45 protein-coding genes (2 of these 45 cut by a window edge) are annotated in these 57,671 nt (G+C 66.0%); 24 read left to right on the top strand and 21 right to left on the bottom strand.

Annotated elements, in window-relative coordinates; genetic code table 11:
- Together LRC39_RS09995 and LRC39_RS09990 are read right to left on the bottom strand one after the other, a co-directional pair.
- Window positions 1-1,994: the 5' portion of an efflux RND transporter permease subunit gene (locus tag LRC39_RS09995; RefSeq protein WP_346297139.1), read on the bottom strand. 1,162 nt of this gene lie to the left of the window's left edge; 1,994 of the gene's 3,156 nt are visible here — the first part of the coding sequence; the start codon lies at window positions 1,992-1,994; its stop codon lies off the left edge, out of view.
- Window positions 1,994-3,112: an efflux RND transporter periplasmic adaptor subunit gene (locus LRC39_RS09990; protein WP_346297138.1), complete on the bottom strand. Its 1,119-nt coding sequence runs from the start codon at window positions 3,110-3,112 to the stop codon at window positions 1,994-1,996. Before LRC39_RS09990 ends, LRC39_RS09995 begins: the two co-directional genes overlap by 1 nt.
- Before the next feature lie 159 nt (window positions 3,113-3,271).
- Here LRC39_RS09990 and LRC39_RS09985 point away from each other — a divergent pair, with 159 nt between their 5' ends.
- Together LRC39_RS09985 and LRC39_RS09980 are read left to right on the top strand one after the other, a co-directional pair.
- The gene (locus LRC39_RS09985) at window positions 3,272-3,904 is read left to right on the top strand and encodes a TetR/AcrR family transcriptional regulator (protein WP_346297137.1); all 633 of its coding nucleotides are present in this window, start codon (window positions 3,272-3,274) and stop codon (window positions 3,902-3,904) included.
- A 280-nt stretch (window positions 3,905-4,184) separates the two neighbouring features.
- Window positions 4,185-6,173, top strand: a complete 1,989-nt coding sequence (locus LRC39_RS09980) for an adenylate/guanylate cyclase domain-containing protein (RefSeq protein ID WP_107355152.1) — start codon at window positions 4,185-4,187, stop codon at window positions 6,171-6,173.
- A 25-nt stretch (window positions 6,174-6,198) separates the two neighbouring features.
- On the opposite strand, the gene LRC39_RS09975 is transcribed toward LRC39_RS09980, so the two are convergent.
- From LRC39_RS09975 to LRC39_RS09950, 6 genes are read right to left on the bottom strand one after another with little or no spacing between them, the layout of a single operon-like run.
- A complete protein-coding gene (locus LRC39_RS09975) occupies window positions 6,199-6,756 on the bottom strand; it encodes a hypothetical protein (RefSeq protein ID WP_264055103.1) in 558 nt (185 codons plus the stop codon).
- A gap of 59 nt (window positions 6,757-6,815) precedes the next feature.
- A complete protein-coding gene (locus LRC39_RS09970; protein ID WP_107355150.1) occupies window positions 6,816-8,009 on the bottom strand; it encodes a patatin-like phospholipase family protein in 1,194 nt (397 codons plus the stop codon).
- 31 nt (window positions 8,010-8,040) lie between these two features.
- A complete protein-coding gene (locus LRC39_RS09965; protein WP_107355149.1) occupies window positions 8,041-8,322 on the bottom strand; it encodes a hypothetical protein in 282 nt (93 codons plus the stop codon).
- 1 nt (window position 8,323) lies between these two features.
- Window positions 8,324-11,374 (bottom strand): efflux RND transporter permease subunit, encoded by a 3,051-nt coding sequence (locus LRC39_RS09960; RefSeq protein ID WP_107355148.1) that lies wholly within the window; start codon window positions 11,372-11,374, stop codon window positions 8,324-8,326.
- A complete protein-coding gene (locus LRC39_RS09955) occupies window positions 11,371-12,444 on the bottom strand; it encodes an efflux RND transporter periplasmic adaptor subunit (RefSeq protein ID WP_346297136.1) in 1,074 nt (357 codons plus the stop codon). Before LRC39_RS09955 ends, LRC39_RS09960 begins: the two co-directional genes overlap by 4 nt.
- Window positions 12,441-13,529 (bottom strand): efflux RND transporter periplasmic adaptor subunit, encoded by a 1,089-nt coding sequence (locus tag LRC39_RS09950; protein ID WP_263991352.1) that lies wholly within the window; start codon window positions 13,527-13,529, stop codon window positions 12,441-12,443. The genes LRC39_RS09955 and LRC39_RS09950 overlap by 4 nt, the downstream gene beginning before the upstream one ends.
- Window positions 13,530-13,608: 79 nt before the next feature.
- Between LRC39_RS09950 and LRC39_RS09945 the strand changes: the two genes are divergently transcribed.
- From LRC39_RS09945 to LRC39_RS09930, 4 genes are all read left to right on the top strand, one after another.
- Complete coding sequence (locus LRC39_RS09945; protein WP_107355145.1) at window positions 13,609-14,232, top strand: TetR/AcrR family transcriptional regulator; 624 nt, start codon at window positions 13,609-13,611, stop codon at window positions 14,230-14,232.
- A gap of 112 nt (window positions 14,233-14,344) precedes the next feature.
- The gene (locus LRC39_RS09940) at window positions 14,345-15,361 is read left to right on the top strand and encodes an LLM class flavin-dependent oxidoreductase (RefSeq protein ID WP_346297135.1); all 1,017 of its coding nucleotides are present in this window, start codon (window positions 14,345-14,347) and stop codon (window positions 15,359-15,361) included.
- Window positions 15,362-15,486: 125 nt separating this feature from the next.
- The gene (locus LRC39_RS09935; protein ID WP_346297134.1) at window positions 15,487-17,010 is read left to right on the top strand and encodes an ATP-binding protein; all 1,524 of its coding nucleotides are present in this window, start codon (window positions 15,487-15,489) and stop codon (window positions 17,008-17,010) included.
- A gap of 98 nt (window positions 17,011-17,108) precedes the next feature.
- Window positions 17,109-18,218: an S-(hydroxymethyl)glutathione dehydrogenase/class III alcohol dehydrogenase gene (locus tag LRC39_RS09930; protein WP_346297133.1), complete on the top strand. Its 1,110-nt coding sequence runs from the start codon at window positions 17,109-17,111 to the stop codon at window positions 18,216-18,218.
- Window positions 18,219-18,478: 260 nt separating this feature from the next.
- Here the strand turns inward: LRC39_RS09930 and LRC39_RS09925 are convergent, their stop codons facing one another.
- The gene (locus LRC39_RS09925; protein WP_346297132.1) at window positions 18,479-19,159 is read right to left on the bottom strand and encodes a TetR/AcrR family transcriptional regulator; all 681 of its coding nucleotides are present in this window, start codon (window positions 19,157-19,159) and stop codon (window positions 18,479-18,481) included.
- 161 nt (window positions 19,160-19,320) lie between these two features.
- On the opposite strand from LRC39_RS09925, the gene LRC39_RS09920 reads away from it, so the two are divergent.
- From LRC39_RS09920 to LRC39_RS09910, 3 genes are read left to right on the top strand one after another with little or no spacing between them, the layout of a single operon-like run.
- Window positions 19,321-21,333: an FUSC family protein gene (locus tag LRC39_RS09920; protein WP_346297131.1), complete on the top strand. Its 2,013-nt coding sequence runs from the start codon at window positions 19,321-19,323 to the stop codon at window positions 21,331-21,333.
- On the top strand, window positions 21,333-21,542 hold the full coding sequence (locus LRC39_RS09915; protein WP_011157507.1) for a DUF1656 domain-containing protein: 210 nt from the start codon (window positions 21,333-21,335) through the stop codon (window positions 21,540-21,542). Before LRC39_RS09920 ends, LRC39_RS09915 begins: the two co-directional genes overlap by 1 nt.
- Before the next feature lie 11 nt (window positions 21,543-21,553).
- Window positions 21,554-22,429: an HlyD family secretion protein gene (locus tag LRC39_RS09910; RefSeq protein ID WP_346297130.1), complete on the top strand. Its 876-nt coding sequence runs from the start codon at window positions 21,554-21,556 to the stop codon at window positions 22,427-22,429.
- 250 nt (window positions 22,430-22,679) lie between these two features.
- Here the strand turns inward: LRC39_RS09910 and pqqE are convergent, their stop codons facing one another.
- The 5 genes from pqqE to pqqA all read right to left on the bottom strand — a co-directional run bounded on the left by pqqE (window position 22,680) and on the right by pqqA (window position 26,066).
- Window positions 22,680-23,858 (bottom strand): pyrroloquinoline quinone biosynthesis protein PqqE, encoded by a 1,179-nt coding sequence (pqqE, locus tag LRC39_RS09905; RefSeq protein ID WP_346297129.1) that lies wholly within the window; start codon window positions 23,856-23,858, stop codon window positions 22,680-22,682.
- The gene (gene pqqD / locus LRC39_RS09900; RefSeq protein ID WP_346297128.1) at window positions 23,855-24,163 is read right to left on the bottom strand and encodes a pyrroloquinoline quinone biosynthesis peptide chaperone PqqD; all 309 of its coding nucleotides are present in this window, start codon (window positions 24,161-24,163) and stop codon (window positions 23,855-23,857) included. The genes pqqE and pqqD overlap by 4 nt, the downstream gene beginning before the upstream one ends.
- 4 nt (window positions 24,164-24,167) lie before the next feature.
- Complete coding sequence (gene pqqC / locus LRC39_RS09895; RefSeq protein ID WP_346297127.1) at window positions 24,168-24,932, bottom strand: pyrroloquinoline-quinone synthase PqqC; 765 nt, start codon at window positions 24,930-24,932, stop codon at window positions 24,168-24,170.
- Window positions 24,929-25,855, bottom strand: coding sequence for a pyrroloquinoline quinone biosynthesis protein PqqB (gene pqqB / locus LRC39_RS09890; RefSeq protein WP_346297126.1), 927 nt, complete (start codon window positions 25,853-25,855; stop codon window positions 24,929-24,931). The genes pqqC and pqqB overlap by 4 nt, the downstream gene beginning before the upstream one ends.
- Window positions 25,856-25,985: 130 nt before the next feature.
- The gene (gene pqqA / locus LRC39_RS09885; protein ID WP_013503240.1) at window positions 25,986-26,066 is read right to left on the bottom strand and encodes a pyrroloquinoline quinone precursor peptide PqqA; all 81 of its coding nucleotides are present in this window, start codon (window positions 26,064-26,066) and stop codon (window positions 25,986-25,988) included.
- A 330-nt stretch (window positions 26,067-26,396) separates the two neighbouring features.
- Here pqqA and LRC39_RS09880 point away from each other — a divergent pair, with 330 nt between their 5' ends.
- From LRC39_RS09880 to LRC39_RS09835, 10 genes are all read left to right on the top strand, one after another.
- Entirely contained in the window at window positions 26,397-27,128 is a 732-nt protein-coding gene (locus tag LRC39_RS09880) for a GntR family transcriptional regulator (RefSeq protein ID WP_164634647.1), read from the top strand.
- Window positions 27,129-27,275: 147 nt separating this feature from the next.
- A complete protein-coding gene (frc, locus tag LRC39_RS09875; RefSeq protein ID WP_346297125.1) occupies window positions 27,276-28,553 on the top strand; it encodes a formyl-CoA transferase in 1,278 nt (425 codons plus the stop codon).
- 167 nt (window positions 28,554-28,720) lie between these two features.
- Window positions 28,721-30,013, top strand: coding sequence for an oxalate/formate MFS antiporter (gene oxlT, locus LRC39_RS09870; protein WP_107355133.1), 1,293 nt, complete (start codon window positions 28,721-28,723; stop codon window positions 30,011-30,013).
- Window positions 30,014-30,113: 100 nt separating this feature from the next.
- Window positions 30,114-31,094 carry a 2-dehydropantoate 2-reductase gene (locus LRC39_RS09865; protein ID WP_107343907.1) on the top strand — a complete coding sequence of 327 codons (981 nt, stop codon included), beginning with the start codon at window positions 30,114-30,116 and terminating at the stop codon, window positions 31,092-31,094.
- Between the two features lie 217 nt (window positions 31,095-31,311).
- Window positions 31,312-32,097, top strand: coding sequence for a fumarylacetoacetate hydrolase family protein (locus LRC39_RS09860; RefSeq protein ID WP_346297124.1), 786 nt, complete (start codon window positions 31,312-31,314; stop codon window positions 32,095-32,097).
- 238 nt (window positions 32,098-32,335) lie between these two features.
- Window positions 32,336-33,331, top strand: a complete 996-nt coding sequence (locus tag LRC39_RS09855) for an NAD(P)H-dependent flavin oxidoreductase (protein ID WP_346297123.1) — start codon at window positions 32,336-32,338, stop codon at window positions 33,329-33,331.
- Window positions 33,332-33,376: 45 nt separating this feature from the next.
- On the top strand, window positions 33,377-34,345 hold the full coding sequence (locus tag LRC39_RS09850) for a zinc-binding dehydrogenase (protein WP_346297122.1): 969 nt from the start codon (window positions 33,377-33,379) through the stop codon (window positions 34,343-34,345).
- Window positions 34,346-34,469: 124 nt separating this feature from the next.
- Window positions 34,470-35,849: a cation-efflux pump gene (locus tag LRC39_RS09845; protein ID WP_107343903.1), complete on the top strand. Its 1,380-nt coding sequence runs from the start codon at window positions 34,470-34,472 to the stop codon at window positions 35,847-35,849.
- Window positions 35,850-36,066: 217 nt separating this feature from the next.
- Window positions 36,067-38,376 carry a sensor histidine kinase gene (locus LRC39_RS09840; protein ID WP_264055088.1) on the top strand — a complete coding sequence of 770 codons (2,310 nt, stop codon included), beginning with the start codon at window positions 36,067-36,069 and terminating at the stop codon, window positions 38,374-38,376.
- A 290-nt stretch (window positions 38,377-38,666) separates the two neighbouring features.
- The gene (locus tag LRC39_RS09835; protein WP_346295137.1) at window positions 38,667-39,632 is read left to right on the top strand and encodes an IS110 family transposase; all 966 of its coding nucleotides are present in this window, start codon (window positions 38,667-38,669) and stop codon (window positions 39,630-39,632) included.
- A 284-nt stretch (window positions 39,633-39,916) separates the two neighbouring features.
- Here LRC39_RS09835 and LRC39_RS09830 read toward each other — a convergent pair whose 3' ends face one another.
- Window positions 39,917-43,387 carry an autotransporter domain-containing protein gene (locus LRC39_RS09830; RefSeq protein ID WP_346297121.1) on the bottom strand — a complete coding sequence of 1,157 codons (3,471 nt, stop codon included), beginning with the start codon at window positions 43,385-43,387 and terminating at the stop codon, window positions 39,917-39,919.
- 394 nt (window positions 43,388-43,781) lie between these two features.
- Here LRC39_RS09830 and LRC39_RS09825 point away from each other — a divergent pair, with 394 nt between their 5' ends.
- Both LRC39_RS09825 and LRC39_RS09820 read left to right on the top strand, forming a co-directional pair.
- Entirely contained in the window at window positions 43,782-44,804 is a 1,023-nt protein-coding gene (locus LRC39_RS09825) for a helix-turn-helix domain-containing protein (protein ID WP_346297120.1), read from the top strand.
- Between the two features lie 100 nt (window positions 44,805-44,904).
- Entirely contained in the window at window positions 44,905-45,156 is a 252-nt protein-coding gene (locus tag LRC39_RS09820) for a hypothetical protein (protein WP_346297119.1), read from the top strand.
- 58 nt (window positions 45,157-45,214) lie between these two features.
- On the opposite strand, the gene LRC39_RS09815 is transcribed toward LRC39_RS09820, so the two are convergent.
- The 5 genes from LRC39_RS09815 to LRC39_RS09790 all read right to left on the bottom strand — a co-directional run bounded on the left by LRC39_RS09815 (window position 45,215) and on the right by LRC39_RS09790 (window position 53,922).
- Entirely contained in the window at window positions 45,215-48,187 is a 2,973-nt protein-coding gene (locus LRC39_RS09815) for a bifunctional [glutamine synthetase] adenylyltransferase/[glutamine synthetase]-adenylyl-L-tyrosine phosphorylase (protein ID WP_346297118.1), read from the bottom strand.
- The gene (locus tag LRC39_RS09810; RefSeq protein ID WP_346297117.1) at window positions 48,184-49,632 is read right to left on the bottom strand and encodes a sensor histidine kinase; all 1,449 of its coding nucleotides are present in this window, start codon (window positions 49,630-49,632) and stop codon (window positions 48,184-48,186) included. The genes LRC39_RS09815 and LRC39_RS09810 overlap by 4 nt, the downstream gene beginning before the upstream one ends.
- Before the next feature lie 228 nt (window positions 49,633-49,860).
- Window positions 49,861-51,030, bottom strand: a complete 1,170-nt coding sequence (locus LRC39_RS09805; RefSeq protein ID WP_413776056.1) for a methyl-accepting chemotaxis protein — start codon at window positions 51,028-51,030, stop codon at window positions 49,861-49,863.
- 363 nt (window positions 51,031-51,393) lie between these two features.
- Complete coding sequence (locus LRC39_RS09795) at window positions 51,394-52,074, bottom strand: response regulator transcription factor (RefSeq protein ID WP_107346534.1); 681 nt, start codon at window positions 52,072-52,074, stop codon at window positions 51,394-51,396.
- A gap of 276 nt (window positions 52,075-52,350) precedes the next feature.
- On the bottom strand, window positions 52,351-53,922 hold the full coding sequence (locus LRC39_RS09790; RefSeq protein WP_164634671.1) for a Do family serine endopeptidase: 1,572 nt from the start codon (window positions 53,920-53,922) through the stop codon (window positions 52,351-52,353).
- Between the two features lie 367 nt (window positions 53,923-54,289).
- Here LRC39_RS09790 and LRC39_RS09785 point away from each other — a divergent pair, with 367 nt between their 5' ends.
- The 3 genes from LRC39_RS09785 to LRC39_RS09775 all read left to right on the top strand — a co-directional run bounded on the left by LRC39_RS09785 (window position 54,290) and on the right by LRC39_RS09775 (window position 57,167).
- A complete protein-coding gene (locus LRC39_RS09785) occupies window positions 54,290-55,198 on the top strand; it encodes a ferritin family protein (RefSeq protein ID WP_107355122.1) in 909 nt (302 codons plus the stop codon).
- A gap of 53 nt (window positions 55,199-55,251) precedes the next feature.
- On the top strand, window positions 55,252-55,740 hold the full coding sequence (locus LRC39_RS09780) for a ferritin-like domain-containing protein (protein ID WP_107355121.1): 489 nt from the start codon (window positions 55,252-55,254) through the stop codon (window positions 55,738-55,740).
- A gap of 404 nt (window positions 55,741-56,144) precedes the next feature.
- On the top strand, window positions 56,145-57,167 hold the full coding sequence (locus LRC39_RS09775) for a formamidase (protein WP_164634673.1): 1,023 nt from the start codon (window positions 56,145-56,147) through the stop codon (window positions 57,165-57,167).
- A 115-nt stretch (window positions 57,168-57,282) separates the two neighbouring features.
- Here LRC39_RS09775 and LRC39_RS09770 read toward each other — a convergent pair whose 3' ends face one another.
- A protein-coding gene (locus tag LRC39_RS09770; RefSeq protein WP_346297116.1) for a cytochrome c-type biogenesis protein crosses the window boundary here: on the bottom strand, window positions 57,283-57,671 show its 3' portion. 76 nt of this gene lie beyond the right edge of the window; 389 of the gene's 465 nt are visible here — the last part of the coding sequence; its start codon lies off the right edge, out of view; its stop codon occupies window positions 57,283-57,285.

The raw sequence follows: 57,671 nt of genomic DNA, 5'->3' as shown, positions 1-57,671 counted from the left end.
GGAAACTTGATCGGAGGACCATAGGCCAGCCGCTTCACCCGCACCCGCGCGCCGGCGATCGCGCCATCGGCGACGGCCTGCTCGATCTTGCACTTCACCCGCTCGCGCGCGGCGCTGTCCTTGGTGACGATGACGAGTTCGCCATACGACTCGTTCGGCAGTTCGGGATTGACGTTGAGCAGGAAGCGCGGCGGGCCCTTGCCCACATAGGTGCTCCAGGTGACGACGTCGTCATCACTTGCGACCAGCGCTTCGGCTTGCTGGGCATTGGCGAGCGTCGCCTCGATCCCGCTGCCGCCCGGCAGCCGCAATTCGACGAACAGCTCGGTGCGGTCGGAGGTCGGGAAGAATTGCCGCTGGATCTTGCCGAAGCCGACGATCGAGATCGCGAACGCCGCGATGGTGATGCCGATCACAATCAGGCGGTGATGGATGCACCAGGTGACGACGCGGCGAAAGCGGCGATACAGGCCGTTGTCATAGACCGCGTGCGCGGTCCCGGTGCTCAGCGAGTGCGGCAGCAGCACGAAACCGAGATACGGCGTCAGGATCACCGCCACAGCCCACGACGCCAGCAGCGCAATGCCGACCACCCAGAAGATGCTGCCGGCATATTCGCCGGTGCCGCTCGCCGCCATGCCGACCGGCAGAAAGCCTGCCGCGGTGACCAGCGTGCCGGTGAGCATCGGAAACGCCGTCGACTCCCAGGCGAACGAGGCTGCACGCGCGCGATCGAAGCCCTGCTCCATCTTCACCACCATCATCTCGACCGCGATGATGGCGTCGTCGACGAGCAGGCCGAGCGCGATAATCAGCGCGCCCAGGGAAATCCGGTGCAGATCGATGCCGATCGTCAGCATCAGCGTGAACACGATGCCGAGCACCAGCGGCACCGAGGTCGCGACCACGATGCCGACGCGCCAGCCGAGCGACACGAAACTGACGAACAGCACGATCGCCAGGGCCTCGACGAAGGAACGCATGAAGTCGCCGACCGCATCGCGGACGACCGCAGGCTGATTAGCGATCCGCTCGAACGTGACGCCGACCGGCGTGGCTCGTTCGACCTCGGCCATCGACGCTTCGACATCCGCGCCGAGCTCCAGGATGTTGGCGCCCTTGCGCATCACGATGCCGATCGCCAGCGCCGGAACGCCGCGCTGCCGGACCAGAAACTGCGGCGGATCGATGAAGCCGCGCGACACGGTGGCGATGTCGCCGAGCCTGATCACCGTGCCGTTGGAGGCGATCGGCGTTTCTTCCACCGCGCGAACGCCGTCGAACGCACCGGAGACGCGCAGCGGAATTCGGGTCGACTGGGTCTGGACCATGCCGACCGGCGCGAGGTCGTTCTGCTTGGCGAGGCTGTCGAAGATCGTGCGCGGCGCGATGCCGAGATTGGCGAGCTTGACGTGGTCGAAATCGACGAAGATGCGCTCGTCCTGGGTGCCGTAGATCGTCACCTTGGAGACGTTCGGCACTTTCAGCAGCCGCTGCCGCACCTGCTCCGCCATCCGCTTCAGCACCGCGTAGTCGGCGCTGTCGGAGCGCAGCGTGTAGACGATCGAATCGACGTCGCCGTATTCGTCGTTGACCTCCGGGCCGGCCACCCCGTCGGGCAGGTCCGGCTTCACGTCGGCCATCTTCTTGCGGATCAGATAGAACAGCCAAGGGATTTGCGCCGGCGGCGTAGTGTCGCGAAACTCCATCTGCGCCGCGGTGAAGCCGGGCTTGGAATAGGTCGTGATCTTGTCGAACCAGGGCAGCTCCTGCAGCTTCTTCTCGATCCGGTCCGCGACCTGAAGCTGCATCTCTTCGGCCGTCGCGCCGGGCCATGTCGCCGTCACCACCGCGACCTTGATGGTGTAGGACGGATCCTCGGCGCGGCCGAGACGCTGATACGACAGCAGACCGGCGACACTGATCATCAGGATCAGAAACAGCATCAAGGACGGATGTGCCACCGCCCATGCGGAGAGATTGGGCCGCTGCATCACTTGCCCGCCGAGCTGAGCGAGAGCGTGGAGATCGGCCGCACCGTCAAGGCCGGATCGAGCTTTTCGACACCGAGCGCGACGACGGTTTCGCCGTCGCTGACGCCGGAGGTCACCAGCACATCGCGATCCTCATAGCGCTCGATCGTCACCGGCCGCTCGCGCAATTCGCCGCCGTCGCCGACCACGAACACCGCGGCACCGCGGCCGTGATTGTAGATCGCCGTCAGCGGCAGCCGTGCGAAGCGCCGCTCGTCCTGCTCGCGCAGCGTCAGCGTGGCGCTCATGCCGATCCGCACCTTCTCGTCCGCGCCGGGGATCACGAAGCGCGCCGCAAAGGTCCGTGTCGCCGGATCGGCCGCAAAGGATAGTTCGCGCAGCCGCACCTCGTAGCTCTTGCCGGGCAGCGACCACAACGTCAGCGAAGCGGAGGCGCGACCGACCCGCTCGACGTAACTCTCCGGCAGCGCGACCACCGCCTCCAGCTCCGACAGCCGCGCCAGACGGACCGCGGCCTGTCCGGCGCTGATGACTTGTCCCGGCTCGATCGGCGTCGCGGTGATCACGCCGTCCGCATCGGCTTCGAGAGTGGCGTAGTCGAGCGCGTGCCCGGCGAGATCGAGCGCACGCTGCGCGCGGACGAGCCGGCTGCGCGCCTCCTCGGCGGTGGCGTGCGCCTTCTGCAGCGCGGCGTTCGCCATCCAACCCTTGCTCTGCAGATCGGTCGCACGGCCTTCGTCGGCCTCGGCCTGAATCAGGTTGGACTGCGCCGCCTTCACTTCGGCTTCGGCCTGCTCGCGCTGCAGGCGGAGATCATTGGTATCGAGCGTCAGCAGCGGCTGGCCGCTGCGCACGAAATCGCCGGTCCGCACCAGCCGCCGCGCCACCTTGCCGCTGATCCGAAAGCCGAGGTCGCTCTCGATGCTGGGGCGGATGGTGGCGGCGAAGGTCCGCGTCCGGGCGCCCTCCTCGAACCGCACCGGCACCACCATCACCGGCTGCGGCAGCCTGGTCGGCTCCGCGGCGGCATGATCGGGCTTGGGAGCTGCGGAGTCGCAAGCTCCGAGGATCAGCGCCATCGCGATGATGGCGGCACGAAACCCCACGATCTCTCTCATCGCCGTCTCGTCTTTCCAGGCCGGGCCGGAAGCACCGTCAGCCGGTTCATAATAATACCAAACGTACGGTTATTATTCCGACGCGAGACTGTCAATATGACCGTACGTTCAGTATGATTGCGGAGGACGCCGGGCGAATTGGCGAGGTGACGGAGAGCGATGGTCAGGGTTCGGACGGAAGCCAAGCGGGACGCGATCCTCGACACCGCGGTCGAGGTGTTCAAAGAACGCGGTCTCGACGGCGCCTCGATGTCGGAAATCGCCAGCAGGCTCGGGGGCTCGAAGGCGACGCTGTATGGCTACTTCCCGTCCAAGGAAGAGCTGTTCGTACACGTCGCGCTGCGCGTCGCCGGCAAGCAGATCCGCGGCATGTATGAAGATCTCGAGGCGCGCGCCACCGACGATCCGCAGCGCGTGCTCACCGAGTTCGGCAAGAAACTATTGCATCGCGTGCTGGCCGAGGACGCCACCACGGCCCACCGCCTTGCGGTGGCGCACGGCCGGATCGGTAATCTCGGGCGGATTTTCTACGACGCAGGTCCTGGCAAAGCGGTTGAGGCGTTCACCCGCTATATCGACGCTGCGACCAAAGCTGGCCGGCTGCATGCTGCCAATCCGGAGGTGGCAGCGCATCACCTGTTGGCGCTGCTGGAATCCGAAATCGCTTATCGCCGCTCGCTGCAATTTGGCGACGCCATCTCCGCCAGCGAGATCGATCAATGCGTCGACCGTGCCGTGCCGGTGTTCCTGGCTGCTTACGCGGCGCCGCGGACAAGCGACAAAGCGACCTGAGTTTCAGTCGAGACCCGCGATCGCTCGCCTTCGATTCAAAGGCCGCCGACGGATTGACGGGTCACAATGCCGGCCCGCGGCGAAGTTGCTACGAGGTCAGCACCATCATGCGTGCTGGGCGCGCGACGTGGTGGCGCATCTGAGGCGATTTGACAGTGCCATCGGTCCGCATGGATAGTCCGCCGGTCGCAGCGCGCGGGCTGCTTTGCGATGTTTGCAGCGCCTCGCGCGCCTCTCCGCTGGCGGGAACACATCGCCGGCGGCAAGCACAGGTTCTTTCATGAAATTCACCACACGGTTGGTCCTGCTGGTCACGGTGCTGACGGTCGGCGCCACGCTCGTAACCGCCGCTTTGCTGACCTGGACCACACGACGCGCGATCATCACCGAAGCCGAAGCATCGGGTGAGAAGGTCGCCCGGTTGCTGGCGCGCAGCGCCAGTCTCGCCGCATCGATCCCGACCGAAGTCGAGGGGATCATCGCCGAGGAGATGACCGCCGAAGGCACACTGCTCGGCCATTTCGTCGAGGCCGCCGAACGCGCCGGCATGACGCCGACCGAGATCAATCGCCGGCTGAAGTCGATCACCGACGACACCGTTCTCGACGAGATCTGGATCACCGACGAGAAAGGCCACGCCTATCTGCACAGCCTGCCGGACGTGAATTTCACCTTCAGCAATTCGCCGCAGATGCAGCCGCAGGCCTACGCCTTCCACGATCTGCTCACCGGCCAGAAGAAGGTGGTCAATCAGGACGCCCGCAAGCGCGACATCGACAATCAGCATTTCAAATATGTCGGCGTCGGCGGCATCGACAAACCGCGCATCATCCAGGTCGGGCGCAGCGCCAAATTCCTGCAGCAGCTGACGATGAAGATCGGCCTGCCGCGCACGGTCGAGAATCTGCTGGCCGACGGCGACATCGATGCGGTGTGGGTGTTCGATCGCAAGCTCGACGCGCTGGTCGGCCCCGGCGTGTACGGCGCCGATCGCCGCGACGGTCCCAACGAGAAAGAACTCGGCCCGGTACGTCTGGTGATCGCCGACGGCCAGACCCGGCACGTCGAGAGTCGCCAGAATCTCAGCGTGATCGCGCCGGTACGCAACGAGCAGAAAGAGATCGTCGGTGCCGCGCTGGTTCGCCTGCCGATGAACCGCGTCTGGGCGACGGTGCAGAGCCAGGCCGAGATCGCGGCCGTCACCGCGTCGGCGATCGCCGCGCTCGGCATCCTGCTGTCGATCGGCGTCGCCCGGTATCAGGCGGCCCCGCTGCGCCAGATCACCCGCGCCGCCGCCGCGCTGGAGTCGCAGAAGTTCGATCCGAATTCGCTGACGCCCGTCGCGACCCGCCATGACGAGCTCGGCCAACTGGCCCGGGTGTTCACCGGCATGGCCGGACAAGTCGCCGCGCGCGAGGAATATCTCGACTCGATGGTGAAGCAGCGCACCGAGGAGCTGGAGACCCGTAACCGCAGTCTTGAAGGGCTGTCGGCCGCGCTGTCGAAGTATCTGTCGCCGCAAGTCTACTCGTCGATTTTCAGCGGCCATCAGGACGCCGAGATCGCCTCCAAGCGCAAGAAGCTGACGATCTTCCTGTCCGACATCGCCAACTTCACGGCGACTACCGACAAGCTGGAGTCGGAAGACCTCACCGCGATGCTCAACCGCTATCTGGCCGAGATGGCGCAGATCGCGCTCAAGCATGGCGCGACGATCGACAAATATGTCGGCGATGCCGTGCTCGCATTCTTCGGCGATCCGGAGAGCCGCGGCGTCAAGGAGGACGCGGTCGCCTGCGTGATGATGGCGATCGAGATGCAGGAAAAGCTGAAGCAGCTGGAGATGGAGTGGATCGACGCCGGCGCCGAGCGCCCGTTCCGGGTCCGCATCGGCATCAACACCGGCTTCTGCACCGTCGGCAATTTCGGCAGCCCGGACCGGATGGACTACACCATCGTCGGCGGCGCCGTGAACCTCACCTCGCGCCTGGAGCAGAACTGCGAGCCCGGCTCGATCCTGATCTCGCACGTCACCTGGTCGCTGGTGAACGATGTGATCGACGCCGAGGAGCGTCCTGCCCTAACGGTGAAAGGCTTCAGCGAGCCGGTGCGCGCCTATGAGGTCCGCGGCTTGAAGACGTCGGGATCGACCGACGTGATCCGCAAGGAGCTGCCCGGGATGCGGCTATTCATCGACACCGTCACGGCGGATCGCACCGAGGTCAAGCAGACGCTGGTGCAGGTGGTCGAGGATCTCGACAAAAGCTGAAGCAGCCAAGCGCCGCGAGACGGCGCTACTTGTCCGGCTCCACGGTGACTTCTTTCAGCGCGCCGTCCGCCACCACCACGACCACGAACACCAGCTTGTCATCGCCGCGGTGCAGCCCGGCGCTGATCGCGCGCCCGCCACTGAGCTGCTCGGCGATCACCACCGCCTCGGACAGCTTCATCTTGATCCGCCGGAAATCGCCGAGGTCGCGCAGGGTCTCGGCGTCGAGATCGGAGGCAGGTTTCGCCTCAGATGAGCGAACGATCCGCCGAGTGGCGACATCGATCATGGTGCTCCACACCTGATCTCCCCGATACGACTTGACCTCGAACCACGGCGCCGAGCCTTCGTCGGTGAGGTTGAGATCGAACACCCGCACGCCGGGCAGCTTCTTCTCCACCATCCGGATCAGATCGGCGCCACTGCCGCGCGCGATCGTCACCGAACCGGTCGGCTCGTCGGTCGACGTCGCCGGCGGCGGCTGCACCGTTGGCTCGTGGCCACGATCGGACACCGCGGCCGAAGCCGGACAAAACAACAGCACCGCGGCCGTCAGGGCCGTCGTGAACCGGATTGCAGACATCTTCGCCTCACTCGTCCACCGCACGCGAAAGCGGTGGACGCCGCGCTCACAGCGCGTCGTTATTGGACACCGGCGACGTGGCGCGCCGGGGTGGTGGCCGCGACGGGCGCCGGTGCGGCTTCATCCGCCGGCGGTGCGCTCGACCAGACATGGCCGCTGCGCGCGCGGTCGTAGCCGTATTGATACAGCGAGCGCATGTAGGCGGTGTCGAAGCCGGGGGGCGACGGCGGCCGGTCGCTCTCGATATAGGACAGATGGAAACCGTATTTGTTGCGGCGGGCGAACGCGTAAGTGCTGTAGAGGATCGACCGGGTCTGCGCCTTGATCATCGACGACGAGGCCCGCGCGGCGATGTCCAGCGCACGATCGCGCACCAGCTGGAACTCCGGTTCAATGGTATTATTCATCAGGATGTAGAGCTGCAGGTTGAGCGACTTGTCCCACGAGGCACTACGCATCAGATACGCCTCCGGCAAGGTCAGCACCGGCGACATCACGCCGCCATCCACATGCATCTCCTGGAACCGGACGCCATCGGCTTCGGCATTAACCAGCATCGGCGGGAACACCGCCGGAATGCTCGCCGAGGCCGCAACGACATCCCTGAACAGATTGAGACTCTCCGGCGTCCGCAGCGCCGCGATCCGGCCCATGTCCCAGATCACCGAGCGCTGCGAATCCAGATTGGTGGTGACGACGAACAGCCTCCGCCCCTTGGCGTACTGCTCGGCCACCTCGTCCATGAAACTGGCATCGATGTACCGGGCGACCAGTTCGCGCAGGCGCTTGTTGCCGAACAGGCCGGAGCCGAAGATCGCGTTGAACGGGTTCGGATCCTCCAGCAGGCTTTCGGCCACGCCGCTGGTGTAGAGCTCCCGCAGCGTGTCGTCGTAGCGCGGGCCGATATAGGCGAATGGCGCAATCAGCGCCCCGGTGCTGACGCCGGACACGATCGAGAACGACGGCCGGCTCCCTGCGGCCGTCCATCCCGCCAGCACGCCCGCACCATAGGCGCCGTCAGCGCCGCCGCCGGACAGCGCGAGGTAGGTCTGTGGTCCGGAAATCCGGCGACCATCCACAAAGGCGGACGGCGGATCGTCGGCGTAGCGCCGCAGATCGTCGCGATCGAGGATCCGCGCCTTGGCGGCTTCGGCGGCCGTGTAGGGCTGGCGCGGCAGGCTTGCACAGGCGGCGAGCAAGCAGCTCGACGCCAGCGCGACAACGACGACAAACGAGCGAGGCACGCGGGACATCAGGACACCAGCAGGAACGAGGGACGCGCGACTACGGGGTCGCCGGCGGATCGTCGCGCCAGCGGCTCCAGGGTTCGGACGTGTCGAAGCGTGGCGCCTGCCCCGGAACGCGTTCGAGATAGTCCTGATGGATCGCCTGGATGGTCTTGCGGTCGTCGAACTTCACCCGCCAACTGCTCGGCGAGCCCTGCCCGACGATGACGCCTTCACGGGTGCCGTAGCGCGGATGCCGCTCGCGGCCGAGCGGACTCATCCGAACGCGGTCGCCGCGGCACAGCGGAAGATCGGGCGGTGTTTGACTCGAACTAGCCATCCTAAGCCTCTTGTGTCGGCGCCTTGATGCGGAACCACGCAATGTACAGCGCAGGCAGGAACAACAGGGTGAGCACCGTGCCGACGATGATGCCGCCCATCATCGCGTAGGCCATCGGTCCCCAGAACACTTCACGCGCGATCGGGATCAGCGCCAGGCTCGCCGCCGCCGCGGTGAGCATGATCGGCCGCATCCGGTGCTCGGTCGCTTCCGTCACCGCATCCCAAGGTGGACGTCCCTCGCTGCGCAACTGCTCGATTTGCACGATCAGGATCACCGAGTTTCGGATCAGGATGCCGATCAGCGCCAGCACGCCGAGGATGGCGACGAAGCCGAGCGGCGCACGGCTCGGCAGCAGCGCCGCGACCACGCCGATCAGCGCCAGCGGCGCCACCGCGAACACCAGGAACAGCCGCTGGAAGCTCTGCAGCTGGATCATCAGCACGGTGGCCATCACGAACAGCATGATCGGCACCACCGCGACGATCGGCGCTTGCGACTTGCCACTCTCTTCCACCGCGCCGCCGACGGTCACCGAATAGCCGACCGGCAGCTTGGCGGTGAACTCGCCGACCGAGTGCTTCAGCTGCTCGACCACCGTCGCCGGCTGCACCTCGTCGATCACGCTGGCCTTGACCGTGACGGTCGGCAGCCGCGCGCGGCGCCAGATCGTCGGCTGCTCCAGCTCGTAGCGGAACGTCGCGACCGCGGCGAGCGGCACTGTCTGGCCGCTGCCGCCGGACAGTTGCAGGTTGCGCAGCGTCTCGATCGAGCCGCGCTCGGCGTCATTGGCGCGGCCGAGCACGTTGACGAGATAGATGTCGTCACGCACCTGGGTGATGGTCGCGCCGTCGAGGATGCCGTTGAGCGTCGAGGCAATGTCTTCCGACGTGACGCCGAGCTGACGCGCCTTGTCCTGCAGCACGTCCACCTTGATCACCCGTGCCGGCTCCATCCAGTCGAACACCACTTCGCCGAGATGCGGATTGGCGGCGACGATGCCGGCGAGCTGCTGCGCGAAGCCGCGCACCTTGGCGATGTCCGGGCCGCTGACGCGATACTGCACCGGCCGTCCCACCGGCGGACCGATGTCGAGCAGTTTCACCAGCGCGTCGGTGCCCGGGAAGGTCTTGCGCAAGTAAGCCTGCAGCTCCGGCCGCAGCCTGTCGCGGTCGGCGAGGCTCTTGGTCACGATCACCATCTGGCCGAAGGTGGCGTTCGACGGCTCGACATCGAACGACAGCACGAAGCGCGGAGCGCCCTGCCCCACATAGGTCGACCAGTGGTCGATGCCCGGCCGTCCGGTCAGCGCTTCGCGCTCGAACTTGGCCATCTGCGCGTTGGTCTCGGCGATCGAGCTGTTCTGGGGCAGGTTCCAGTCGACGATCAGTTCCTTGCGGTCCGAATTCGGGAAGAACTGCTGCTGCACGAAACCCATGCCGACCAGCGACAGCGCGAAAGCGGCCAGCGTCAGTCCGATCGTCAGCCAGCGGTGCCGCATGCAGAAGCCGAGCATCCGGCTGAACATCGTCGCGAACCGGCCCTTGGTCTCGTGGTGGTTCTTCATCTTGTCGGGCAGGATGGTAACGCCGAGCAGCGGCGTGAACAGCACCGCGACGATCCACGATGTCAGCAGCGACACCGCGATCACCACGAACAGCGTGAAAGTGAATTCGCCCGCCGCGCTGTTGTTCAGCCCGATCGGAATGAAGCCCGCCACCGTCACCAGCGTGCCGGTCAGCATCGGGAACGCAGTCGAGGTGTAAACATGGGTCGCGGCCTTGGCGAGCGAGTCGCCGACCTCGAGCCGCGCCACCATCATCTCGACCGCGATCATGGCGTCGTCGACCAACAGGCCGAGCGCGATGATCAGCGCGCCGAGAGAAATCCGCTGCAGCGAGATCCCCGAATAGGACATCACCATGAAGGTGATCGCCAGCACCAGCGGGATCGAGATCGCCACCACCAGGCCGGCGCGCATGCCGAGGCTGATGAAGCTGATCACCAGCACGATCGCCACCGCCTCGAACAGCGCCCGGGTGAAACCCGACACCGCCTCGTCGACGATCTGCGGCTGGTCCGACACCAGATGCACTTCGGCGCCGACCGGCAGATCGGCGGAGATCCGCTTCATCTCCTCTTTCAGAGCCTCACCGAACTGCAGCAGGTTGGCGCCGGCTTTCATGCCGATCGTCAGCGCTATCGCCGGCTCGCCGTTGAAGCGGAACAGCGAGGTCGGCGGATCGACGTAGCCGCGCCGGATTGTGGCGACATCGGTCAGCGGGAAGAAGCGGTCGTTGACCCGGAGATTGATCGCCTTGAGGCTTTCTTCCGAGGTGAACTGACCGCTGACGCGGACGCTGATCCGCTCCGGCCCGGCCTGCAGCACGCCCGACGGCGTGATCGCATTCTGCGCCTGCAGCGAGCTGACGATGGTACGCTGGTCGAGGCCGAGCGCCGCGACTTTGCGCGGCGAAAATTCGAGGAAGATCACTTCGTCCTGGGCGCCGACGATGTCGACACGGCCGACATTCGGCACCTGCAGCACCTTGGCGCGGACTTCTTCGACCTTGTCGCGGAGCTGGCGCTGGGTCAGGCCGTCGCTGGTGAACGCGTAGATGTTGCCGAACACGTCACCGAAGCGATCGTTGAAGGCGGGGCCGACCACGCCCTGCGGGAAGTCGCCCTTGATGTCGTTGATCATGTTGCGCACGCGCACCCAGGTGGGCTGCACATCGCGCGCCTTCGTGGTGTCTCGCAGATTGACGAACACCGTGGTCTCGCCGGGCGTGGTGATGCTCTTGGTGTAGTCGAGCGACTCCAACTCCTCGAGCTTCTTCTCGATCCGATCGGTGACCTGCCGGGTGGTCTCCTCGGCCGAGGCGCCGGGCCACTTCGCCTGGATCACCATGGTCTTGATGGTGAACGCCGGGTCTTCCTCGCGGCCGAGGTCGAGATACGAAAACAGACCGGCCGCCATGAAGGCGATCATGAAGTACCAGACGAGCGAACGGTGCTGCAGCGCCCAGTCGGAGAGATTGAACGACTTCACGGCGTGACTTCCCGTTCGAACCGGACCATTTGGCCTTCCTGCAGATGATGGACGCCGGCGGTGACGATCCGCATGCCGGCCTCGAGCCCATCGGTGACCTGAGCCGTGCCATTGTCGCTCGGCGCGACCTGCACGCTGCGCTTAGTGACCGATCCCTTGGCGGTGTCGATCACCCACACGCTGGCCTGATCGCCCTGGCGCAGGATCGCGGTCGCCGGCAGCCGGAAGCCGCGGCTCGGCTTGCCCGGGATCAGCGTGGTGATGGTGGTGCCGAGCCGGAACGTCTCGGGCGGATTTTCCAGCGTGATGCGGACCCGGCGCGCGCGGGTGACCTGATCGGCCTGCGGTGCGATCTCGCGCACCTTGCCTTCGACGCGGACGCGCGGATCGAGCTGCAGCGCCACGGTCAGCGGCGTGCCGATCTTCAGCACGCCGACCAGATCGTCGGCGACGTCGATCACCGCCTCACGAATATCGGGCCGCGCAACGGTCGCAACCATCTGGCCGGGATTGACCACCTGACCGACCTGCGCCCCAACCGCGGTGACGACGCCGGCATATTGCGCCTCGATCTTGGTATAGCTCAATTGCTCGCGCGCCTTGGTCAGCGCCGACTGGGCGCGGACCACCGCAGCCTGCGCGGCGGCGTCGCCTTGCTCGGCGCTGTCGAGCGTCGCCTTGGTGGTGGCGCCGGTCTCGATCAGCGCGCGTTGCCGGTTGGCGGTGCCGCTGGCATTGACGAGCTGCGCCTGCGCGGTCGCCAGATCGGCCTGCGCCGAGCGCACCGCAAGTTCAGCCGCGAACGGATCGACCGCCGCCAGCGTCTGGCCCTTCTCGACGACGTCGCCGATATTGACCGGGCGAGCGATCAGCCGGCCGAGCATGCGAAACCCGTAGTCGGTCTTGAATTGCGGCTCGACCGTGCCGACGACGGCAAGATTAGTCGCCTGCAGCGGCGCAATCACCGTCGACATCACCGGCCGCACCGGGGGCTTGGTTTCCGATTTGTCGTTGCAGCCGGTCAGCAGCAGCGCAGCCGCGATCACCGCAACGAAACGTGGCGCGCTCATGCGGCGCCTCCCGCATCGGCAACGACCTGCCCGGGACGCAGCATCTTTCCGCCGTCGACCACGACGCGATCGCCGATCGACAGGCCGCGACTGACCACGATCGCGTCGGTCTCGTAGCGCTCGATCGCAACGCTCTTGAGGGACACCGTATGGGTCTTCGGATCGACCACCCACACCGCGGCGCCGCTCTGATCGGCGGTGAGCGCGCTCCATGGCAGCACGATCTTGTCCAGCGTCTGGCTGAAGCCCTCGCCGACCACGACGCTGCCGAGCGTCATCTCGGGCGGCGGGTTTTCGATCGACAGTTTGACGCGGACCGAACCGGTCTTCGGATCGACCGTCGGCGAGATTTCGCGCGGCTTGGCCAAGGCGGTGATCGCCGGGTTCGACACCAGCGACAGCTTGATGGTGTCGCTGCCGACCGGGATCAGGAAGATCGCCTCATAGACATCGAACACCGCGTCGCGGGCGCCGTCTTCGGCCAGCGTGTAGGCCGACTGTGCCGACTGCGCGACCTGACCGACTTCGACGTTGCGTGCAGTGATGATGCCGGCCGCACTGGCGCGCAGCTCGGTGTAGCCGAGCGCATCCTTAGCGATGCCGAGTTGCGCCTTGGCGGTGTCGACCGAACCTTCGGCCGCGCGCAACCCCTCCTGCGCTTGGTCATAGGCGACACGCGTGGTGAAGCCGGACCCCATCAGCGTCTTCTGGCGCTCGTAAGTCGCGGTGGCGAGGCGGAGTTGGGCTTCGGCAGCGGTCAGCGCCGCCTGGGCGCCGACCAGATCGGCGCGCTGTTCGGTCGGATCGAGCCGCGCCAGCAGATCGCCGGCATTGACGTGGGCGCCGACGTCGACTAGGCGCTCGACCACCCGGCCGCTGACCCGGAACGACAATTCGGTGGAAACCCGGGCCTGAACGTCGCCGGTCACCCGAATGACCGTGCTGCGGGGCTGGGTGTGGACCACCTCGGTCTTCACCAGCGTCACCGGGCGTTCCCGCCGGGCCTCCTCGCCGCATCCCGCCAGAGAGGCGGCAACCATCAGCAGCACCACGGGTCTGAGCCAAAGCATCAGGAATTCGCCCATTCGATCAAGCGCATTGCAGTGCAATATTATTGACTGACTCGAAAGTCAATAGTAAAACTACGTGATCGGAGTTCGCCCCATGCCGCCTGCCGTCACCAAACGCGCCCGCCGCAAAGCCGAGCGCCCATCGGAAATCCTCGACGCCGCGTTCGAGGAATTCGTCGTGCATGGCTATGCAGCCACCCGTCTCGAGGACGTCGCCGCACGCGCAGGCGTGACCAAGGGCACGATCTATTTTTACTTCGACACCAAGGAGCGGGTGTTCGAAGAGATGGTCCGGCACAAATCGCAATCGTTTCTGCCGGGCCTGAAGGACTACGCGCTCACCCTCCCCGGCTCCGCCACCGAGCGGCTGCGCGGCTTGATCGCCTTCACCTATGGCCACATTGCGGAGAACCGCGAGTCACGCGAAATTCTGCGCTTCCTGATCGCCGAAGGCGGCCGCTTTCCCGATCTGGTCGACCGTCACTACGAGGAATTCGTCGCGCCGATCATCGATCAGTTCAGGGAAGTCATCGACCAGGGCGTCGCCGCCGGCGAATTCCGCAATGCACCCGCCACAGGCTTCACCGAGATCGTGATGAGTCCCGCGGTGCTGCTGAGCCTGTGGTCGCTATTATTCGGCACCCGCAAGGAAGTCGATTTCGTCGCCTTCACCGAAGCCAGCGTCGACCTACTGCTGCGCGGCCTGGCGAAAGATTGACGCATCACGCGCAACACGCGTGTGATGATCAATCCAAGCCATGCTTCATCGAAGGCTTTTCTGAGGCGGCAGGCGCACTATCTACAGCCTTCACATCGTCAGGGCTGTCTCCATGAAGAAGATCGGTTTTCTCTCGTTCGGCCATTGGTCGCCGCAGTCACGCACGCGTTCGGCTGCCGATGCACTGCTGGAGACCATCGATCTGGCGCAGGCCGCCGAGCAGCTCGGCGCCGATGGCGCCTACGTCCGCGTGCATCATTTCGCCCGGCAACTCGCCTCGCCCTTCCCGCTGCTCGCCGCGATCGGCGCCAGAACCAAGCGCATCGAGATCGGCACCGCCGTGATCGACATGCGCTACGAGAATCCGCTGTACATGGCCGAGGATGCCGGCGCCGCCGACCTAATCTCCGGCGGCCGGCTGCAGCTCGGCATCAGCCGCGGCTCGCCCGAGCAGGTGATCGATGGCTGGCGCTATTTCGGCTATCAGCCGGCCGAGGGCGAGAGCGATGCCGACATGGGCCGCCGCCACGCCGAAGTGCTGCTCGACCTCTTGCGCGGCCAGGGCTTCGCGCAGCCCAACCCGCGGCCGATGTTTCCCAATCCGCCCGGTCTATTGCGGCTCGAGCCGTATTCGGAAGGCCTGCGCGACCGGATCTGGTGGGGCGCCGGCTCCAATGCCACCGCAGTGTGGGCCGCCAAGCTCGGCATGAATCTGCAGAGCTCGACGCTGAAGAACGATGAGACCGGCGAGCCGTTTCACGTTCAGCAGGCGGCGCAGATCCGCGCCTATCGCGAAGCGTGGAAACAGGCCGGGCACAGCCGCACGCCGCGCGTCTCGATCAGCCGCAGCATCTTCCCGCTGGTCGACGATCGCGACCGCGCCTATTTCGGCCGCGAAGGCCAGCAGCAGGATCAGATCGGCTATCTCGACGAACAGACCCGCGCGATCTTCGGCCGCTCCTATGCGGCTGAGCCCGACGCGCTGATCGAACAGCTCAAGGCCGACGCGGCGATCTCCGAAGCCGACACGCTGTTGCTGACGATCCCCAATCAGCTCGGCGTCGATTACAACGCCCATGTGATCGAGGCCGTGCTCACCCACATTGCACCGGCGCTCGGCTGGCGCTGATTCGCGGCTTGTCACGCAACGCTGATGTGCGTGCATAACACCGGGCGGAACCGCCGCAGGTGCTCGACGCGGCGCGCCCAGGTTGTTAAGCCCCCTGCTCGCGAAAGGAGACCTCGGGCCGAGCCATGACCGTTGCGATCGAAATGGGGCAAACCAATTCAGGCGCAACCGCGGCTCTCGATCTCGAGGAACTGCTGGCGACGCGCCTGTTGGTGCAAGGCAATTCCGGCTCGGGCAAGTCGCATCTGCTGCGTCGCCTCCTTGAGCAGAGCGCACCCTGGGTGCAGCAGGCGATCATCGATCCCGAAGGCGACTTCGTCACGCTCGCGGAGCGATTCGGCCATCTCGTGATCGACGCCGAAGACCACACCGAGCGCGGCCTGCAGGTTGCCGGCGAGCGCGCCCGCATCCATCGCGTCTCGGCGGTGCTCAATCTTGAAGGGCTCGATGCCGAGAACCAGATGCGCCGCGCGGCGGCGTATCTCGACGGCATGTTCAACACCGCGCGCGACCATTGGTACCCAATGTTGGTGGTGGTCGACGAAGCGCAGCTGTTCGCGCCCGCCGTCGCCGGCGAAGTCTCCGACGAAGCGCGCAAACTGTCGCTCGGCGCGATGACCAATCTGATGTGCCGCGGCCGCAAGCGCGGCCTCGCCGGTGTGATCGCCACCCAGCGCCTCGCCAAGCTCGCCAAGAACGTCGCGGCCGAAGCCTCGAACTTCCTGATGGGCCGCACCTTCCTCGACATCGACATGGCGCGTGCCGCCGATCTGCTCGGCATGGAGCGGCGGCAGGCCGAAGCGTTTCGCGATCTCGAACGCGGCCAGTTCATGGCGCTCGGCCCGGCGCTGTCGCGCCGGCCGCTCGGCTTGCGGATCGGGCCGACCGAAACCCATCCGCGCAACTCGACGCCGCGCCTGATGCCGCTGCCGGAAGCCGGCCTGGAAGACGCGCGCGCCGTGATCCTCGCCGCACCGCCGCCGGAGGCCACGGCAACGCGGCCCCAGCGCCGCGCCCCCGCGCCGGATCTGCTCAGCCAGTTGATGGCGGCGAAGTCGGTCGCGATCGACACCACGCCCGAGCCGGAAGCGCCGCCGCTCAGCGACGAACAGATCGCCGAGCGCCGCGAACGGCTCGACCGTATCCTGCGCGCGATCCTGGCCGAGCCGGATGCCGGCTTCCGCGCGATCGGCGTGCTGTATCAGGAGTTCGTGGTGCGCTGCCGGATCGAAGGCCTCGCCACCGCGATCCCGGACATGACCGAGTTTCGCCGGATGCTGACGCACGCGCGCGCCGGCCTCACCACCGAGATGGCGGCCGATGATGCGTGGCAGGACGTGACGCTGCGCGCCTCCACGTTGCCCGATGATATGCAGGGCGTGTTCATGATCATCGCCCGCGCCGCCAAGGAAGGCTGGCCCTGCCCCGGCGACGCCGCGATCGCGCGGGCCTATGGCACCCACTCGCTGCGCCGCGCCCGGCGCCTGCTGACCTACATCGAAGAACAGGGCCTGATCGTCTGCCAGTTCGACGGCGCCGGCCGCCGCACCGTGACGCTGGTCGAACTCGCCTGGGCCACCGCCCCCGGCGATCCCAACGCGCCCGACGATCTGCCGCTCGAAGACGATTGCCGCGCCGCCTCGGCGTGAGCCCCGTCGCCTCACCAGGCTAGAAAACGGTTCAAGTCGGCGCGCCGATTTGCGATACGAGAGGCAATCGCAGTTTCGTCGATGCCAGGAGGATCGCCATGAAGACACGGGCCGCCGTCGCGTTCGAGGCCAAGAAGCCGCTCGAAATCGTCGAGCTGGATCTCGAAGGGCCGAAGGCCGGCGAGGTGCTGGTCGAGATCAAGGCCACCGGCATCTGCCACACCGACGCCTACACGCTCGACGGCTTCGATAGCGAAGGCATCTTTCCCTCGATCCTCGGCCATGAAGGCGCGGGCATCGTCCGCGAAGTCGGCGCCGGCGTCACCTCCGTGAAGCCAGGCGATCACGTCATTCCGCTGTACACGCCGGAATGCCGGCAGTGCAAAAGCTGCCTGAGCCAGAAGACCAACCTCTGCACCGCGATCCGCGCCACGCAGGGCAAGGGCCTGATGCCGGACGGCACCTCGCGGTTCAGCTACAAGGGCCAGACCATCTATCACTACATGGGCTGCTCGACGTTCTCGAACTTCACCGTGCTGCCGGAGATCGCAGTCGCGAAGATCCGTGAGGACGCACCGTTCGACAAGAGCTGCTACATCGGCTGCGGCGTCACCACCGGCGTCGGCGCAGTGGTCAACACCGCCAAGGTCACGCCCGGCTCCAACGTCGTGGTGTTCGGGCTCGGCGGCATCGGCCTCAACGTGATTCAGGGCGCCAAGATGGTCGGTGCCGATAAGATCGTCGGCGTCGACATCAACGACGACAAGGAAGAATGGGGCCGCCGCTTCGGCATGACCCATTTCGTCAACCCGAAGAAGGTCGACGGCGACATCGTCCAGCATCTCGTCGGGCTCACCGACGGCGGCGCCGACTACACGTTCGACTGCACCGGCAACACCAATGTGATGCGCCAGGCGCTCGAAGCCTGCCATCGCGGCTGGGGCTTGTCGGTGGTGATCGGCGTCGCTGAAGCCGGCAAGGAAATCTCGACCCGCCCGTTCCAGCTCGTCACCGGCCGCGTCTGGAAGGGCAGCGCGTTCGGCGGCGCCCGCGGCCGCACCGACGTGCCGAAGATCGTCGACTGGTACATGAACGGCAAGATCGAGATCGACCCGATGATCACCCATGTGCTGAAGCTCGAGGAGATCAACAAGGGTTTTGATCTGATGCACGAAGGTAAGTCGATCCGTTCGGTGGTGGTGTTCTAGAGCGGTTCATCACCTGATCGAAGCGACCCCGGATATCTAGCGAAAGGGCGAACAGCTTCCACGTCATTGCGAGCCAACGGGTCCGGCCTCTGGCCGGCCCGATGACAGGCTCCGCGAAGCAATCCAGTGGCTCGATGCACTGAGCTGGATTGCTTCGTCGCTTCGCTCCTCGCAATGACGGAGCCATTGTCCTGCCGCCAGCCCGAATTCACGACGTCTGGCTCTCTTGGGACGAAAGCGGCCAAAGTCCTGTTCGTCCCTCACCGCCCTGCCTCGCCGGAAAACATCAACTCCAGCTGCGCCTCGAACAGCCCCGCGATGTCGACCGGATGGTCACGATCGATCAGCTGGTTGTTGAGAATGCCCATCCACACCGGCGCGATCAGCAGATGCGGGTGGCGGATCAACCGATCGTCGGGCAGCTCCCCGCGCCGGCGCGCCACCGGCGCCAATCGTTTGATCTGGTCGAGCACCGGATCGAACATCTCGCGGCGATAGATCTCGACCAGCGCCGGAAACCGCACGCCCTCGACGATCACCAGCCGGGCCATCGCCGCCCGTCCCTTGCGCTCGATCTCGCCGAGCGCGATCAGCAGCGTCCGGCGCAGGAACGCCTGCACACTCTCGTCGCGCCCGCGCCTCTCCTCCAGGATATCGCCGAGCGCGCCGACCAGCTCCTGCTGCACCACGCCGGCGAACAGTGCTTCCTTGGTGGCGAAGTAACGATACGGCGTGCCTTTGGCCACGCCCGCACGCTGCGCCACGCCCGCGATGGTGGCGTCCGCAAATCCCTTGTCGAGAAACTCCGCGAGTGCGGCCCGCACGATGCTCGCTTTGGTTTGCGCGGTCTTGTCCGGGCTCGGCCCGCGCGCGACCCGTTTAGAACGAACCGCCGCATTGCTGGTCAGCGTTTTTGCAGGCGTTTGATTGGGCTTAGGCATGGTCGCGTCCTGAGCGATGAAGCACGGCACAATTCTGGCGGGTCGTCATCTTGACATAAAATGACCCCATGGTCATTTATGTAAAGGCCGCGCCAGATACCAGCCCTTTCAACCGAGAAGGCGCCGCGCGCCCCTCCTTTCGGAATCTAGGATTTCCGCCGATGTCGCTGCCCGACGAGCAGCAATGGCTGTTTGCGTTCAAGACGTTCGCCGCTGCGATGCTGGCGATGGCGATCGGGCTGTGGCTCGATCTGCCGCGGCCATATTGGGCGGTGGCGACGGTCTACATCACCTCGCATCCGCTCTCCGGCACGACGCGGTCGAAGGCGGTGTTTCGCGTCCTCGGCACCCTGATCGGCGCCTGCGTCGCCGTGGCGATCGTGCCCAATCTCGCCGGTGCGCCGCCGCTGCTCGTGCTCGCGATCGCGCTATGGTCGGCGCTGTGCATCTACGTGTCGGTGCTCGACCGCTCGCCGCGCAGCTACGTGGCGATGCTGGCGGGCTACACCACCGCGCTGATCGGCTTTCCCACCGTCGATACGCCGAACCAGATCTTCGACATCGCGCTGGCGCGGACCGAGGAAATCGTGCTCGGCATCACCTGCGCGGCCGTGGTCTCCAGCGTGGTGTTTCCGCGCTCGGTCGGCCCGCTCGCGGCGCAGCGCGTCAAAGCTTGGTTCAAGCACGCCCATGCCAGCGTTCGCGACGCCGTCAGCCTGAACAAAAGCCCGGCGGCCGAAACCCATCGACTGCAGGTCGCCGCCGACTCCGCCGACATCGAAAACCTCGTCACCTTCCTCAGCTACGACACTAATCTCGACCAGAGCGCGACGCGTTGGATTAAGCAATTGCAGCCGCGGATGCTGCTGCTGTTGCCGGTGATGTCATCGGTCGCCGATCGCCTCGACGAACTGCAGCCGCTGGGCGGCCCTTCGGCCCCGGTCGCGACGCTGGTGGAGCGCACCCGCATCTGGATGGAAGGCGACGAGCCCGGTGACCCCGCGGTCCGTGATGCCCTGTTGGCGGACGTTCAGGCCGAGATCGATCGGCACCCGCATCGCGGCACCTGGCGCGACCTCCTCGAGCTCGGACTGCTGATGCGGCTTCGGGATCTGCTCAACATCCAATCCGACTGTATTGCGCTGGCTGCGGCGACCACCGGCAACGCCACGACGCTCGATGCGCCCCTGCACTATCCGATCGAACAGCATGTCGCGGTGGTGAAGCACCAGGACCACGGCATGGCGCTGCTCGCCGCGTTCGTCACGCTGTTCACTGTGATCACCTGCTGCACCTTCTGGATCGTGTGCGCCTGGCCGGCCGGCGGCACCGCCGCGATGATGGCGACGGTCGGCACCAGCCTGTTCGCCGCGCGCGACGATCCGTATCCGTCGATTGTCGGTCTGACCAAATGGACCATCGTGGCCGCTTTTGCTGCGGCGGCCTATCTGCTGCTGATCCTGCCGGCGGTGCACAATTTCGAAAGCCTGGCGCTGGTGCTGGCGCCCGCGTTCATTCTGTACGGCGTGCTGATGGGCGCGCCCGCGACCTATCCGATCGGCCTCGGCCTCGCCGTCAACACCGGCAGTCTGATCGCGCTGCAGGAAATGTACACCTTCGATACCGCGAGCTTCCTGAACTCGACCGTCGCCGTGGTCACCGGCACCGGCCTCGCCGCGCTGGTCACCGCCGTGCTGCGGCCTGTCGGCGCCGAATGGAGCGCGCTGCGCCTGATCAACGCCAACCGCGCCACGCTGGCGCAGGCTGCCGATATCAGCAGCGAGAACCAGCGCGCCAGCGTCGCGGGCCTGATGATCGACCGGATGATGCTGCTGGCGCCCCGCGCCGCCGCCGCCGGCCACACCATGCCGGAAGCGCTGCGCGAGCTGCGCGCCGGCTTCAACATTCTCGACCTGCACCGGGCACGACTTGAGCTGTCGCGCGGCGCCCGTCGCCGGCTCGAGCTGCTGCTGATCCGGCTGGAGCGGCACTACGCATCGGCGTCAGCAACGCCGCCGGCCGGACTGCTCAGAACCCTCGACCGCGCCCTCGCCGCGGTACGCGACGAGCCGAGCGGCACGGCGCGGCGCGCGGTGCTCGGCCTGGTCGGCCTGCGCCGCTGCCTGTTTCCGACCGCGAAGCCGCCGCGCCTCGCCCTTCAGGAGGCCGCCTGATGACTGCTGAACTCAACATCCTCGGCGTGTTCGTGCCGACCATCCTGATCTGCGCCGCCGCGGCCTTCATTCTCACCAGCCTGGTGTCGCGCCTGCTGGTGTGGCTCAACTTCTATCACCTCGTCTGGCATCACACCTTGTTCAATCTCACCATCTTCGTCGTCATCGTGTTCGTCGCTCTCGGTCTGGTTTCGGGGTGGCCGCAATGAAAGGGCCAGCCATGGGAAAAACTCCGCTTCTGCTCGTCCGCCTCAGCGTCACCACGCTCGGCGTCCTGGTCGCCGCACTGATCGGCTGGCGGCTGTGGGTGCACTACGAGATCGAGCCGTGGACCCGCGACGGCCGCGTCCGCGCCGACGTCGTCGCGGTGGCGCCCGACGTCTCCGGCCTCGTCTCGGAGGTGCTGGTCGTCGACAACCAGGTGGTGAAGAAAGGCGACATCCTGTTCCGGATCGATCGCGAGCGCTTCACTCTGGCGCTGCGCCAGGCCGAAGCCGCGGTCGAAGGCCGCGTCGCCGCGCTCGACGCCGCCAATAAGGATCTGGCGCGCTATCGCAATCTCAGCAGCGACGCCGTCACCGAACAGAAACGCGAGCAGATCACCGCGACCCAGGCCGAGGCCGAAGCGGCGCTGCACCAGGCGATCGCGGACCGCGACCTCGCCAAGCTCAACCTCGACCGCTCCGAGGTCCGCGCTCAGGTCGGCGGACTGATCACCAATTTCGATCTGCGCCCCGGCGCCTATGTCAACGCCGGCAGCGGCGTCGCAGCGCTGATCGACCAGGCGACCCTGCACGTCGATGGTTATTTCGAGGAGACCAAGCTGTCGTCGATCAAGGTCGGCGACCGTGCCGAGGTGCGGCTGATGGGCGAGCGCAATCCGCTCTACGGCCACGTCCAGAGCATCGCCGGCGGCATCGAGGATCGCGACCGCAGTGCCGGCGCCAAGCTGCTGCCGAACGTCAACCCGACCTTCAACTGGGTGCGGCTGGCGCAGCGCATCCCGGTACGCATCGCGCTCGACCAGGTGCCGCCCGACGTCCGCCTCGTCGTCGGCCGCACCGCCACGGTGGTGATTGAGCGCCGCGGCGGCTGACAGCGCTGCACGACCTATCTTCCGTCATTCCGGATTGCGCGGTACGCGCAAGTCCGGAATCCAGTGTCCCTGGACTCGCGGTGACGCACTGAGGCGGCGAAGCTCTGCCAAGAAACAAAAGCCGGTGGTTATGGATTCCGGGCTCGCGCTACGCGCGCCCCGGAATGACGACGGAGGGATTGTATTTGTGGTGGAGATTCCGGGCTCGCTCACTGCGTGAGCGCCCCGGAATGACGAAAGAGAGGCTGCGCTACGCGCCCTCGGCCGTCCCACCCGCGAAATTGCGATACAGGAAGCGGTCGCTGCCGGACGCGGCCTCCGCTTCTGCAGTCTTGAAGATGCGCTCGTGCAGCGGCGATAGCGCGCAGGCTGGGTCGGTCGCGGCGGCATCGCCGGCGAGTGCGAAGGCCTGACAGCGACAGCCGCCGAAGTCGATCTCCTTGAAGGCGCAGCTGGCGCAGGGCTGCTGCATCCATCCGGTGCCGCGATAGCGATTGAACGCCTCGGCGTTCCGCCAGATCTCGGCGATCGACGCGCCGCCCCTTACCGAGGGGAAGTCGAGCCCGGTGATGGTTTCGGCGGCATGGCACGGCAGCACCTTGCCGCTCGGCGAGACGTTGAAGAACTGCCGGCCCCAGCCCCCCATGCACTTCTTCGGCCGCGCCGCGTAGTAGTCCGGAATCACATAGTCGATCGCCAGCACGCCTTTCAGCTGGTCGCGCGCGGCCTCGACCGTCGCGGTGCAATCCTCGATCTGCTGCAACGTCGGCATCAGCGCGGCGCGGTTCTTCAGCGCCCAGCCGTAATACTGCACATTGGCGACTTCGAGCCGATCGGCGTCGAGCTGCACCGCCATCTCGATGATGTCCGGCAGCAGGTGCAGGTTCTGCCGGTGCATCACCGCATTGACGGTCAGCGGCAGATCGAGCTCGCGGGTCCAGCGCGCGACCTCGAGCTTCTTGGCGTGGCCACCGGCAAAGCCGCCGACGCGGTCGGCCAGCGAAGCCTCGCTGCCCTGAAAGCTGATCTGCACATGCGCCAGCCCAGCATCGGCCAGCGCCGCCAGCCGCTCGCGGCTCAGCAGCACCGCGGAGGTGATCAGATTGGTGTAGAGCCCGACCTCGGTGGCGTGACGCACCAGCTCGACCAGATCCTTGCGCGCGGCCGGCTCGCCGCCGGAGAAATGCACCTGCAGCACGCCAATGCTCGCAAGTTCGCTGAGCACCCGCTTCCACTCGTCGGTCGACAGCTCCGCGCCGCCGCGCTCCAGCTCCAGCGGATTGGAGCAATACGGGCATTGCAGCGGGCAGCGATGGGTCAGCTCGAGCAGCACCGCGAGCGGAATCCCGAACGTCTCGGCGACGCTGCCCGGCTTCTCCAGCACGGCGACGCCATCGGAAGCGGCAACGCTGGTGGCAGCCTCGGTCACGGCGCCGTCTCCCGCGCCTCGGTGAGAAAGCCTTTGTCGGCGAGGTCCTGCAGCATCGCCACCACGTCGCGGCCGATCTCGGCGCGGCCCGCGGTGTACTTCGCCGCCAGCGCATCGATGATCGCCGCGACGTCACGGGCACCGTCGCAGAGCCGCAGGATTTCGACCGCGATCTCGTCCGGCGCCAGCACCCGCTCCGGCGCCAGGATCACCCAGCGCTGCCGCGTGTCGTCGAACTTCAGCCGGGCGTGGCGCGGCAGCACCGGGCGGCTCGTCTCGGAAACGCTGATGCGGCGCGGCGCCATCGGCTCAAGACCCTTGCGGCACGAACGCGCCGGGCGGGATGTGGCCATCGACATAAGCATGATGCAGCGCGTCGAGCTGCGCCCACAACACGTTGGTCTTGAAGATCAGCGCGTTGCACACCGCTTCGCGCTCCGCCGGAGTGGTGGCGTGCTGCTTGACGTAAATCAGCGCAAAGTTGGCGTCGCGCGGCGCCTGTTCCAGCCGGCGCCTGAAGTAGCTCATGATCTGTGGGTTGACGAAGTCGTAATGCGCCAGCATCCCGGAGATCCGCTCCTCGTGCAGATTGGGCGCAAATAACTCGGTCAGCGACGAGGCAATCGCCTCCAGCGGTGTGCGGTCGCGGACAAAATGCACATAGGCGTCCACCGCAAACCGCGTCGCCGGCAGAATGCCTTGGGTGGATTCGACATAAGCGCTGTCGAGGCCGAGCCCTTCGGTCAGCTTCAGCCAGCGCTCGATGCCGCCTTCGCTACCCAGATCGCCGTCGTGATCCTCGATCCGGTGCCGCCACTCGACGCGGGTGGCGCGGTCGCGAAATCGCGAGATCACCACCGCGTCCTTGATCGGGATCGAGCTCTGATAATAGTAGCGATTCAGCGCCCAGGCCTGCACCTGGCCTTTGTTGAGCTTGCCACCGTGCAGCAGGCGATGAAACGGATGCAGATTGTGATAGCGCGCCGCACCAATCTGGCGCAGCGCCGCTTCCAGCTCATCGGCATTCGCGAGCGGCGCGGCGCCGTTCAGCGAAAACGCGGTCATCGCATTCACAGCGTCACCTCCGTGCCGTCCGCCGGGATCTGCCAGCCGGCCGCTTCGATCTGCCCACGCTCGGCCGAGCGAGTCTGCAGCGCCGGGTTGGAATTGTTGATATGGACGAACAGCTTTTGCCCAATGCCAAGATCTGCCAGCGCAGCGATCGCGCCATCATGGCCCGCCATCGCGATGTGTCCCATCGCCTGTCCGGTCTTGGTGCCGAGGCCGGCCGCGATCAGTTCGTCGTCGCGCCACACCGTGCCGTCGAACAGAACCAGCGGCGCGCCGGCGAGCCGTGCCTTGAGGTCGTCGGTGACGCGCGCGCACGCGGTCAGCACATGCACCGTCCGGCCAGTTGCTGTCTCGGTGATGGTCAGCCCGAGCGTATCGCCCTCGCCGTCTGCACCGCCGGGATGGGTCTGGCCTTCGAGATACCACGCGCCCTTCCCAGGCACCGTAAAGGCGGTCACCTCGAGGCCGGACGGCGCGCCGTCCAGCAGCCGAAGGGCGAACGGCTGATCGACCGCGATCGGCTGCCGTGCAACCAGCTTTTCATTCAGCACGTTGAAGATGCTGTTGGCCTTGAGGATCGCCAGCACCTTGGCGTGTGCATAGATCGTGAACGGCGAGCCCTCGCGCATCGACAACAGGCCAGCGACGGCATCGACTTCGCCATTGGTCAGGATCACGCCGGCGATCGGGCTGTGGCGGAGCGCACCGGCACGCGGATGCAGCTGCGGCGTGGCAATGATCTGCTGGCGTACATCCGGGGCGGCGTTGATCAGGAACCAGTGGGCGCCGTCTGCACTGAGTGCCACGGACGCCTGGGTACGGCGAAGTTCGGGATCGGCAAAGGCCGCGCGGCAGACCTGACAGCCGCAATTCCACTGTGGCACTCCACCGCCGGCTGCGGCGCCGAGAACGATCACCCGCAGCATCGACCGCCTTCCACTCAAGTCTTCAACGACGACCTAGTCTTCAACGACGACTCACAAACGCTCACCGTCGCGACCGACAGAGACTGCCGGCCGCGCCGTGTGCCATCGTCACAACGAAGCTGCGATTCGATTACTTGCGCGCCGCGCAGGCGTACATGTTGATTTCCATGCCGACCGCGATCTCGACGATTTCCGGTTTCTTCCAGGCCATGAGGTCCTCCCGATTTGCTGGTCTGATGCCGCAATGGAGTGAGGATAGGTCTGCTTCCTAACCCGCGCAAGCAAACAGCGTTGCGCGGTGCAGCGATCACTCCACGGTGAGCGACACCCGACCAACACGGAGGACAATCGCCTCTGACCCTGATCGAGCCTCCGCTTCCCGCCGGCAAAGCGGACCACCGGCACTTCCGAATGTTGGCATGCCAGAACGTCCCGCGAACACTCCGCGAACGCACAAACTCCCCTGAGAACGCCTTGACCGCTTGGCATCTGGTATGCCAGAGCTGGGTCGACGGCGGCCCTCCACCCGCCTGAGGACTCCATGATCGCACGTGCCCGCCCCACTCCGAACGAGACGCCCGCCGAGCCCGAGCTCGGCATCATGCGGCTCGCGCCGGAGACCAGCTTCAAGACCAAGGCCTATGAGGCGCTGAAGCAGGCGATCCTGAAGATGGACATCTACACCACGCCCGAGCCGGTGATGCTCGATGAGCGCGCGCTGTCCGACAAGCTCGGCGTCAGCCGCACGCCGATCCGTGAAGCGATCGCGATGCTCGAACAGGAAGGCCTGGTGAAGGCGGTGCCGCGCCGCGGCATCATCGTGGTGCGCCGGACCAAAGCCGAGATTGTCGACATGATCCGCGCCTGGGCGGCGCTGGAGAGCATGGCGGCGCGGCTGATCACCATCGTGGCGCGCAAGCGCGACATTGCGGCGCTGCGCGACGTGTTCAAGGAGTTCGGTCCGGACCGGCTGCCGCAGGATCACATCGACGAATATTCCCGCGCCAACATCGTGTTCCACCAGACGCTGATCTCGCTGAGCGAGTCGCCGGTGCTGGTCGACATGACCAACGACATCCTGATCCACGTCCGCGGCTATCGCCAGCTCACCATCGGCCGCAAGGAGCGCATCGCCGCCTCCCTGCCCGAGCATCTGGCGATGATCGAGGCGCTCGAAACCCGCGATACCGAACTCGCCGAGAAGCTGGCGCGCGATCACACGCTGCGGCTGGCGGCTTACGTCGAGACTCACGGCCAGGAGCTGTTCGCCTGACGCACGCCTATCCACGTCGTTGCGAGCCGAAGGCGAAGCAATCCAGGACGCAAGCACGGGCCGCTGGATTGCTTCGTCGCTTCGCTCCTCGCAATGACGAACTGAGAGCTAACCTCGACAAGAAATTGAACACCACGGAGTAACCAGATGACCAAGGCGCTCGACGGCGTTCGCGTTCTCGACTTCACCCATGTCCAATCCGGCCCGACCTGCACGCAGCTGTTGGCGTGGTTCGGCGCCGACGTCATCAAGGTCGAGCGTCCCGGCAGCGGCGACATCACCCGCGGTCAGCTGCAGGACATCCCGAAAGTGGACAGCCTGTATTTCACCATGCTGAACCACAACAAGCGGTCGATCACGCTCGACACCAAGAACCCGAAGGGCAAGGAGGTGCTGACCGCGCTGATCCGCACCTGCGACGTGCTGGTGGAGAATTTCGGCCCGGGCGTGCTCGACCGCATGGGCTTCACCTGGGAGAAGATCCAGGAGATCAACCCGCGGATGATCGTCGCCTCGATCAAGGGCTTCGGTCCCGGTCCGTATGAAGACTGCAAGGTGTACGAGAACGTCGCGCAGTGCACCGGCGGCGCTGCCTCGACCACCGGCTTCCGCGAAGGCCTGCCGCTGGTCACGGGCGCGCAGATCGGCGACAGCGGCACCGGCCTGCATCTCGCGCTCGGCATCGTCACCGCGCTGTATCAGCGCCACCAGACCGGCCGCGGCCAGCGCGTCACCGCCGCGATGCAGGACGGCGTGCTGAACCTCTGCCGCGTCAAGCTGCGCGATCAGCAGCGCCTCGCCCACGGCCCGCTCAAGGAATACAGCCAGTTCGGCGAAGGCATCCCGTTCGGCGACGCGGTGCCGCGCGCCGGCAACGATTCCGGCGGCGGCCAGCCCGGCCGCATCCTGAAGTGCAAAGGATGGGAGCAGGATCCGAACGCCTACATCTACGTCATCACCCAGGCCCCGGTATGGGAGAAGATCTGCGACGTGATCGGCGAGACCGGCTGGAAGACCCATCCGGACTACGCCACGCCGCCCGCGCGGCTGTCGCGGCTGAACGAGATCTTCGCGCGGATCGAACAGTGGACCATGACCAAGACCAAGTTCGAGGCCATGGAGATCCTCAACGCCGACGACATCCCCTGCGGCCCGATCCTGTCGATGAAGGAACTCGCCGAGGATCAGTCGCTGCGCGCCACCGGCACCATCGTCGAAGTCGATCACCCGGCCCGCGGCAAGTATCTGTCGGTCGGCAACCCGATCAAGCTGTCGGACTCCCCCACCGAGGTGAAGCGCTCGCCGCTGCTCGGTGAGCACACCGACGAAATCCTGCGCGACGTCCTCGGCTACAGCGACGCGCACGTCGCCGAGATCCACGATTCCGGCGCGACCGCCCCGCCGCGCAAGCAAGCGGCGGAGTAATTGCTGCATCGCATTCGCCGCGCCCGGATACCATGGGCGCGGTCGGACTAACTCGTCCGCATGTCATAACAAGTCAGGTTGTTATTTCCCTCCTTGCGCCTGGTGATTAGCACGATCACAATGCGACGGTACGGCTCCCGACAGAGGCGCCGGCTCACGGAGGAAACATGACGGACACGGTGCACGGGGTGGCCGCCGCGCAGACGCGGCGCGTGAGTGAGAGCTATCGCTGGACGCAACTCGCCATCGGCGTCGGCGCGATGGTGATGATCGCCAACTACCAATACGGCTGGACGTTCTTCGTCCCCGACATTCAGAAAACCTTCGGCTGGGACCGCGCCTCGATCCAATGGGCATTCACCCTCTTCGTATTGTTCGAGACCTGGCTGGTGCCGATCGAGGGCTGGTTCGTGGACAAATACGGCCCGCGTCTGGTGGTGCTGATCGGCGGCATCTTGTGTGCGATCGGCTGGGCGATCAACGCGCAGGCGACGACGCTGTCGGGCTACTACCTCGGCATGATCGTCGCCGGCATCGGCGCCGGTGCGGTGTACGGCACCTGCGTCGGCAACGCGCTGAAATGGTTTCCGGACAAGCGGGGACTAGCGGCCGGATTGACGGCGGCGGGCTTCGGGGCCGGCTCGGCGCTCACCGTGGCGCCGATCCAGGCGATGATCCGCGACTCCGGCTTTCAGACCACCTTCATGTATTTCGGTCTCGGCCAGGGCATCGTGATCGTGTTCCTGTCGCTGCTGCTGCTGGCGCCGAAGCCGGGACAGGTGCCCTCGCCCACCCGCAACGCCAACGTGTTCCAGACGCGGCGCGACTACCGGCCGACCGAAGTGCTGCGCCAGCCGGTGTTCTGGCTGATGTACTTCATGTTCGTGATCGTCGGCGCCGGCGGGCTGATGGTCACCGCCAACCTGAAACCGATCGCCGCCGACTGGAAGATCGCCGACACGCCCGTCACGCTGATGGCGATGACCATGACGGCGGTGACCTTCGCGGCGACCTTCGATCGCATCCTCAACGGCCTGACGCGGCCGTTCTTCGGCTGGATCTCCGACAAGATCGGCCGCGAGAACACGATGTTCATCGCGTTCGGGCTCGAAGGCATCGGCATCTACGCGCTGTACGCGCTGGGTCAGGATCCGGTTTGGTTCGTGCTGCTGTCGGGCCTGGTGTTCTTCGCCTGGGGCGAGATCTACTCGCTGTTCCCTTCGACCTGCACCGACACCTTCGGGGCGAAGTTCGCCGCCACCAATGCGGGGCTGCTGTACACCGCCAAGGGCACCGCGGCGCTGCTGGTGCCGCTCGCCAACTCGCTGCAGCAATCGAGCGGCAGTTGGGACCTGGTGTTCCTGCTCGCGGCCGCCGCCAACATCCTGGCGTCGCTGCTCGCGTTGCTGGTGCTCAAACCTTGGCGGCGCAGCGTCGTCGCCAAGAGCGAAATGGTCTGATCGGCGCGGCGGCAACGCCCGCGCCGCAGACCGATCTGGTGTCACCGCGGCGTGGCCGATCGGCCACGCCTGTCTTGTCGTCTGTCTGATGGGAAATCGCATGAAAGTCTGTATCTATGGCGCCGGCGCGATCGGCGGTTATCTCGGCGTCCAGCTTGCTCACTCCGGCGCCGCCGACGTCAGCCTGGTGGCGCGCGGCGCGCATCTGCAGGCGATGAAGGAGAACGGGCTCAAGCTGCTGATCGGGGACGAAGAGCGGGTGATCAAGCCCAACGCCACCGACAAGCCGGCCGAGCTCGGCGTGCAGGACTTCATCATCATCTGCCTGAAGGCACATTCGATCACCGGCGCGATCGAGTCGATGAAGCCGCTGCTCGGCTCGCACACCCGCATCGTTACCGCGGTGAACGGCGTGCCGTATTGGTACTTCTACAAGCACGGCGGCAATGAGTTCGAAGGCCGCACGCTGGAGAGCATCGATCCGGGCGGCCGGCAGTGGAAGGAGCTCGGCCCGGAGCGCGGCATCGGCTGCATCGTCTATCCGGCAACCGAGATCGAAGCGCCCGGCGTGATCCGCCACGTCTATGGCGACAAATTCCCGATCGGCGAGCCGTCGGGCGAAACCACCCCCGACGTCGAGAACCTGTCGAAGGTGTTTGAAGCCGCCGGGCTGAAAGCGCCGATCCTCGACCGCATCCGCGACGAAATCTGGCTGAAGCTGTGGGGCAATGTCTGCTTCAATCCGATCAGCGCGCTGACGCATGCGACGCTGGACGTGATCGCGTCCGATCCGGCCACGCGTGCGCTGTCGAAGGCGATGATGCTGGAAGCGCAGCAGATCGCCGAGACCTTCGGGGTCAAGTTCCGCGTCGACGTCGAACGCCGCATCGAAGGCGCCCGCAAGGTCGGCGCGCACAAGACCTCGATGCTGCAGGACCTCGAACGCGGCCGCCCGATGGAGATCGATCCGCTGGTCACCGTGGTGCAGGAGATGGGCCGGATGACCAACATCCCCACCCCCGCGATCGACTCGGTGCTCGGCCTGGTGATCCAGCGCGCCAAGGTGGCGGGGCTGTACTGACGGTTCACCGTCCCACGCCCCGTCATTCCGGGGCGCTCGCGCCAGCGAGCGAACCCGGAATCCCGAGGTTGTTAGCAACGAAGCCTCTCCCGTCATTGCGAGCGCAGCGAAGCAATCCAGAAGCGCCGGGCACGGAGCTGGATTGCTTCGTCGCTACGCTCCTCGCAATGACGCTGAACGAGCTTCAGTTATAGGAACGACAAAGGAGACCATCGCCGTGACCAAATGGGTTCGTTTTCGCGCCAAGGGCGCGGTCGGGTTCGGCACGATCGCGCATTCCGATATCACCGTGCATGACGGCGACATGTTCGGCGTCAGCAAACCGACCGGGCAGACACTGCAGCTCGGCGATGTCGAGCTGCTCAGCCCGTGCGCGCCCGGCAAGATCATCGGGCTGTGGAACAATTTTCGCGCGCTCGCTGCGAAACTCAATCAGTCGATCCCGCCGGAGCCATTGTACTTCCTCAAAGCCACCACCAGCGTCGCGGCGCACGGCGCCGTGGTGAACCGCCCCGCCTCCTACGACGGCAAGGTGGTGTATGAGGGCGAGCTCGGTATCGTCATCGGCAAGCGCGCCAGCAACGTCTCGGAACAGGACGCGCCGTCGCACATCTTCGGCTACACCTGCGTCAACGACATCACCGCCGCCGACATCCTCAACCGCGATCCGAGCTTCCCGCAATGGGCGCGCGCCAAGAGCTTCGATGGCTTCGGTCCGTTCGGCCCGGCGATCGCCACCGGGCTTGATCCGCAGACGCTGTCGATCCGCACCATCCTCAACGGCGCCGAGCGGCAGAACTATCCGGTCGCCGACATGATCTTCACACCGCACAAGCTCGTCAGCCTGCTGTCGCACGACATGACGCTGGAGCCCGGCGACCTGATCTGCTGCGGCACCTCGGTCGGCGTCGGCGTGATGAAAGAACCGGTCAACGCCGTCACCATCGCGATCGAAGGCATCGGCGAACTGCACAACGAATTCCGTCAGGCGGCGAAAGCCTGACGCTCTCTACACGCGCCGTCATTCCGGGGCGCGCGCAGCGCGAACCCGGAATCCCGAAGTTGTTTTCACGACGCCGAGATTCCGGGTTCGCTCGCTGGCGCGAGCGCCCCGGAATGACTCGGTGAGATGACGCTCCCCTCCCCACGCATTGGACATTTCGCTGTCGCTTCGGCAATCTCCCGGCCGCCAGCAACAGCAACAGGCGCGTCAGGCGCCGGCATGTCCAAGGGGGACCCAAATGATCAAGACCCGTTTCACCGAAGCCTTCGGCGTCGAACATCCGATCGTGCAAGGCGGCATGCAATGGGTCGGCCGGGCCGAGCTGGTCGCCGCCGTCGCCAATGCCGGCGCGCTCGGCATGATCACCGCGCTGACGCAGCCGACGCCGGAAGATCTCGCCAAGGAAATCGCGCGCTGCCGCGAGATGACCGACAGGCCGTTCGGCGTCAATCTCACCATCCTGCCGGCGATCAAGCCGCCGCCTTACGCCGAGTATCGCCGCGTCATCATCGAGAGCGGCGTCAAGATCGTCGAGACCGCCGGCAACAAGCCGCAGGAGCACGTCGAGGAGTTCAAGAAGCACGGCGTCAAGGTGCTGCACAAATGCACCAGCGTTCGCCACGCGCTGTCGGCGGAGCGGATGGGCGTCGACGGCATCTCGATCGACGGCTTCGAATGCGCCGGCCACCCGGGCGAGGACGACACCCCCGGCCTGGTGCTGATCCCGGCCGCCGCCGACAAGATCAAGATCCCGATGATCGCCTCCGGCGGCTTCGCCGATGCGCGCGGCCTGGTCGCGGCGTTGGCGCTCGGCGCCGACGGCATCAACATGGGCACCCGCTTCATGTGCACCAAGGAGAGCCCGATCCATCAGGCGGTGAAGGAAAAGATCGTCGCCAATGACGAGCGCTCCACCGACCTGATCTTCCGCACCCTGCGCAACACCTCGCGGGTCGCCAAGAATGCGATCAGCCAGCAGGTGATCGAGCTGGAGAAGCAGGGTGCGACCTTCGAGCAGGTCAAGGAGCTGGTCGCCGGCTCGCGCGGCAAGATGGTCTATGTCAATGGCGATACCGACGAAGGCGTATGGTCGGCGGGCATGGTGCAGGGCCTGATCCATGATATTCCAAGCTGCGCCGAGCTGGTGTCGCGGATCGTGCGCGAAGCCGAAGCGATCATCCGCGGCCGGCTCGAAGCCATGACCTCGGGCGGTGCACGCGAGGCCGCGGAGTAAGACGCGCGCGCCGGGTCGGCGCCGCGAGAACAGGACGAGCTTGCGATGAAAGCCTATGTCTACGGCGCCGCCGGCGCCGCCATCACCGAAGTCGACAAGCCGGCGCCGAAAGGCCCGCAAGTCCTGATCCGGGTCCGCGCCTGCGGGCTCAACCGCGCCGACCTCGGCATGACCAAGGGCCACGCTCACGGCGCCGCCGGCGGCGTGGGCGCGGTGCTCGGCATGGAGTTCGCCGGCGAAGTCGTAGCGCTCGGCGACGAGGCCTATGGCTGCAAGGTCGGCGACCGGGTGATGGGTTCGACCGCCGGCGCGTTCGGCGAGTACACCCTCGCCGATCACGGACGGCTGCTGCCGATCCCGGACGGCTTGAGCTTCGAAGACGCCGCCACCCTGCCCGTCGCCCTCACCACGATGCACAATGCGGTGGTGGCGATCGGCAAGCTGCGCTCCGGGCAGTCGGTGCTGGTGCAAGGCGCCAGCTCCGGCGTCGGGCTGATGGCGATGCAGATCGCCAAGCTGAAAGGCGCCCGCAAGGTGATCGGCTCGTCGACCGACAAGAGCCGCCGCGAAAAGCTGCATCAGTTCGGTGCGGATCTGGCGATCGACTCCTCCGGCGACGGCTGGGTCGATCAGGTGCTCGCCGCCACCGGCGGCGCCGGCGTCGATCTCGTGATCGACCAGGTCTCCGGCAAGGTCGCCAACCAGAACCTCGCCGCGACGCGGGTGCTCGGCCGCATCGTCAATGTCGGCCGGCTCGGCGGCACCCATGCCGACTTCAATTTCGATCTGCACGCCGCGCGCCGGATCGACTATGTCGGCGTCACCTTCCGCAGCCGCAGCGTCGAAGAGGTCCGCGAAATCTTCCGCCAGGTCCGCGGCGACATCTGGCCGGCGGTCGAAGCACGCATCTTGAAGGTGCCGGTCGACAAGGTGTTTCCGTTCGCGGAGATCGGCGCCGCCTTCGCCCACATGGAAGCCAATCGGCACCTCGGCAAGATCGTGGTGACGTTGTAACGGCCGCCAGCGACCACGCCCTAAACTGAGACTAATTCGCAGCTAGTCCAAACCGCCCCGTTACCACCAGGGTAACGGGGCGCGCGCCTTTTCGGCGTCGCACGAGGCTGCTAAATCCCCGGCCATGAACGACATCGCCAGCACCAAGTCGCGAGTGGCCGCGGTCTCCGTTGTGGCGAGTGCCACCATGGCGGCGGCGAAATTCGCCATCGGCATCGCCATCGGTTCGCTGGCGCTGATTTCCGAAGCTCTGCACAGCTCGATCGATCTGGTCGCCACCATCATCACCTGGTTCGTGGTGCGGATCTCCGATCGCCCCGCCGACGACGCGCATCACTACGGCCACGGCAAGATCGAGAGCCTGTCGGCGCTCGGCGTGATCGCGATGCTGTACGTGCTGGCCGGCGGCATCCTGGTCGAGGCCTACAGCCGGCTGCGCGAAGGCGCGCCGCCGCCGACCTTCTCGTATCTGGCCTTCGCCATTCTCGGCGTCGATATCGTCGTCAATCTGTGGCGCGCCTGGGCCTTGCACCGGACCGCTGTCGCCACCAAGAGCCAGGCGCTCGCCGCCGACGCGCTGCATTTCGCCTCCGACGTGCTCGGCTCGTTCGCGGTGATCGCCGGCCTCGCACTTGCCGCTGCGGGCTTTCACTGGGGCGACGCTGCGGCCGCGATCGGCGTCGCGGTGATGATCTCGCTGCTCGGGCTGCGGCTCGGCCGCTCGACCATCCAGACCCTGCTCGACCGTGCGCCCGAAGGCGTCTCTGACAAAGCACGCGAAGCGATCGGCGCGGTGCCGGGCGTGGTCGGCATCGAACGGCTGCGCGCCCGCATGGTCGGCCCGACGCATTTCATCGACGCCCTCGTCGAAGTGCCCCGCACCTACCCGATCGACCGCATCGACGAGATCAAGCGCAAGGCACAGGAATCGATGTCGGCGATGTTCGGCGATGCCGACCTCACCTTCACGGCGATTCCGGTGGCGCGCGACAATGAAAGCGTGCGCGAGCGCATCATGGTGATCGCCCGCAATTCCGGTCTCGCGGTCCACCACGTCACTGTGCACGATCTCGGTCACAAGCTGATCGTCAGCATCGATCTCGAGGTCGACGGCGATATGCCGCTGATCGAAGCGCACGACATCGCACACAAGCTCGAGGATCACATCCGCGAGGACTTCGGTGCCGATGTCGAAGTCGACACCCACATCGAGCCGCTGGAGCCGGAGCTGCCGCAGGGCTCCGACGCAGCGCCGGCGCGTGTCGAAGAGATTCGGCTGGCGCTGCGCCGCCTCACTCACGACGGCGCGATCCACGACGTGCACAGCGTCCGTGTGCGCGACACCGAGGCCGGCGAGATCGTCAACTTCCACTGCTACGCCGATCCGTCGATGAGCGTGATCTCGGTGCACGAGCACGTCGACGAGATCGAACGCAAGCTGCGCGCCAAGTTCCCCTCGGTGAAGCGCGTGATCAGTCACGCCGAACCGCCGAATGCGGACTGAGCCGAACAGCGCCGCAATAAACTTTGCGGCCGTTCTTGTTTCGGACTCGACTCACGAAAAAATGTCGGCGCGATTCACCTTTGGATAAGAATTTTTCAGGCGGCCTGAGTCGTTGACTCTCGACAGCCCCCTAAAAGTCGATTCAAATCCTAATCATGATTCGAACGGCGCTCGCTGCTTCGAACGGGTGCTGACGGATACTTGGTGGGGGCCACGTATGGCGCGCGTGCAGGCAGCGGACGCCTGCGCTCAATCCGATTCAATTAAAGGATTGGCGCAGTCGATCGCTAAACCCGCCTATCATCGGCTGCTGAATGCAGAGCCGGTGTTGCGGCGCGCGGTGCCTTTGCTGATCATCGCATTTCTTGTCACCATCTTCTTCGGTGCGGCTGTTCAGATCATCGAGCAGAGCAAGCAGAAGCGCGGTGCGATGAACCGCGATCTCAGCGCACTCGCCGATCTGATTGCCGAACGGCTCGAGCATATCGGCGTGGTCCGTCTCGACCGCCCTGCCTCGATCGAACGGCTGCAGAACCTGCTCCCCGGACTGATCCCGACCTGGGGCATCGCCGCGGGTCGGCACGTCATCGTCACCAGCGCCGATCAGCGGATTCTCGCGCGCGTGCCGATCGGCGTCGAACCCAGCCTCGACAATCGCTTCCTTGAAGTGCTCGGCGCGGCGTCGCTGACCAAGTCCGGTCAGTCGAATGGCGTCACCGAAATCACCCTGCCCGGCGGCGCTTCTGCGCTGGCCACGATGCACGTGGTGAAGTCGCTGCCCGGCCAGGTCGTCATCATCCAGGAAGACACCGGCTCGGTGCTCCGATCGGACACCGCACTGCAGGTCACGTTGTCGGCGACCACCGGCTTCGTGGTGCTGATCCTCGGCTTCGCCTTCCATTGGCAGTCGACCCGCGCCCGCGAGGGCGACCTGATCAACGACGCGGTGCGCAGCCGGATCGACACCGCGCTCAATCGCGGCCGCTGCGGCCTATGGGATTGGGACCTCAGCCGCGGCCGGATCTTCTGGTCGCAGTCGATGTTCACGATCCTGGGCCTCGAAAGCCGCAACGACCTCCTCACCTTCGGTGAGGTCAATGCGCTGGTGAAAGGCGAGGACATCGACCTGTTCGCGATCGCCGACGAACTGATGGCCGGCCGGGTCGATCACATCGATCACAGCTTCCAGATGCGTCACGCCCATGGCCATTGGATCTGGCTGCGGATGCGCTGCGAGCTCACCCAGGAGTCCGGCTCGACCGAGAAGCACCTGATCGGCATCGCGGTCGACATCACCGAGCAGAAGAGCCTCGCCGAGCGTTCGGTCGAAGCCGATCTGCGCCTGCGCGACGCGATCGAGACCATCCCGGAAGCCTTCGTGCTGTGGGACGCCGACAACCGGCTGGTGCTGTGCAATTCGCACTTCCAGCGCCTGCACAAGCTGCCGGACTCGGCGGTGACGCCCGGCACCTCCTACGAGACCATTCTCGAAGTCGGCCGCATGCCGCAGCTTCGCACTCGGTTGTGCGACAACGGCGCGGTGATGCCCGGCGCCCGCACCTTCGAGGCGCAGCTCGACGACGGCAGCTGGCTGCACATCAGCGAGCGCCGCACCAAGGACGGCGGCTATGTCGCGGTCGGCACCGACATCACCAGGATCAAGGCGCACGAACAGAAGCTGGTCGACAACGACCTGCGGCTGCGCGCCACCGTCGCCGATCTCAAGATCACGCAGTCGAAGCTGGAGAAGCAGGCACTCGAACTCGCCGACCTCGCCCGCAAATACGCCGATGAAAAACGGCGGGCCGAGGAAGCCAATCAGACCAAGTCGAAATTCCTGGCCAATATGAGCCACGAGCTGCGCACGCCGCTCAACGCCATCATCGGCTTCTCGGAGATCATGGGCAGCGGCATGTTCGGCACGCTGGGCTCGGAGAAGTATCAGGAATACTGCCACGACATCATGACCAGCGGTCACTATCTGCTGGAGGTGATCAACGACATTCTCGACATGTCGAAGATCGAAGCCGGCCGGATGCGGCTGGAAATGGAGCCGCTCGATCTCGCCAAGACCATCGGCGAGTCGCTGAAAGTCGTGGCCGGCCGCGCCGAGCACAAGCATCTCGACCTGCGCTCCGAGCTCAACGACCAGATCCCGATCGTCGCTGACCGCCGCGCCATCAAGCAGATCCTGATCAACCTGTTGTCGAACGCGGTGAAGTTCACCCCCGACGCAGGCCGGGTGACGGTGCGCGGACGCATCGCCGGCGGCTCGATCGTGCTGATGATCGCCGACACCGGCATCGGCATTCCGCCGCAATCGCTGCGCCGCCTCGGCCAGCCATTCGAGCAGGTCGAGAGCCAGCTCACCAAGAGCTATCACGGCTCAGGCCTCGGCCTCGCGATCGCCAAGTCGCTGGTCAATCTGCACGGCGGCTCGATGCGGCTGCGCTCGACGCTCGGCGCCGGCACCATCGTGATGGTCAGCCTGCCCCGCACCTGCCAGCAGCGCCCCCTCGCCGCCTGATCTCGCTCCGTCTGGTCTCGCCCGTCTGGCTTCTTGCCCGGCTTGGTCTCTTTCCACGGCCTCGTGTCTGCCGCTGCGCTGCCGTGGTGTGTGTCTCTCTGCACCGGCCAAGGAGATTCCTGTATCTGCGAGGTGCTGGTGCATAGTCAGCACGACGGAGGCCGCTCGGTAGATTCCCGGCCGATCATCTCGCCGTAACCCGGTGCGGGCGCCTCTGTCGGTGTTGCTTGATCGAACAGTCGCACGGGCATTGCCGTTGCGGTGATCGCCCGCATACAGGACCGATGCCCATGACGATTGCAGTGCCGCTTGCGGTTGCGGCCGGCGTCGATGCCGGCCAACGTTTCCTCGATGTCGCGCTGGCTCCGTCGGGCCAGACCTTCCGGATGCCTAATCTGGCCGATGGCATCGCCGAGATCATCGCCCGCCTCGAACGCTCCGGCGTCAGGCGGGTGGTTCTGGAGGCGATCGGTCCCTATGCCGAACCGCTGGTCAAAGCGCTTTCGGTCGCCGGCTTCGAAGTCGGCATCGTCAATCCGCGCCGGATCAAGGCGTTCCGCGAGGCCGAAGGCGGTCGCGCCAAGACCGACAGGCTGGACGCGCGACTGATTGCGCGCTTCGCTCTCACTATGCCCGAGACCCTGCGCCCCCTGCCCCTGCCGACCGACACCCAACTCGAGCTGAAGGCGTTGTCGCTCCGACGCCGCCAGCTCACCGAGATGATCGCGATGGAGAAGACCCGGATGAAGCAGGTCCGCGGCACGCTCCTGCTCGATAGTCATCGGGCCGCGATCGCCGCGTTGTCGGCGCAGTGCCAAGCCATCGAGGCCGAACTCGCCAGGCGCATCGGCGACGACGCCGAACTCCGCCGCGTCCTTCACATCCTCAAATCGATCCCCGGCATCGGCGAACGGGTGGCTACGCTCCTCATCACCGACCTACCCGAACTCGGCCAGCGCGATCGCAAGGCCATCGCCAGCCTCGCAGGGCTCGCGCCCCACGTCAGCCAATCCGGCGCAGCGCCGCCTCGCGCCGCCATCGCCGGCGGACGTCCTTGCGTTCGCGCCGCCCTCTACATGGCCGCCCTGGTCGCCGCCCGCCACCACCCCAAGCTCCGCGACGACTACAACGCCCTTCGCCTGCAAGGAAAACCCGGAAAGGTCGCGCTCATCGCAATCGCCCGAAAACTGCTCGTCACAGCCAACGCACTCGTCAAAGCCGACACGCCATATCAAGGTAAGACCCTTGACACATGAGACAGTCGCCGGGTTCGCGCTCCGCGCGCCCCGGAATGACTCGTGGTGAGTTCGGACGCTCCACACAACGTCATTCCGGGGCGCTCACGCAGTGAGCGAACCCGGAATCCCGAGATGCTCTGATACCAGGCCTCCACGCGATCGACCGGCGACCACATTGAGAGAGCGTGCGGTCCGGTTTGCCCCCTCTTCCGCATCAGCCAATGCCTTCCACCGACGCGCAAAAACAAGCCCCGGTCCTCATCGCTCAGAACCGGGGCTCGCTTGAGCAGTGAGAGCTTCGCTTACCAGTTGACGCGGGCGCCGGCCGAAACCTGGTGGCTGGTGGCGTTGCTGCGATATTCGCCGGTGTAGGCGGCGAACATCCGGAACGTCTCGGTGCGCCAGCCCGACAGCTTGGCGCTCACCAGCGCCGCGTTGCGGCCCGGCTGCGCGGCATCGACCAGGAACGCTTCGTCGAGCAGCGCGGCTTCGCTGACCAGCGTGGTGTCACGCAGGTCGTAGCCCCAGCCGACCTTCAGCTCCGGCGCCAGCGTGGTGCCGTCGGTGGTGCGCAGCCGCGCGCTCACCGCCGCACCGACCGAGGAGGTCAGCTTGTCGTAGGTCCGCGCCGCATAGACGAGGCCGATCGGCAGCTGGCTTTCGCTGTAAGCGTCGCGGCGGAAGCCCTGCCAGGTCATGCCGACGAACGGCTTCAGCGTCACGTCGTGCCCTATCGCAAACCGATAGCCGGCCTCGAACGTGGTGCCGACGCCGACGCCGTTGGCGCTGCCCTGCAGGCTGGTCGGCGACAACAGGATCTGGCGGCTGGTCGCCATCTGGCTCGGACCGGCCGCGATGCGGAAGTCGAGCACGGCAGCGCCCGGCGTCCAGCTCGCATAGGCGGCGCCCGCATAGGTATCGACGGTGCCTTGCATGTCGGTGCTGGTCGCCGTGGTGCGCGTGTAGCCGAACGCACCGCCGGCGTTGAAGCTGTTGGAGAACCGCCGATCGACGCCGACCGCAAAGCCGGCGCTGACCGCCTTCGAACCGGACAGGTCGCCGCTGTCGCCGACCCGGCTGTTACGGCCGAAGCCCTGGCCCCACACCGACCAGCCGTCCTGCACCCGCTCGGCCGGCGAGATGCTGGCGAACGCGTTCATCGCCGCATTGGTCCCGGCGCTCATCGTGTTGCGACCCGCATAGGACATCGCGAAGGATTGCGCGGTGCCGTTCTGGCCGATCTCGCTGCCGGACGTCAGCATGTCCTGGCGATCGCCGATCGCGCCGAGGAAGCCGGTGAACGCCTGCAGCGGCGCGCTCGCCATCGCCGGCTGGCCGGGGCCGGAGAGCTGATTCAGCGCCTTGTCGAATTCCGCCTCGGAGTTGAGCTTGTACAGTGCGTCGTACAGCGCCTTCTCGTTGGCGGTCGGCATCTCGCCCGAGGCGGCGCGATCCTTGTCGAGGATGCCGGCGATCGACCGCTGCGTCGGGCCGAGCTTATCGGCATCGGCGAGCTGGCTGAAGCTCGACGGCGTCACCACCAGCGTGATCGAGGTCGGGTTGTAGATCAGGTCGAAACGGCCATTGGCCGGCAGACCCGACGTCGGCTGCACCAGCTTGGAAAAGCTGCCGGCGGTGCTGGCGCCGTTGGTCGCCTGCACGAAAGCGAACTCGGTGCCGATCGCCGGCGTGTAGTTGCTGACCGTGCCGACGCTGCCGCGCAGCACTGGGGTCAACGTGCCGGCCGCGTAGAACACGTTGCCGGCGCCGGTGACGTAGATCTTGTCGTAGGTGCCGGGGCCGCCCGGCACAATCAGCGAGCCGTCGATGTCGATCCGGGTCGTGGCGGTCGAGGTCAGCGTCACATTGCCATTGAAGGTCAGCGTACCGACCGAGTTGCCGTTCAGCACGGTGCCGGTCGGCACCACGTTGTTGCTCACCAGGTCGCCGATATTGGCCATCTTGCCCGGCGACAGCGTACCCGCGATCACGGTGTCGCCGGCGATCGTGCCGAAGCCGGCCAGGGTTGCGGGCTGCGCCACTTCCAGGCGATGGCCGGCCGACATCGTCAGCGTGCCATCGACCGCGAGCGTGCCGAGCTGCGCAAACACATTGCCGCCGGCGTTGGTGCGGCCGGAAATGCTCAGGATGCCGGTGCCGACCTTGGAGAAATCACCATCGGTGGTGAGCAGCCGGCTCCAATAGGTGGTCTGGTCGGAGAGCACCGACACCGCCGTGTTAGCAGCGAGCGTGGTCGGACCATCGGTCGCCCGATCGAGCCGGATCAGGCCGTAGCCGAACACGGCATCGACGCCCGGCGCGCCGAGATCCTCCGTGGTCGAGAACAGCAGGCGCGACAGGTCCTGCGCGTTGTAGCTCGGATTGGCCTGGATCAGCACCGCGATCGCACCCGACACCGTTGGCGCCGCCATCGAGGTGCCTTGCGCGAAGCCGTAGGTGTTCACCGGCACGGTCGAATACACCAGCGCCCCCGTTGCATCATCGCCACCGGGCGCGGCCACGCACCAGCTCGCGGTCACGCCGCAGAGATTCGAATAGGACGCAGCCGCCTTGGTGATGCCCACCGACATCACCGAAATGATCTGCCCCTGCTGATGCTGGAGAGCAGATCCGTCGAGCTGCTGTCCCTGATCGTCATAGACGCCGAGCGCGGCGTGCGCCGGATTGAAGAACGGCAGCAGTGCAAGGCCATTGGCATTGCGGGCAGCGATCGGATTGTCGGCGCGGTCGTTGCCGGCGGCGGCGACGATGATCTTGCCGGCTTTGAGGACATTGAACGCGGCATTCGCCTCGTCGTCGATGTTTCCGACGGTCCAAAGCTTCAGATTGGTCAGACCGTCGGAGTTCGGACCGTAGCTGGCGTTATACACCATCGTCCCGCTCAGGCCGGCGAAGTAGTTCAGCGCCAGCGCGGAGGAGTCGACGTTCCCGTAGGTGGTGTAGCCTTTCTCGGCGATCGCGCGCAGCGGAATGATGCTGGCATCGTAGGCGACGCCGTGCGCATCGACATTGTCGAACTTCTCCGCCGCGATAATGCCGGCGACGTGCGAGCCATGGATGTCAGTTTTCTGTGCGCTCTCCGGCGAGAGGTCGTTCGGATCGAACGCCTTGCCGATCTCGACCATGTAGTTCTTGCCGAGGTTGGTGCGCAGCTTGTTGACGAGGCCAGCATTGGTGGTGTCGAACCCGGTATCCGCCACCGTGACGGTGACGCCGGCGCCGGTGAAGCCGCGATTATAGGCGCCCTGGGCGCCGATCATATCCAGGTTCCAGGTCTGCTCGGTCGTGGATGGCAGCGGGTTCGGCAGGTTCGGCGAGTTGTTCACCGCCATCGCGACGTTCTGATACGACGACGCGTTCAATCCGGAGACCGACGCGGTGCGGGTCGCGAGCACTTGCGCGGCGTTCGGCGCGAGGACCATCCGCTGGCCGGAGGTCAGCACGCCGAGATCGGCGGCGGTGGTGACGTCGCGCATCGCGCTCGGCGCCAGCGTGGAGACATGGCGCACCACCGCGTCGCGGAGTCCCGGATCGCGATACGTGCTGTCGTAAGCCTGCGCGATCAGCGCGCGCTCGCCCTGCCGCATCGCGTCGGAGAACTTCGCCTTCAGGTCAGGCGACAACGCAGACTTGGCAACCGATTTCGAAGGCGATTCCGCCGCATACAACGCGGCTGACATCGGAGTGCTGACAAGAAACGTCGTACACAACAGCAGCGACGAGAGATGACGAAAACGCCCCACGGTGCTCACGGACTTTCCCTTCCTGTCCGAGCAGCGCCTCAGCCGCGCATGCTCGGTCTTCTGTCTCGATCGGCGAACTGACGAACACTTCGCCTCGGTGTTCGCGTAGTTCTAAATCGGTGCGAATGCGTCGCGACAGAGCGGAGCGGCCGGATTCAGGTTGAAGGTGGCGCTTTCCTTTGACTTTGCGTCTCACAACCGGATGGGACGGCTACGTCGGCCATCCATTCGCCTTGGCGTGGATACACGCAGAGCGCGCAATACTTGGCTACCGCGTCCGGCTGCTGGCGGTGCGGAGATGAATCGTCTTTCTCGGAAAAAACCGCTAAGCTGAAAGCACTTGGCCGCGGGCGCAGCGAAATGCCGATGGCCTGTCGAGCCGGCTTGAAGATCAATCGACCCGATGGCGTCCCTTCCCCGTCTGTATTACGTGACCTCCGGCCTCGACGAGGCCAACGCATTCGCGACCTGGCGTGCGGTGATCTCGCCGCTGTTCGAGCCGCGTCCCTGCGGTCCAAGCCGGAAGACGCCGACCGGATCGGCCTCCGGCATCATCATCGGCGACCTGGTGGTCGCCAAGGTCGCGTTCAACGCCCAGGATTTCGTCCGCGACGCCCAGCGCATCGCGGTGACGCCGGACCACCTGCTGCTGCACCTCTACGTGTCCGGCGGCTTCAACGGCGAAGTGACGCGGCAGCAGACCGTGATCGGCCCCGGCAAGGTGGCGCTGATCGATCTCGCCTGCCCGATCTCGACCCGGGCGTTCGCGTCGAACACGATGTGCCTGATCGTGCCGCGCAAGCTGCTCGCCGGGCTGCCGCTGCACGCGCTCAAGCCGAAGCTCGATCCGCTGCGCAACGACCTGCTCGCCGCCTATATCCGCTCGCTGCAGGAGCGCAGCGCGCAGCTGACCGAGGCCGACGTGGCAACGACAGTAGCGGAGACCGCCGACTTCCTGCGCCGCCTGCTGGCGCCGTCGGCCGAAGCGGATCTCGCCCCACAGCGCGGCGCCGACGAGACCATCCTGGCGCTGACCGAGGCGCTGATCCGCGACAACCTCGCGCAGCCGGAGCTGTCACCTGACTGGCTGGCGCAGCAGCTCGACGTGTCGCGCGCCTCGCTGTACCGGCTGTTCGCCGAGCGCGGCGGGGTAATGCGTTATGTCCAGGAGCGTCGGCTGCTCGCGGTGCAGGCGGCGCTGGCCGATCCGGTGGAGACGCGGCGGCTGTCACGCCTCGCCTCCGATCTCGGCTTCAAAAGCGAGGCGCATTTCAGCCGCTCGTTCCGCGCCCGGTTCGGCATCACCGCCAGCGCCTATCGCAAGGCGCAGCTCGATGCCTCGGCGGCGATCCAGCTCACCAGCCCGGCGGTGGTGCAGCAATGGTGGACCGCGGTGGCGCGCGATCCGCTGCGGCACGCCGTCTGAGCGCGAGGGATTCCCGCAAAGCTCTAGTCTAAAATCCGGCTTGTCCGCATTCGGAGCGGCCGTGTAAGAGCGAACCGACGATTGATGCGAGGAGCCCGGCGTGGATTTCAGCACCGCCTTCCACCAGACCTCGGTTTGGATGTTTCGACTGGCGTTCGTCGGCGCCGCGGTCGGCATCGGCTACATCGTCATGACCAAGCAGGACGAGACACCGGCGACGGCGCCCGCCTCCATCGCGGCTCCGATCGACGATGGCGTGACCGGCTGCAAGCCGATCGGCCAGACCGCGAGCGGCAAGCTGGTGTATTCGATGGATTGCGATCAGCTGCCCTCCGCCGACGCCGCGAAGTAATCGCGCCGGACCGCTACAACTCCCCGATCGAGAGAACTGCAGCGCGCGCAACTGCGCCTTAAGCGTCCTCGCCGCCGATCAGGCGGTTGAAGATCGCGCGCACGTCGGACTGGGTCTCTTTCACCCGCGCCTGCAACGACGAGAAGTCCGGGGCGTCGCCGGCGCGCACCATCACCCGCAACAGATCATCGCCGGCCGTATCCGGGTTGAACTTCTCGCTGACGCACAGCCGCAGGATCTGCGTCAGGTTCTGATACAGCCGGGCCGCGGGCCGCAGCACTTCGGCATCGGCCTGCGCCAGAAAGCCGAGCCGGGTGGCATTGTCGAGAGCCGACAGCGTGTTGACGTGCAGGATGTCGGGGGCCTCGTACGCATGCACGAGCTGCAGATACTGCGCGATGAAGTCGATATCGACCATGCCGCCGGCGGCATATTTCAGATCCCAGACGTCGTCCTCGCCCTTCTCCTGCGCGATCGCGCGGCGCATCTCGGCGACGTCGTTGGCGATGATCGCGGCGTCGCGCGGCCGCGTCAGCACCGCACGGATCACCTGCTCGATCCTGCTGCGAAACTCCGGCGCGGCCGAGATCACCCGCGCGCGGGTTAGCGCCAGATGCTCCCAGGTCCAGGCTTCCTGTTCCTGATAGGCGGCGAACGCATCGAGCCGCGACGCCACCGGGCCGGCGCGGCCCGACGGCCGCAGCCGCATGTCGACGTCGTACAGCACGCCGTAATTGGTCCGCGTCGTGAACGCCGAGATCAGCCGCTGGGTGAACCGCGCGAAATACTGCGCGCCGTGCAGCGAGCGTTCGCCGTCGCTGTCGGGCTGATCGTCGTCGAAATCATAGATCAGGATCAGGTCGAGATCGGACGACGCCGTCATCTCGCGGCTGCCGAGCTTGCCCATCGCCAGGATCGCGGTCTGCTGGCCTTTGACCCGGCCGTAGGTCGAGGCGAACTGCTCGCTGACGAGGCCATGCACCGTGCCGACGATGCCTTCGGCAACGTCGGCGAATGCCACCGCCGCCTGCTGCGTCGGAACGGTGCCGGACAGAATCCGCGTGCCGATCAGGAACAGGCTCTCCTGTCCAAACAACCGCAGCCGATCGAGAAACTCTTCGTACGAGCCCGCATCCGCCAGCGTCACCGCCAGCCGGGCGGACAGTTCGGTCTGATCCGGCATGGCGCCGAAAAACCGCGGATCGATCAGCCCGTCGAGAATCTGCGGCTGCCGTGCCAGCATGTCACCGAGCCGCGGCGCAGCACCGAGCACCAGCGCCACCAGCGTCAAGAGTTCGCGGTTCTGGCTCAGCAGCGAAATCAGCCGGCCGCCGCGATGCAGCGCCTGTAGCAGGCGATCGAACGCATTGACGGCATCGTCCGGCTGTTCGGCGCGCGCCAGCTCCTCGATCAGCGCCGGCACGAATTCGCGGAATGCACGCTGCGTGGTCTCGACCTTGAGCACGCGATAGCCGCCGGTCATCCACTGCTGCAGCGTGGTGGCGATCATCAGCGGCTTCTTGTAGCCGAGCGACAGCAGGTGATCGAGCAGCCGCGTGTCTTCGGGGCCGGCACCGTAATCGACCGGCGGCAGCTTGGCGGTGCCGGTCGGATCGCCTTCGAACAGCTTGGCGTAATGGCCCTGCACCCGTTCGAGATAGCCGAGCAGATCGCGCGCAAACGAGTCGCGGCTGTCGTAGCCGAGGAAACGCGAAAACCGTTCGATCGCCTCGACGCTGTCGGGCAGCGCGTGGGTCTGCTCGTCGGCGATCATCTGCACGCGGTGCTCGACCTTGCGCAGGAACAGATACGCTTCGGTCAACTCGTCGCGCGCCTGCCAGGTGATCCAGTTGCGCGCCGCCAGAATCTCCAGCGCCTCCAGCGTTGGCCGCACGCGGAGTTCGGGATGGCGGCCGCCGGCGATCAGTTGCTGGGTCTGGGCGAAGAACTCGATCTCGCGGATGCCGCCGCGGCCGACCTTGACGTTGTGGCCTTCGACCGCGATCTCGGTCTGGCCGCGATAGGTCTGCATCTGCCGCTTCATGTCGTGGACGTCGGACAGCGCGGCGAAGTCGAGATGCTTGCGCCAGACGAACGGCGCGATCTCCGACAGCAGCGCGTCGCCGGCGACAAGGTCGCCGGCGCAGGGCCGGGCCTTGATCATCGCGGCGCGTTCCCAGGTGCGGCCTTCGCGTTCGTAGTAATTGAGCGCCGACACGGTCGAGAGCGCCACCGGCGTCGACGCCGGATCGGGCCGCAGCCGCAGGTCGACGCGGAACACGTAGCCGTCACCGCGGCGCTGCTGCAGAATCCGGCTGAGACCCTGGGTGACGCGCACGAAGAACGGCTGCGGTTCGATGTCGGGCGCGAGCGTCGGCGCATCGAGCTCGTAGAACACGATCAGGTCGATGTCGCTCGAATAGTTCAGTTCGCCGGCGCCCATCTTGCCCATCGCCAGCACGATCAGGCCCGAGCCCTGCTCCGGGCAATCGGGATTGGGCGGCACGATCCGGCCGCGGCCGGCCTCCTGGCGCAGCAGGAAGCGCAGCGCCATCTGCACCGAGCGGCCGGCCAGATCGGTGAGTGCCTGCGTGACCTGCATCACCGGCCAGATCCCGCCGATATCGCACAGCGCAATCAACAGCGCCGCCTCGGCCTTCAGCCGGCGCAGCACCGCCATCACCTCGTCCTCGGCCGACGCCGCGGCGACCAACGTCTCGGCGTCTTCGAGCAGCTTGGCGAGCCGCTGTTCCGGAGCGCCGCGCAGCACCCGCTGCAGCCGCACCGGATCGGCCCGGATCAGATCGAACAGATACGGCGAGGCCTCGGCGATCGATTGCAGCGCAGTCTGCAAGTCGGGGAACGCGTTGCCGAGGGCCGCGATCGCATCGGCCTGTTCAGGCGCCAGATCGCCCAGCCAGCCAGCCCAACGCTCCGCCGCCAGTACGGGATCGTACAGGCGCGGTCCGGCGCCGAAGCGCGCGGCCAAAGCGGTGTTGTCGAGGTCCGCGGTGATCGCGGAAAAAATCATGCCGGCGCCGGTTCGAGAGTTGTTGCGGAGGCCTGTCCTTCGCCCGTGCGGGCCGGAATTGCAAGCGTGGCGCGCAAACCCGGGTCCGCGTCGGCGAGTCGCAGTTCGCCGCCGTGCAACCGCGCCACCGCCGAAGCGAGGCTGAGGCCGAGTCCGGAGCCCGGCAGCGTACGGCTGGCCTCGAGGCGGACGAAGCGCTCGATCGCGTGCTTGCGGTCGCCTTCCGGAATGCCGATGCCATGGTCGGTGACGCTGAGCAGCACCTGATCGCCGTCGCGCCGCGCCTCGATCAGCACCGTGGCGGCGGTGGCCCCGGCGCTGCCATCCGCTGGCGGCTGCGGCCTGCCGTATTTGATCGCGTTCTCGACCAGATTGGCGAGCGCCTGGCTGATCAATTCGCGATTGCCGCGGACCGGCGCGGCCAGAGCCTCGACCTCCAGGCTGAGCTCGTTGTCTTCCGCCAGCGGCTCGTACAATTCGTGGATGTCGCGCGCGATCTCGGCGGCGTCGAAATCGCTCATGTCACCGCTGGCATAACCGGCTTCGGCGCGCGCGATCATCAACAGCGCGTTGAAGGTGCGGATCAGGCCGTCGGACTCCTCGATCGTGCGTTCCAGCGCGACGCGATAGTCGGACTCACTGGAAGCCCGCGCCAGCGCCTCCTCGGCGCGGTTGCGCAGCCGCGTCAGCGGCGTCTTCAAATCGTGCGCGATGTTGTCGGAGACTTCCTTCATCCCCGACATCAGGGCTTCGATCCGCTCCAGCATCGCGTTGAGATTTTCCGCCAGACGGTCGAGCTCGTCGCCGCTGCGCCCGACCGGCAACCGGCCCGACAGGTCGCCCGCCATGATCCGCTGCGTGGTGCCGGTCATCGCATCGATCCGTCGCAGCACGCGGCGCGCGGCGAACACGCCGCCGCCGAGGCCGAGCACGACGACGATCAGCACCGACCATTGCGCCGCCGAGCGCACCACTTTGTTCAGCCGCCGCCGCTCCTCGAGGTCGCGGCCGACCAGCAGGCGAAAGCCGCTCGACAGCTCGGTGACCCGCACCAGCGCGCGATGATCGGAGCGCTCCTGATCGTCGAGCCGGCGATAGAACGTCTCGCTCCAGCCGAGCTTGCTCATCACCCCCGGCGCCAGCGCGCCGACATTGCCGGCGACCGCCTGCCCGGCGGGCGTGGTGACGAGATAGAGATTGGCGCCGGGCCGCAGCGCGCGGTTTTCGAGCGTGAACACCACGCCGCGCAGACCGCGTCGGCCGTAGATGTCGTTGATCTCGGCGATCTCGGCGTCGACCGTGGTGGTGATCTGATCGGTGATCAGCTTGCGCGTGGTCCAGGCGAAGTACGCCACCAGCGAGGCCGCAAACAGCCCGAACAGAAACAGATAGACCAGCGTCAGCCGAAACGCGGTGGTTCGGATCAGTTTACCGAAGGCGGTCACGGATCACGTCCCGGCGGCGATGCTCTTGAAGGGCTTTCATGCCGGCAAATTAGACACTTCGGCTCTGAATCCAAAGTGACAAATCGTTCAAGTAGCGGATTGCTACGCCTGCAGCGTTCGAAGAGCCGGACACAGCAAAAGCCGAGGCGCCGCCCTTGGACAGGCGACGCCTCGGTGTGAGTGATAGCTGGAATAGCACAGCTCGCCGCAGCAAGCGGCGAGTTGAGGCTATGAAGCGCGCACGGTGCGGAGGAAGCGGCTCACTTCGTCTTCGAGCCGGCCGCTCTCCTGCGACAGCGACTGCGCCGACGACAATAGCTGCGTCGACGACGAGCCGGTTTCGACCGCGCCGCGCTTGACGTCCAGGATGGTGGCGGAGACGCGCTCGGTGCCCTGCGCAGTCTGCTGAATGTTGCGCGAGATCTCCTGCGTCGCCGCGCCCTGCTCTTCCACCGCGGACGCGATGTGCGCGGAGATTTCCGACAGCTTCTCGATGGTGCCGCTGATCTCGCTGATCGCGCCGACCGATTCCTGCGTCGCGGACTGGATGCGGCTGATCTGCTGGCCGATCTCGCCGGTGGCCTTCGCGGTCTGCTCGGCCAGCGCCTTCACTTCGGCCGCAACCACCGAGAAGCCGCGACCGGCTTCACCGGCGCGCGCGGCCTCGATCGTCGCGTTCAGGGCCAGCAGATTGGTCTGGCCGGCGATGGTGTTGATCAGTTCGACGACGTCGCCGATCCGCGTCGCGGCCTTCGACAGTTCGCTGACGCGCTCGGTGGTGTTGCGCGCCTGGCCGACGGCGTCACCGGCGATCCGCGCCGATTCCTGCACCTGCTGGCTGATCTCACGGATCGACGACGACAACTGATCGGTCGCCGACGCGACCGACTGCACGTTGCAGGTCGCTTCCTCGGACGCGGCCGCGACGTTGCTGGCGAGATGCTGCGAAGTGTCGGCCGTGGTGGCGAGCTGGCGCGCCGAGCTTTCGAGATCGGCCGACGCAGTCGACACCGTCCTGACGATCTTGCCGATCGCGCTTTCGAAATCGCTGGCGAGCTGATGGATCGAGTCGCGCTTCTGATTTTCCGCCTTCACCAGGTCGTCGATGTCGACCAGCGAGCCGCAGGCGCGCCGCGGCTTGCGGTTCTCGTCGAGCACCACACCGCCGGTGGCGCGGAACCAGCGATAGCTGCCGTCCTTGACCTTGAGGCGATACTTGACGTCGTAACCGATTCCGGTCTGGCAGGTCTGGGTGAAGGCCGCGAAGGTCGGCGCGACATCGTCCGGATGCAAGCGGTCCGACCAGGACTGCACGACGTTCGGGAATTCGGCTTCGGAGCTGTAGCCGCACAGCCGGCGGAATTCGGACGACCAAGTCCACCGCGCCTTGGGATGCATCGCATCGCCTTCGTGCAGGATCGCGTCCCACAATCCGATGCCGCAATGAAGCGACAGGGTGTCGAGCCATTCGGCCTTCTGCAGCAGCTCCTGTTTCTTCTGGCGTCCCATCAACATGCGGCTTTTCACATCCCTGATTAGCAGTGAGTTTGCAGGACGTTCGCATGTGAAAGTTAAGAAACGATGGGTGCGCTGTATTTAGATACCCAGAAACACTACGGGGGTAGTGCTTCTGCAGCCAATCGCCACCGCTGAGCAGCGCTACGCAGACGGCGTCAGACTGGGTGTCTGCGCGGCCGTCGGGCATCTGTTTGGTCTTGTCGGAGAGCCTCGCCGCCGGCGCGACGAGGCGCAGAGCGAGGCTCAGCGCAGCCCGTCGCGGATCATGTAGCCGGCGCCGCGGATGGTGTGCAGCAGCGGGTGATCGAAGCCCTTGTCGATCTTGGCGCGCAGCCGGGAGATGTGGACGTCGATGACGTTGGTCTGCGGATCGAAGTGATAGTCCCAGACGTTCTCCAGCAGCATGGTGCGGGTCACCACCTGCCCGGCGTGCTTCATCAGATATTCGAGCAGCCTGAATTCGCGCGGCTGCAGCGTCAGTTCCTCGCCGCCGCGGGTGACGCGATGCGACAGCCGGTCGAGTTCGAGATCGGCAACCCGGTAGCTGGTTTCTTCCGCCGGGCCGCCGTGACGGCGCGACAGCACCTCGACGCGCGCCAGCAGTTCGGCAAAGGCGTAGGGCTTCGGCAGATAGTCGTCGCCGCCGGCACGCAAGCCCTTGATGCGGTCGTCGACCTGGCCGAGCGCGGACAGGATCAGCACCGGCGTGCGGTTGCCTTTGTCACGCAGGCTGCCGATCACCGACAGGCCGTCGCGCTTCGGCAGCATGCGATCGACCACCAGCACGTCGTAGTCGCCGCTCTCCGCCATCGCCAGGCCCTCTTCGCCGTCGCTGGCGAGGTCGGCGATGTGGCCGACCTCGCGAAACGCCTTGACGAGATAGTCGGCGGATTCGCGGTCGTCCTCGATGATCAACAGACGCATATTGCTGTCGGATTTGTTCAAACTCTGCGGGCTCTGATGCAACATGACGCGGCTTCAGCCTCCTTGCAAGGCGGCTCGATCGGGCCCCAAGGGGGGAACGGGCGATGGAGCTGGGGGACTCCACCGCCCGCCTAGACCTTCCGACGGAGGGGGGCTGAACTCCTTCCGGAAGGTGTAAGGCGGGGACGAGCGGGGTTGCGACCCGTCCCCGGGACAGCGCCGTCGGCTGGGGGCGACGATTGCCGGCGACACTCTCCAATTTCTCAGCGCGGGCGATCAGCCCTTGGCGATCGGGATGGCGACGAAGCGCGAGGCGCCTCCGCTGCGGACCCGGACCAGCACGCTGTTCTTGTTCTCGGTCTTCGCGGTGGCGAGCACGTCGCGGACATCCGCCGGGCTCGACACGTTCTTGCCGGCGACCTCGAGGATCACGTCGCCTTCCTTGAACCCGCGATCGGCCGCGGCGCCCTTCGGGTCGACGTCGGTGACCACCACGCCGTCCTTGCCGGCACCGGCGACCGAGCTGGCCGGCGCCAGCGTCAGGCCGAGCTTGGGCAGGTCGAGGCCCTGGTTGGCGCCGCCGCGATCGCCGCGGTCGGTGTTGTTGCTGGCTTCGATCTTGTTCGGCAGTTCGCCGAGCGTCAGCGTCAGCTCACGCTCCTTGCCCTTGTGGAACACGGTGAGTTTCACCGAATGCCCCGGCGCGAACGCACCGATGGTCCGGGCGAGCTCGCGAGCGTCCTTCACCGAGGTGCCATCGACCGCGGTGATCACGTCGCCGGACTCGATGCCGGCCTTGGCGGCGGGGCCGTTCGACTGCGGCTCGGCGACCAGCGCGCCTTCCGCCTTCTTCAGGCCGAGGCTGTCGGCGATCTCCGGGGTCACCGGCTGCACCTGCACGCCGATCCAGCCGCGGCTCACCGTGCCGCGATCCTTGAGCTGCTCGACCACCGCCTTGACGGTGTTGGCCGGGATCGAGAACGCGATGCCGATGCTGCCGCCCGACGGAGAGTAGATCGCGGTGTTGACGCCGACCACCTCGCCCGCGGTGTTGAACGCCGGGCCACCGGAGTTGCCCTTGTTCACCGGCGCGTCGATCTGGATGAAATCGTCGTACGGACCGTTGCCGATGTCGCGGCCCATCGCCGAGACGATGCCGGCCGTGACGGTGCCGCCGAGGCCGAACGGATTGCCGACCGCCAGCACCCAGTCGCCGATCCGCGGCTTGCCTTCCGACAGCTTGGCGTACGGGAAGTTGGACGCGCCTTCGACCTTGATCAGCGCCAAGTCGGTGCGCGGATCGGTGCCGATCACCTTGGCCTTGTGAGTCTTGCCGTCGTCGGTGGTGACTTCGACCTTGTCGGCGCCTTCGACGACGTGATTGTTGGTCACCGCGTAGCCGTCGGCCGAGATGAAGAAGCCCGAGCCCTGGCCGGTGATCATGCCGCCGCCGCGATGGCCGCGCAGGCCGGGGGGCATCTCACCGCCGAACCGGCGGAAGAAGCGCTCCATCGGCGAGCCCGGCGGCAGCGAGAAGTCTTCGCGGTCTTCGTTCTTGGCCATCTTGTCGGCGATGTTGACCTTCACCGAGATCACCGACGGCTTCACCTTGTCGACGATGTCGGCGAAACCGACCGGCTGCTGCGACGGCTGGACGTTGGCGCCGACCTGCTGCGCATGCGCCGGGGTGGCGATCAGATCGAACGGACCATGGCCGAGCCCGACAGCGCCCGCGCCGAGACCGGCGACGACCGAGGCCATCAGCGCAAATTTGCGCGCCGACAGCAGCGACCTCGACAGCGGCCGGTGCGAAGACTGCGTGGACAGGACGGGACGACGATCGTGCATTGCGTGAGGCTCCGAAGACCAGTTGAAACGGAAGGTGCGGACTGATCAGCACCGTTGCTTCGGAAGATGGGGGCTGGAGCCTTACGGCGGTCTGGCGAGGGAATTAAACTTTTGTAATTTTGGCGGTATTCGGCCGCCGCGGGGCGCGACGGATGGTCGCTTACCCGCCCTGCCCCGGCCCGCAGAATTGTCGCCGTTCGTACATTCGTGTCGGGAATCCGATCCGCCTTTGGTCGCAGCCGACGACCGCCCAGGCGCTGCAACTAACTGAATTACTTAGTGATCACTGCTGGCCTGGTTCTTGCCAAGGCGCTGCCGGAGGGCGCCGGCAAGGCGTCGATCAACCCTGACGACAGGAGAGTGCGACGTGGCGAACATTACCTTCTCATCCCCGGTCATGGCGAAGGACGTCACCGTGTATGCGGTGGCGGGCGATCGCGGGACCATTCTGGCGGTTGCGAAATCGCACAACATTCCGATTCCATTCGATTGCCAGGACGGCGAATGCGGCTCCTGCCTGGTGCAGGTCGAGCACTTCAATCCGAAAGCGAAGTCGGCGGTGGCGCTGACCGAGAAGGAAAAGGAAGTGCTGCGCCAGCTCGGCAAGATCACCAAGGACGAGATCGCCAACGCCGAAGTCAACGACATCCCGCCGCGCTATCGCCTCGCCTGCCAGTGCTTCGTCCGCAACGAAGACATCCTGGTGCGGTTCGAGGGCGACAAGACCAAGCCGCAGCGCCTCGCCGTGACACCGGCCGCCGCGCACTACAAGGGCGGCATGGAGATCAACACGCCGCAGGAATTCTTCAGCTACGCCGCCAAGGTCGAGGAAGACGCCGCGCTGCACTACGACAGCCTCGCCAAGGCGATGGCGGATGCCGGCAACGCCCCGGTGGCGAAGCTGTTCGCGCAGCTTGCCGACTTCTCGCGGCTGCACCTAGCGGAAGTGAAGTCGCGCGCCGGCAGCGTCGACCTCAGCAAGAACGTGCCGCCGGACTACGCCTGGCCCGACCACGCGACGCCGGAACGCGCCGCGGTGTGGGCCTCCGACACCACCCTCACCCGGCTCGGCGCGCTGAAGGCGGCGCTGCAGGGCGAGCGCCGCGGCTACGAGTTTTATCGCGCGGTCGAAGCCACCACCAAGTCGCCCGAGGTCGCCGCGGCGGCCAAGGAATTCGTCAACGAAGAAGCCGAGCACGTCCGCATTCTCGAGGCCTGGATCACCCAGGAGGAATGGTCGCTCAAGCACGCCTCCAAGGCTGCGGAGAACGCCTGACGACAGCGACGGCCGTCGCCACTCCGGCGACGGCCGAACAAGGAGAGACGACGATGGAAACAGTCGAAGAGTTTCTGGCGCATTCGATCAAGCTCGAGCAGGAAGCCGCGCTGCGGTTCGGTCAGCTCGCGGACGCGATGGATAGTTGCGGCAACAAGGAAGTATCGAAGCTGTTCCGCCAGCTCGCGGACTACTCGCGGATGCATCAGGCCGACGCGCAGGCGCGCGCCGGCTTCCGCGACATCCCGCAGATGGAGCCCGGCGACTTCCAATGGCCGGGCCTGGAAAGCCCGGAAGCCGCCGCGATCTGGGGCACCGACCCGTTCATCGGCCGCGACCTCGCGCTGCAGATCGCGCTGGAAGCCGAGACCGGCGCGTTCGACTGGTACAAGAACGTGCTCGACACCACCGACAATCCCGAGATCAAGATGCTGGCGAAGGAATTCGTCGCCGAGGAAAGCGGTCACGTCGCCGAACTGCACCGCTGGATCGCGCTGCACAAAGCCGGCAAGCCGCTGCCGATGGAGATTACGCCGTTCTAAGCCGCGGCGGCTCCCAGCCCCGCCGACTGCCAGCCGATCGAACTGCGCGAGGCCGACGACGGCCTCGCCGCCATTTGCTGCGATCTGATCGCATGACACGGTGCAACGGTCGTGGCCAGCAGATCGCAATCGTCGGCATGCTCGCATCGATGATCCGCGACCGCGTTATCACCGTGCTGGAGCGATGGCTGGCCAATCCCGATCCTGCCACGATCTTCGATCTCGCCAATTACCACCGCCTGTCAGATCCGTTCCATGACGGAAGCGGTAACCGACACGGACTGAAAGCATTATCCGATCGTCTCTGCTCAAGATTACGAAGCCCGTTACGTAGAACAGCGTATTCGCCACCGACCGCTGCGGTTCCATAGACCTGACGTTCTAACGTTACATGGAGCCAAGTTATGGCAAGTACCGGAAGCGTAAGCGCGTGGGACGAAGCCCTGCTCGTTGCGATGATCCAATATCCCGTGCCGGTGGTCAGCGGGCCGGAGGATATTCAAACTCAGGTCAAGCAGATCTGCCGCGCGGTCGACACCACCAAAGCCGGCTACCCCGATCTCGATCTGATCGTGTTCCCCGAATATTCGACTCAGGGTCTCAACACCGCGATCTGGACCTATGACGAGATGCTGCTGACGGTGGATTCGCCGGAGATCGGCGCCTTCAAGGCGGCGTGCAAGCGCAACAAGGTCTGGGGCGTGTTCTCGCTGATGGAGCGCAACGACGATCCATCGCTGCCGCCGTTCAACACCGCGATCATCATCAACGCCGACGGCGAACTGGCGCTGCATTATCGCAAGCTGCAGCCGTGGGTGCCGATCGAGCCGTGGTCGCCGGGCAATTACGGCATGCCGGTGTGCGACGGCCCGAAGGGCGCCAAGCTGGCGGTCTGCATCTGCCACGACGGCATGTTCCCGGAGCTGGCGCGCGAGGCCGCCTACAAGGGCGCCAACGTCTACATCCGGATCTCCGGCTATTCCACCCAGGTCAACGATCAGTGGATCTGGACCAACCGGACCAACGCCTGGCAGAACCTGATGTACACCATGTCGGTCAACCTGGCCGGCTACGACGGCGTGTTCTATTACTTCGGGGAAGGTACGGTGTGCAATTACGACGGCAACGTCATCCAGCAGGGCCACCGCAATCCCTGGGAGATCGTCACCGCCGAGCTGTTCCCCCGCCTGGTCGACAAGGCGCGCGAGAACTGGGCGCTGGAGAACAACATCTTCAACCTCGGCTGCCGCGCCTATGTCGGCAAGCCCGGCGGCGAGAAGGCGAACTACCTGACCTGGGTACGTGATCTCGCCGAGGGCAACTACAAGCTTCCCTGGGACGACAAGATCAAGGTCCGTGACGGCTGGAAGTATTATCCGGACGGCGTCAAGCTCGGTCCGATGCCGAAAGCGATCGCGGCGGAGTAGCTCCCACCGATCTCGTCATCTCAAGGGAGACCCGGCCGCCACGGCGACCGGGTCCTTGAGTGAGGGGGCTTGAATGCCGGACCGCCCTCCAACACTTCGCCACTCTGCTGAAAGGTTAGCGCGCTTGATCCGCGCCCTCGGCCAGCAGCTTGTCCAGTCGCGCCTGCTCGTCGGCGCTGAGCGGCTTGGGGGCGTCAGTGGCGCGGGCGGCGTCGCGGCCGCGGCGGCGGATGTGCAGCCACAAGCCGAGGCCGCCGGCGACCAATACCAGCGGCGGCAGCAGCCACAGCAGCAGCGTGTGGGTCTCAAACCGCGGCTTCAGCAGCACGAACTCGCCGTAGCGCGACACCAGATAATCGATCACCTGCTTGTTGCTGTCGCCGGCCGCGATCCGCTCGCGCACCAGCAGCCGCAGATCCTTGGCGAGCGTCGCGTCGGAATCGTCGATCGACTGGTTCTGGCACACCATGCAGCGCAGCTCGCGCGACAACTCTCTCGCACGCG

It is taken from the genome of Rhodopseudomonas sp. P1 (assembly GCF_039642825.1).
GTDB lineage: Bacteria > Pseudomonadota > Alphaproteobacteria > Rhizobiales > Xanthobacteraceae > Rhodopseudomonas > Rhodopseudomonas palustris_H.
This window is presented reverse-complemented; position numbering and strand designations above follow the sequence as displayed.

Bases quoted from the DNA above. Each gene is read 5' to 3' on its own strand.
- LRC39_RS09990 (WP_346297138.1), bottom strand. From the start codon at position 3,112: ATGAGAGAGATCGTGGGGTTTCGTGCCGCCATCATCGCGATGGCGCTG.
- LRC39_RS09985 (WP_346297137.1), top strand. From the start codon at position 3,272: ATGGTCAGGGTTCGGACGGAAGCCAAGCGGGACGCGATCCTCGACACC.
- LRC39_RS09980 (WP_107355152.1), top strand. From the start codon at position 4,185: ATGAAATTCACCACACGGTTGGTCCTGCTGGTCACGGTGCTGACGGTC.
- LRC39_RS09975 (WP_264055103.1), bottom strand. From the start codon at position 6,756: ATGTCTGCAATCCGGTTCACGACGGCCCTGACGGCCGCGGTGCTGTTG.
- LRC39_RS09970 (WP_107355150.1), bottom strand. From the start codon at position 8,009: ATGTCCCGCGTGCCTCGCTCGTTTGTCGTCGTTGTCGCGCTGGCGTCG.
- LRC39_RS09965 (WP_107355149.1), bottom strand. From the start codon at position 8,322: ATGGCTAGTTCGAGTCAAACACCGCCCGATCTTCCGCTGTGCCGCGGC.
- LRC39_RS09955 (WP_346297136.1), bottom strand. From the start codon at position 12,444: ATGAGCGCGCCACGTTTCGTTGCGGTGATCGCGGCTGCGCTGCTGCTG.
- LRC39_RS09950 (WP_263991352.1), bottom strand. From the start codon at position 13,529: ATGGGCGAATTCCTGATGCTTTGGCTCAGACCCGTGGTGCTGCTGATG.
- LRC39_RS09945 (WP_107355145.1), top strand. From the start codon at position 13,609: ATGCCGCCTGCCGTCACCAAACGCGCCCGCCGCAAAGCCGAGCGCCCA.
- LRC39_RS09940 (WP_346297135.1), top strand. From the start codon at position 14,345: ATGAAGAAGATCGGTTTTCTCTCGTTCGGCCATTGGTCGCCGCAGTCA.
- LRC39_RS09935 (WP_346297134.1), top strand. From the start codon at position 15,487: ATGACCGTTGCGATCGAAATGGGGCAAACCAATTCAGGCGCAACCGCG.
- LRC39_RS09930 (WP_346297133.1), top strand. From the start codon at position 17,109: ATGAAGACACGGGCCGCCGTCGCGTTCGAGGCCAAGAAGCCGCTCGAA.
- LRC39_RS09925 (WP_346297132.1), bottom strand. From the start codon at position 19,159: ATGCCTAAGCCCAATCAAACGCCTGCAAAAACGCTGACCAGCAATGCG.
- LRC39_RS09920 (WP_346297131.1), top strand. From the start codon at position 19,321: ATGTCGCTGCCCGACGAGCAGCAATGGCTGTTTGCGTTCAAGACGTTC.
- LRC39_RS09915 (WP_011157507.1), top strand. From the start codon at position 21,333: ATGACTGCTGAACTCAACATCCTCGGCGTGTTCGTGCCGACCATCCTG.
- LRC39_RS09910 (WP_346297130.1), top strand. From the start codon at position 21,554: ATGGGAAAAACTCCGCTTCTGCTCGTCCGCCTCAGCGTCACCACGCTC.
- pqqD (WP_346297128.1), bottom strand. From the start codon at position 24,163: ATGGCGCCGCGCCGCATCAGCGTTTCCGAGACGAGCCGCCCGGTGCTG.
- pqqB (WP_346297126.1), bottom strand. From the start codon at position 25,855: ATGCTGCGGGTGATCGTTCTCGGCGCCGCAGCCGGCGGTGGAGTGCCA.
- pqqA (WP_013503240.1), bottom strand. From the start codon at position 26,066: ATGGCCTGGAAGAAACCGGAAATCGTCGAGATCGCGGTCGGCATGGAA.
- LRC39_RS09880 (WP_164634647.1), top strand. From the start codon at position 26,397: ATGATCGCACGTGCCCGCCCCACTCCGAACGAGACGCCCGCCGAGCCC.
- frc (WP_346297125.1), top strand. From the start codon at position 27,276: ATGACCAAGGCGCTCGACGGCGTTCGCGTTCTCGACTTCACCCATGTC.
- oxlT (WP_107355133.1), top strand. From the start codon at position 28,721: ATGACGGACACGGTGCACGGGGTGGCCGCCGCGCAGACGCGGCGCGTG.
- LRC39_RS09865 (WP_107343907.1), top strand. From the start codon at position 30,114: ATGAAAGTCTGTATCTATGGCGCCGGCGCGATCGGCGGTTATCTCGGC.
- LRC39_RS09855 (WP_346297123.1), top strand. From the start codon at position 32,336: ATGATCAAGACCCGTTTCACCGAAGCCTTCGGCGTCGAACATCCGATC.
- LRC39_RS09850 (WP_346297122.1), top strand. From the start codon at position 33,377: ATGAAAGCCTATGTCTACGGCGCCGCCGGCGCCGCCATCACCGAAGTC.
- LRC39_RS09845 (WP_107343903.1), top strand. From the start codon at position 34,470: ATGAACGACATCGCCAGCACCAAGTCGCGAGTGGCCGCGGTCTCCGTT.
- LRC39_RS09840 (WP_264055088.1), top strand. From the start codon at position 36,067: ATGGCGCGCGTGCAGGCAGCGGACGCCTGCGCTCAATCCGATTCAATT.
- LRC39_RS09835 (WP_346295137.1), top strand. From the start codon at position 38,667: ATGACGATTGCAGTGCCGCTTGCGGTTGCGGCCGGCGTCGATGCCGGC.
- LRC39_RS09825 (WP_346297120.1), top strand. From the start codon at position 43,782: ATGGCGTCCCTTCCCCGTCTGTATTACGTGACCTCCGGCCTCGACGAG.
- LRC39_RS09815 (WP_346297118.1), bottom strand. From the start codon at position 48,187: ATGATTTTTTCCGCGATCACCGCGGACCTCGACAACACCGCTTTGGCC.
- LRC39_RS09805 (WP_413776056.1), bottom strand. From the start codon at position 51,030: ATGCATCCCAAGGCGCGGTGGACTTGGTCGTCCGAATTCCGCCGGCTG.
- LRC39_RS09795 (WP_107346534.1), bottom strand. From the start codon at position 52,074: ATGCGTCTGTTGATCATCGAGGACGACCGCGAATCCGCCGACTATCTC.
- LRC39_RS09790 (WP_164634671.1), bottom strand. From the start codon at position 53,922: ATGCACGATCGTCGTCCCGTCCTGTCCACGCAGTCTTCGCACCGGCCG.
- LRC39_RS09780 (WP_107355121.1), top strand. From the start codon at position 55,252: ATGGAAACAGTCGAAGAGTTTCTGGCGCATTCGATCAAGCTCGAGCAG.
- LRC39_RS09775 (WP_164634673.1), top strand. From the start codon at position 56,145: ATGGCAAGTACCGGAAGCGTAAGCGCGTGGGACGAAGCCCTGCTCGTT.